A 56,697-nucleotide genomic window follows, 5' to 3' on the forward strand; every position below is an offset into this window, starting at 1 on the left:
CTGCTGCGCGCGAGTCTGGAGCAGTTGCTGTCGGACGGGCGCATGCGCCCCCACGAGCCGGCGTTCGACCCGAACCCCGGCGACTACGTGAGCTGGGACTACTGCCGCGGCTTCGCCGACGGTGTCACGGCGAACGAGAGCGCGTACTAGTTCTGCGAGCGAACGGCCCTGGTGAGAGCCATCACCGGGGCCGTTTTTCGTGCGGAACGAGAAAACGCCCCGGCGGCGGGCCGGGGCGTTCTGCCGAGCTAGGGGTTCGACGGCGAGATGTTCTGGCTGCCGCTGCCGCTGACGCCGCCGCTTTCCGCGGATTCGTTGGATTCGTTGCGGGGGCTGTTGCCGCTGCTGCCGCTGCCCGGATCGTTGCCCGTGGCGTCGGTGGGCGTGGTGGGCGGCGGCGAGGTGGCGCTCGTCGTGTCCGGCGGCGGTGGGGGCGGCAGCACCACGGTCGTCGTATCCGGCTGGCTGGTGCTGCCGGAGCCCGTACCGGGCAGGGACGTCGGCTGGCCCGAGGCCTGCTGCGACGCCGGGTTGTTGCCCGGGTTGCTGGCCGGCGGGGGCGTCGACGGGTTGTTCGACGGGGTCTGGCCCGTGGTCGGTGACGTCGGGCTGCCGAGCTGCGCGGCGAGCTGGCGGTGCTGCTCGATCAGCTGGTCGCGGTTCTCGTCGTCGGTGACCTGGTTCAGGGCGGCCTGCGCGTCGTCGAGCGCCTTGCGGGCGTCGGCGAGGCGGTTGTCGGCCAGCGCGAGGTTCGCCTTCTCGAGGTCGAGCTTCGCCGCAGCGGCGGCTTCGACCGAGCGGGCGTGGTCGGCGTAGAGGACCTTCGTGAGGCCCCAGAGGGTGTCGCCGGGCTGCGCGTCGCGCGCGGCAAGGCCGGTGCCGGTGAAGGCGATGGCGGCGGCCGCGCACGCGGCGGCGACCGGCACCAGGATGCGGCGCCGGCGGCTGCGGCCCGAGCGCTTGCGGGCGAGCGAGGCGGTTTTGACCGTGGTCACGGCGGTGTCGACGTCGACGAGCTCGGCGAGCGGCTCGCTGTCGATGTCGCGGCGCCACGCGAGCAGCAGGGCGTTGAGCTCCTGGTCGCCGAGGCCGTCGGCGATCGCCGGGTCGGTGCCGCCGAGTGCGTCGAGCAGCGCGTCGTCGGCCTGGATGGCCGTGAGGTCACCGTCGGCCTCCGCCTCGAAGGCGGTCATGCCGCTCGCGAACGCGTTCGGCGACAGGTCACGATCGTCGTCGTGATCGCTCACTCAGATCACCTCCTCGGCGGCGAGCACCTTACGCAAGCGCGCAAGCGCCCGGTGCTGGGCCACCCGGACCGCGCCCGGAGTCGACCCCACAGCCTCGGCGGTCTCCTCCGCCGAGAGCCCGACCACGACCCGCAGCACGACGATCTCGCGCTGCTTGTCCGGGAGCACCTGCAACAGCTGAGCCATCCGCTCGTTCAGCTCACCCTGCAGCGCGCGCTGTTCGGGACCGACACCGCCCTCGACCTCGTCGGGGACCTCGGCGACCGGTTCCGCACGGTTGCGGGCCGCCGCGCGGTGCGCGTCGGCGACCTTGTGCTGGGCGATTCCGTAGACGAAAGCCAGGAACGGGCGGCCTTGTTCACGGTACGAAGGCAATGCCGTGAGCACCGCGAGACACACCTCCTGCGCAACATCGTCTGCCGAAGCGAACGAACGCTCCTGCCTGCCAACTCGAGCGCGGCAATACCGCACTACCAGGGGGCGGATGGCCGCCAGCAGCCGATCGACTGCCTGGGGGTCTCCCTCCACAGCAGCGGCGACCGGCTCATCCAATCCGTCCCCCACATTGGCCATCGCAGACAACAGTCCCAGTGTTACGTGTAGGCGTGCAAAGAATCCGGCGCGTGGTCATCGTGCCCCCGCCCGCCGGTGACAGTTACCGTACCGTCGGCTACTTCGCCGACAACCGCCAGAGGTGGCCTCCGGCATGCCGCGGTTGCTCCACCTTCAAGGACGCGTGAACTCGCCAAAAGTTCAACGACCGGCTGACCAGCGGGGTACGGATCGCTCCGCGGGCGGCCGGCGCCTTCTGCTGCGTGCCCGAGCGGCGGGGACGAAGGTGACGAACGTGACCGGTGACACAGGTACGGGCCAGGGCGGAACCCTGGCCCGTCGTCACCGTGGCGTCAGATCGGACAACCTGTCACGCGGAGCGTGAAACGTGCTTTCGGAGGTTCGGAAAAGGTTCAGGACACCAGTCCGCGGCGGAAGCCGTGGGCGACGGCCTGGGCGCGGTCGCGGACGCCGAGCTTGCGGAACAGCCGGCGCGCGTGCGTCTTCACGGTGTCCTCGGACAGGTACAGCTCGCGGCCGATCTGACCGTTGCTCTTGCCCTGGCTCATGCCGCGCAGCACCTGCAGCTCGCGCTCGGTGAGCTGCACACCCGGGTCGGACGGCTGGCGCGGAGCCGGCACCGAGGTGCTGGCGAGGGTGTGGGCGAGCGCGGCGACGAGCTCGGGCCGCGACGCGTCCCAGCGCAGGTAGCCGCGGGCGCCGCCGGCGATGGCGGCGGCGATGCTGCCGGCGTCGTCGGGCGCGCCGAAGACGATGACGTTCGCCTGGGGGTTCGCGGAGACGAGCCGGCGAGTGGCTTCGACGCCCGTCGGGACCGCTCGCTGCGTCCCGACCAGCACGACGTCGACCGGCTGACGGGTGTACCGGGCCAGCAGCTCGTCACCGTGTGCTACACAGTCGATGCGACTGACCCCTGGGACCGCGGACATCACACGGGTGAGCCCTTCGCGGACACTGCGTCGGTCGTCGCAGATCAAGACCGTCGTCACGGGGTTTCCTTCCTGCAGCCGGGTGACATTCCACTTCCCCTATCGGACGCTTTAGCCCGAACCTTGACACGATCCGGTGGCTTTTTTTGAAGTTTCTTAGCCCGGATGCCGGAACGGCGGTTTCCAGGAGGCTCAACCCGGCCCCGTGGGTACCCACGGCGATTCAAGTGCGATCCGCATCACGCAAGGATCTGCGCGTCGTAACACTGCGTGCAACACTTCGCGGCTTCTGAATCGATACTTCTCGGCGTGTCCAGCCCCCAGATCGGCCGCGACACGCGTCGCCACCCAAATAAGTGAATTTAGTTCGTATTTCTCGGCGTCGATGGCGGCATTTGTGACGACATCGATAGCCCAGGCCCGTTCCGCCGGATCACCGGCGGTCGCGAGCGCCACTCCGAGCACGATGTCGGATTTCACGATGTGCCGGCGCGAGCCGCGGGCGCGAGCCGCTTCCACAGCTCGCCGCGCGGGCGCCACGGCCTCGCGCGGCCGGCCGGCGGCCAGTTCGATCTCTGCGCCGACCCAGCCGCCGCGGACGGTCGCGCGCCACCGGTCGTCGGCCTGGGCCGCCCGGGCGGCGAACCGGCGCGCGGCGGCGAGGCGGCCGAGGGCGAGGTTGTCGGCGGCGAGGCCGAGGAGGGCGTCGGCCCGGGCGCCGGTGGCGTCGAGGCCGTCGGGATCGGCGGTGCCGTCGGGATCGTCGCCCGGGAGGAGCTTGGGCGTTTCCACGCCGACCTGGGCATCGACGCCGGGCGGACCGGTGCGGGTCGGGCCTTCCGCAGGGTTCGCGAGCATGGACAGGGCCGCGCCGTCGAGTGCGCGGGCCGCGACGTGACCGCCGAGCTGGCGGCGGTGGGACGCGAGCGTGCTGGCCGCCAGCGAGGCCGGCACGGGGTCGCCGCCGCGGCGCAGGCCGGCCAGTGCCGTGGTCGCGGCGGCATAACGGCCCTGGCCGCCAAGCACGATCGCAGCCAACAGCCGCTGCCGCGGCGGTGCCCAGCGTGGCGCCGTGACCGGCTCCGGCGGTGGGATGAGGTCACCGAACGCGAGCTCGGCGAGCGTGGACTCCTGCATGGGACCTTTTTAGCGTCCCGCTCCGACAAGAACGTGCTCGACGCGGTCGGCGGCGGCGGGCAGGTCGGCGAGCAGCTCCACCTTGCCGGGCAGCACGGCGGGATCCCAGCCGGGCCCGCACGCGAACAGGCGGCTGCGCTGACGACCGCGGGACACGCGCGCGAACAGCCGCGGGTCCGCACCCGCGCGGCGGTGGGCCCACAGCACGACGGCGGCGGGCGCGCTGCGCCGCACCGCAACCGCCAGCACCTCCGCCGGCAGCGGGACACCGAACAGCTGCGCCCCGATCCGGCGGCCCGCCAGCGCGGCGGTCAGTGCGTAGACGGGCATGGTGTCGCGTTCATCCGGTACGCAGGCGACCAGTACGGGCCGCAGGTTACGGGGCACGTCGAGCACGGGCGTCGAGCGCACGAGCGCCGCGTACACGCACTCGGCGAGCAGGTACTCGACCTCGGCACCGGCGCTGACGCCGCGCCAGCGCGCGCCGAGCGCCGTGAGCACGGGTTCGATCACGCCGGACCAGGCCGGGAGCACGCCCAGTTCGGCGAGCGCTTCGGCGAGCATGCGCTGGACGGCACCGACGTCCATGGCCAGCGCGGCCGTGCTCAGCCGGCGCGCCAGGCGGGTCGGGACCTCCCCGTCGTCCGGCGCGGGCTCCGGCGGCGCGGCGGGTTCTTCAACGCGTGGCTCGCCGTCCGTGCGCGGCAGCTGTTCGAGCGCGTAACGGGCGGCTTCGGCGGTCGAGGCGCCGCGCAGCAGGGCGCGTTGCATGAGTTCGAGGCGGTCGATGTCGGAGCTGCCGTAGCGGCGGTGGCGGCCGTCGGTGTGCCGGCTGGGGCCGAGGCCGTAGCGGCGGTCCCAGGTTCGCAGGGTCGACGGGGCGACCCCGAGCCGGCGAGCGACCGAGGCCACCGGCAGGGTGGGTTCTCCTTCACGCGTTCCGGATCCCACCCGGCCCAATATCCAGGGCCTCGACGGTGACGGCAACCGGAGCCAAAACCCCTGCTCACCAATCCGGGGGATGCCTAACGGCTGAATCGTCCCGAAGCTCTTGAACAACCTTTGGCGCGCTTCTAACGTTACCGCCGTTGCACCGAATGGAGTATCGGCACCACAGCAGAGCAGCTAATGGCATCGACCGGATGACGGAGGCGGTCAGGATGGCAGACACGCGCAGGCTCCCCGGCCCCAATGCGGACATGTGGGACTGGCAGCTGGAGGGGTCGTGCCGGGGGATGGACAGTGCGGCGTTCTTTCACCCGGACGGCGAGCGGGGGCCGGCGAGGGCACGTCGCGAGGCCAGGGCCAAGGCGGTCTGCCTGGCCTGCCCGGTGCTGGACATGTGCCGCCGGCACGCGCTGGCCGTGCACGAGCCCTACGGGATCTGGGGCGGCCTGTCGGAATCCGAGCGCGAGAACCTGATCAAGCAGGACAAGCGAGCACTGAGCATGACCTGAGCGGTTGTCACGACTTTGCCGGGGCGGTGTCCGATGTGGACACCGCCCCGGTGTCGTTTTCGGGGTTTTCGGGCTTTCCGGGCCACGAAGCGAGCGCGGCGTCGATGACCGCCGTGAGCTCGGGCAGGCCGGCGCCGTCACGGGCCTGCACGGACAGGCCGAACAGGACGGTCGAGAAGAAGCCGCCGAGCGCGTCGACGTCCGTGCCCTCGGGCAGTTCGCCGGCTTCGAGGCCGCGGCGCAGGCGCGTGCGGATCAGCTCCCGGACGAGATCGCGAGCCTCGCCGAGGTGCTCGCGCACGGACCGGTTGGCGGGCGCGCAGTTCGTGGCGGCGAGGACGACCATGCAGCCCGAGGGGTGCGCGGATTCGACGTACACGCGGGCGTTGTCGCGCAGCATCGCTTCGATGGCCGCGCGGGCCGTCGGCTCCTCGGCGAGCGCACGGGCCGTATGGCTGCCGTACGTGGCGCTGTACTGCTCGACGGCCTCGCGGAACAGGGCTTCTTTGCTGCCGAAGGCCGCGTACAGGCTGGGTGGGTTGATGCCCATCGCGCCGGTCAGGTCGGCGAGCGACGCGCCTTCGTAACCGCGCTCCCAGAACACGAACATGGCCGCGGTGAGCGCGCGTTCGCGATCGAACGCCCGGGGCCGGCCGCGCGGTGACATCGGCCACCTTCCTTAGCGAGCGATACAGAAAAACTTGACGAGGCGATCGTACGCCAGCTTTTATGTAGTCATCGATACAGAAAGGAGCCCTGATGGGCAACCTCGACGGCAAGGTCGCGCTCGTGACGGGCGGCAGCCGTGGCATCGGCGCGGCGATCGCAAAGCGGCTGGCCGCGGACGGCGCCGACGTCGCGATCACCTACGAACGTGCGGCGGAGAGGGCCGCGACCGTGGTCAAGGAGGTCGAGGCCCTCGGCCGGCGCGGCCTCGCCCTGCAGGCCGACGCGGCGGACGCCGGCGCGGTTTCGTCGGCAGTCGACCGCGTGGCCTTCGAGCTCGGCGGGCTCGACGTCCTCGTCAACAACGCCGGCGTGATGACGGCGACGCCCTTCGAATCGCTCTCGGTGGACGAGGTGGACCACATGCTGGCGGTCAACCTGCGGGCCGTCGTGGTCGCCACCCAGGCCGCCCTGCGCCACCTCCCCCGCGGCGGCCGCGTGATCTCGATCGGCAGCGACCTGGCCGAACGCGTGCCGTTCCCGGGCGTGACCCTGTACTCCGCGACCAAGGCCGCCCTGGTCGGCCTGACGCGGGGCCTGGCGCGGGACCTCGGCCCGCGCGGCATCACCGCCACCGTCGTCCACCCCGGTTCCACGGACACGGACATGAACCCCGCCGACGGGCCGGGCGCGGCCGGCCAGCTGCCGCACATCGCCCTGGGCCACTACGCGGAAGCCGCCGACGTAGCCGCGACGGTGGCCCACGTGGCGGGCCCGGACGGCCGGTACCTGACAGGTAGTGCGATCACGGTGGACGGCGGATTCACGGCCTGACCCAGTGCTCTCGGGCAGTTCCCCGCGAGACAGAAACTCCCCGCCTCATGGAGGGGCCGCCCCCTCCCGTTCTACTCGCCGGCATCGACAAAATCGGCTGGCGAGAGGGGTTGTCCACAGCGTTCCGAAGTTGTGGGCAACTTGGCAGGCGGGCGATCGGCCTGCGACTGGCGCTCGGTCTGACAGCCACAAGCGGATCGGCCGAGCAGCACACTCGGCAACGAAAGCCGACCGACCACGCAACAAACCCATCGGACCAACGAGAAACGGGGCGGCACTACCGAACGAAAGCCGACCCGGCCACGCAACAACCACGGCACGAACGAGAAGCGGGGCGGCACTCCCGAAGGAGTACCGCCCCGCTTCCGTACTGGAAGAAACTCAGTGCGCGTGCCCGTGACCGTGGCCGGTCTCGGGCTCCTCCTCGACCGGCTTCTCGACCACGGAGCTCTCCGTGGTGAGCACGAGCCGGGCGATGGAGGCGGCGTTGGCGACCGCCGAGCGGGTCACCTTGACCGGGTCGACGATGCCCGCGGCGATGAGGTCCGTGAGCTCGCCGGTGGCGGCGTTGAAGCCCTGACCCCAGCCCTGCTCCTGGACCTTGTTCACGATGACCGCGCCCTCGTGGCCCGCGTTGCTGGCGATCCAGAACAGCGGGGCGGTGAGCGCGTCGCGGACGATCCGGACGCCGGTGGCCTCGTCGCCGGTCAGGCCGAGGTCACCCTCGAGCTCCTTGACCGCGTGGACCAGCGCTGAGCCGCCGCCGGGGAGGATGCCCTCCTCGACGGCCGCCTTCGTCGACGCCACGGCGTCTTCGATGCGGTGCTTGCGCTCGTTCAGCTCGGTCTCGGTGGCCGCGCCGACCTTGATCACGGCCACGCCGCCGCCGAGCTTCGCGAGGCGCTCCTGCAGCTTCTCGCGGTCCCAGTCGGAGTCGGTGGTCTCGATCTCCTTGCGGATCTGCGCGATGCGGCCGTCGATGGCGTCCTTGGAGCCGGCGCCGTCGACGATCGTGGTGTCGTCCTTGGTGACGACGATGCGGCGCGCGCGACCCAGCGAGCTCAGGTCGATCTCGGACAGCTTGCGGCCGATCTCGGCGGAGATGACCTCGCCGCCGGTGACGAACGCGAGGTCGTCCAGGAACGCCTTGCGGCGGTCGCCGAAGAACGGCGCCTTGACCGCGACGGCGGTGATCGTCTTGCGCAGCGAGTTCACCACGAGGGTGGACAGCGCTTCGCCGTCGACATCCTCGGCGATGATCAGCAGCGGCTTCTTGGCCTCGACGACCTTCTCCAGCAGCGGGAGCAGGTCGGCCAGAGCCGAGATCTTCTCGCGGTGCAGCAGGACGTACGCGTCCTCGAGGATCGCCTTCTGGTCCTCGGGGTTGGTGGCGAAGTGCGCCGACAGGAAGCCCTTGTCGAACTGCACGCCCTCGGTCACCACGAGCTCGGTCGCCAGGGTCGACGACTCCTCGATGGTGATCACGCCGTCCTCGCCCACGCGCTCGACTGCCTCGCCGAGCAGCTGGCCGATCGTGGCGTCGCGAGAGGTGACGGTGCCGACCTGCGCGATGTTGTCGCGGCCCTTGACCGGGGTCGCCTTGGACTTGAGGACCTCGACGACCTTCTCGGCCGCAGCCTCGATGCCCTTGCCGACCGAGGTCGGGTTGGCACCGGCGGCGACGTTGCGGAGGCCGTGCTTCACCAGCGACTGCGCCAGCACCGTGGCGGTGGTGGTGCCGTCACCGGCGACGTCGTTGGTCTTGGTGGCGACGTTCTTGGCCAGCTGCGCGCCGAGGTTCTCGAACGGGTCGTCGAGCTCGACCTCGCGCGCGACGGTCACGCCGTCGAGGGTGATGGTCGGGCCGCCGAACTTCTTGTCCAGAACGACGTGGCGACCGCGCGGGCCGAGGGTGACCTTGACCGCGTCGGCGAGCTTGTTCACCCCGCGCTCCAGCGCGCGACGAGCGTCCTCGTCGAAGTTGATCTGCTTGGGCATGACTTGGTTCCGATTACCTTTCGGAGGGTGTGGCGGAGACGCAAAGACGCCCCGTCCCCGGCTTGAGCGGGGCCCGGGGCGTCATGCGCTGCGAGCGGTCGTCAGTTGATGACGGCCAGCACGTCGCGGGCGGAGAGGATCAGGTAGTCCTCACCGTTGTACTTGACCTCGGTGCCGCCGTACTTGGAGTAGATGACGACATCGCCCACGGCCACGTCGAGCGGCACGCGGTTGCCCTTGTCGTCGATCCGGCCCGGGCCCACGGCCAGGACCTTGCCCTCCTGGGGCTTTTCCTTCGCGGTGTCGGGGATGACGAGGCCGGAAGCGGTCGTCTCCTCGGCCTCGCTCGTCTGGACAACGATCTTGTCCTCGAGCGGCTTGATGTTCACGCTCACCGGGTTGACCTCCACGGTCGTCGAAAGCGTCGGCAGGATGACTACGGCTCCTACCACCCCCGCCGTCGCGGGTGCCGGGCGTGTTCGGGCCGTTCGATTAGCACTCTAGCCATGGGAGTGCCAGCTTTGCAAGGAGGGTCTCCCCTACTCGGGAAAACTTCGCTCCACCAGGCCTGACCGGGGGTTTTGTTCCGTGGTGGTTCCGCGAACTCTCCACAGCACCTCAACCTGGTCACCTCCAGTATGCCCGCCCGGTCTCCGATGAGGCGGCAGTTCGAGGCGCGCTGGCTGTGAGTCCGGTCGCCGTCGCAGACCAGCCCGCGCGCACGCGGCCGCGACCCGGTGGCGCCGTGCCCATTGAGGGCCTTTGCCGGGCAGGCACCGACCGCGCCACGGCCTCCGGCGTGGTCATCCCGCACAATGTCGCCAGCAACGCCGACAGCCCGGAAGAGGTCCAGTCGATTGCGGACGCCTTTGCCGCCGCCGGTGGCCGCGTCAGTTCTCGGCGCGCGGGCGGTGGGGTTCGGGGTGCCCGTCGGAGCCGAAGGGGAGGTCGCGGTCGACGTGGTCGGCGTGGTGCAGCGCCTGGGCAAGGAGGCGGCGGACGTGGTCGTCGGCGGCGGAGTAGAAGACGAACGTGCCCTCGCGGCGGCCCTTGACGAGGCCGGCGAGGCGCAGTTTGGCCAGGTGCTGCGAGACGGACGTCGGGGTGACGCCGGCGAGTTCGGCCAGGCACGCGACGGACGACTCGCCCTGCAGGAGGGCCCACAGGACCTTGATGCGCGTCGGGTCGGCGAGCAGGCGGAAGGACTCGGCGGCGAGGTGCACCTGCTCGTCGTTGGGCATGTCGAAGTCCGGCAGCGCGCTGTGCATGACGCGCACCCTACTCGGCTGCGTGCATACCTACATACCTTCATGCATACGCAGGTACGCTGGTAGGCTCCCCGCCATGACCACCGGTCACGGGCACCACCACGGCTTCGCCCGCGTGCGCCACGCCCTCGCCCCGCACAGCCACGACAGCACCGACCGCGTCGACGACGCGCTGGAGACCAGCCGGCGCGGGATCCGGGCGCTGGTCTGGTCGTTCGCCGCGCTCTTCGCGACCGCGCTCGTGCAGGTGGCACTCCTGCTGGTCACCGGATCCGTGGCCCTGCTGGGCGACACGATCCACAACTTCGCCGATGCACTGACCGCGTTGCCGCTCGGGCTCGCGTTCCTGCTGGGCCGCAAGGCGGCGACGCGCCGGTACACCTACGGGCTCGGCCGCGCCGAGGACCTCGCGGGCGTGGTGGTCGTGCTGATCATCGCCGGGTCCGCCGCACTGTCGGCGTACGAGGCGATCCGGCGGCTGGTCGACCCACAGCCGGTGACGCACCTGTGGGTCGTGGCGGTCGCCGGCGTGGCCGGGTTCGCCGGCAACGAGCTCGTCGCGCGCTACCGCATCACGGTCGGCCGGCAGATCGGGTCCGCCGCCCTCGTCGCCGACGGGCTGCACGCCCGCACCGACGGGTTCACCTCGCTGGCCGTCGTGCTGGGCGCGGCGGGTGTGGCGCTCGGTCTCCCGGCCGCCGACCCGATCATCGGCCTCGTCATCACCGCGGCGATCCTCCTGGTCCTGCGCGACGCCGCGAAGGAGGTGTTCCGCCGGCTCATGGACGGTGTCGATCCGTCCACTGTGGAACGCGCCGAGCGGGCCGCCCGCGCCGTCCCGGGCGTGCGCGATGTCGCGGACCTGCGGATGCGCTGGATCGGCCACCGCCTCCACGCGGACCTCGCCATCCGGGTCGACGACACCCTCACCGTCGAGGCGGCCCACCGGCTCGCGCACGAGGTCGAAGACCGTCTGCGCGAAACCACGCCGCGGCTCGCGGCCGCCGTGATCCACACCGAACCGGCGGAGAGAGCCGGAATCGCCTGAGCGCACCGCGATCCCGGTTACGCTCGGCGCGTGATCACCAAGATGGCCGACGACAGCGCGGGCGACGCGGGCTACGGCGAGATCGGCAAGGTCTACCGGGGGTTCCGCAACCCCGATCCGCGGATCGCGCGGGCGATCGCCGACGTGCTCGGCGACGCGGAGACCGTGGTGAACGTCGGGGCCGGGGCGGGGTCGTACGAGCCCGCGGACCGGGCCGTGACGGCGGTCGAACCGTCGGCGTCGATGCGAGCACTGCGGCCCGCCGGGCGGCCGGCGGTGGACGCGACAGCCGAGGACCTGCCGTTCGACGACGACAGCTTCGACGCGGCGATGGCGACCTTCACCGTGCACCAGTGGCCCGACCTCGCCAGGGGGCTGAGCGAGCTGCGACGGGTCACGACGGGACCGGTCGCGATCCTGACCTGCGACCCCGACCTCGTGCGCGGCTTCTGGCTCTACGAGTACGCGCCGGAGGTGCTCGACACCGAAGCACGGCGCTACCCGTCGATCACGGAGCTCGCCGAAGGCCTGGGCGGCGAGGCCGAGACCATTCCCGTGCCCATCCCGAAGGACTGCGCCGACGGGTTCAACGAGGCGTACTTCGGGCGCCCCGAGCTGCTGCTGGACCCGGCCGCGCGGCAGGCCTGCTCCGCGTGGAGCTTTGTCGACAAAAGTGCTCACGGCCGGTTCGAATCCGCGCTCGAGCGGGATCTTGCCGACGGCACCTGGGACGCCGGCCACGGCCACCTCCGGCAGCAGCAGGCTTACGACGGCTCTCTCGTGCTCGTCGTCAGCCACCCGGCGGACTGAGTGCACCGCTGAGCGGAACCGCCGTAACGACGGATTACCACTTGCCCCCGGTTCTGGTTAGGTTTCGCCCGAACAGCACCTATCACCTGGGGGTCCCCACCATGTCCCACACGCTTGCACGACGGCTCGCCGTCGCGGGTGGCGCGGGGTTGCTGGCGGTCGCGTTGGCGACGCCGCTGCCCGCGCAGGCACAACCGCCGAACCAGCAACGCCAGCAGGACTTCGCGCACGCGGCGCACGAATTCGGCGTGCCGCTCGACGTGCTCCTCGGCGTCTCGTACCTGGAGTCCCGCTGGGACTACAACGCCGGCACGCCCAGCACGGCCGCCGGGTACGGGCCGATGCACCTCACAGATCTGCGCGCGGCCGGCGTCGTGACCAGCGAGTACGACCAGGGCGGCGAAGACCCGCGCGGGGACACCGCCCGGCCCGCGTTGCACCCGAAGGCCGACGGGCCCGCCGCCGCGCCGCCGAGCCTGCAGACCGTCGACGAGGCGGCCGCGCTGCTGCACACCGACGCCGCCACGCTGCGTCGCGACCCGGCGCAGAACATCCGCGGCGGCGCGGCGCTGCTGGCCGAGTACCAGCGCCGCCTCGGCGTTCGCAGCACCGACGCGCAGGACTGGTACGGCGCCGTTGCCGCGTACAGCCATTCGGAGGACGTGACGGCGGCGCGGACGTTCGCCGACGAGGTCTTCGACACCATCGCGACGGGCGAGAAGCGCACGACCGACGACGGCCAGACGGTCACCCTCGCCGCGACGCCGGGCCTGACACCCGACCGCTCGCAGGCCGCCCGGCTCGGGCTGCGCGCCGACGCGCCGCCCGCCACGGAGTGCCCGGAGTCGGTTGCTTGCGAGTCCGTGCCCGCGCCCTACCAGGAGCTACCGGGCGGCGACTACGGCAACTACGACATCGCGAACCGGCCGCAGAGCCAGAAGATCGACACCATCGTCATCCACGACACCGAGGGCTACTGGGCCGACGCGCTCACGCTGGCGCAGGACCCGACGTACCTCGCGTGGCACTACACCGTGCGCTCGCAGGACGGGCTGATCGCGCAGCACGTGGCGACGAAGGACGTCGGGTGGCACGCGGGCAACTGGTACGTCAACGCGAAGTCGATCGGCATCGAGCACGAGGGCTTCGCCGCGCAGGGCACCTGGTACACGGAGGCGATGTACCGGTCGTCGGCGAAGCTCGTCGGCTACCTGGCGAAGCGTTACGGCGTCCCGCTCGACCGCGCGCACATCATCGGCCACGACAACGTGCCGGGCACCACGCCCGCGACGATCGCCGGCATGCACTGGGACCCTGGGCCGTACTGGGACTGGTCGCACTACTTCGACCTGCTGGGTGCGCCGATCAAGCCGACGGGCCGGCCCGGTTCGCCGATGGTGACGATCGCGCCGTCGTTCACCACCAACAAACCCGTGATCACCGGCTGCGACAAGATCGGGTCCGGTGACCCCTGCCCGGTGCGGGGTTCGGAAGCGGTGTGGCTGCACACGGCGCCGGACGCGTCGTCGCCGTTGCTGGCCGATGCAGGGCTGCACGGGTCATCACCGTCCACTGTGGACGTGTCCGATGTGGGCAGCCGCGTGGCCACCGGCCAGAAGTACGCGGTGGCTGGACGTCAGGGCGGCTGGACGGCGATCTGGTACCTCGGGCAGAAGGGCTGGCTGCCGAGTTCGGCGGTGATCCCGGCGAGCGGGCTCGTGGTGACACCTCGCCCGGGCAAGGCGACGATTCCCGTGTACGGACGGGCGTTCCCGGAGGCGTCGGCGTACCCGGCGGGGATCACCCCGCAGGCGCTGGCCCCGATGCCCTACACGTTCTCCGCGGGCCAGAAGTACACCGTCGGCGGCATCGTCGGCTCGGAGTACTACTCGGCGACGACGTTCGACGTGTCCCAGCACGTGGTCGTGCGGGGCAAGACGAAGTACGTCGAAATCCAGTTCGGGCACCGCATCGAGTACGTCAACCTCGACGACGTGCTGCTGCTGCCGGCGATCTGAGCTGACGGCAACGGCCCCTCCCGGAGGTTTCCGGGAGGGGCCGTTGCCGTCAGCTGTCGAGGGCCACCTTGCCGCCCGCGGTGGTCTCGGTGTTGCGACGCCCGGCCACGCGGCCGACCGAGCCGTCGCGGCTGTCGAGGACCTGCTCACCACGCGGCAGGCGCTGGACTGGCCGCGAACTAGAGCGACACGACCTCGACCGACAGTCCCGGGTTCGCGGAGAACTCCCACGGCGCCGTCGGCCGCCCGGCCGCGACGACGTGGGCGCCCAGCGCCGCGATCATCGCGCCGTTGTCCGTGCACAGCCGCGGGCGCGGCACGCGCAGCTCGATGCCGGCCGCCGCGCAGCGTTCGGCCGCGAGCTCCGAGAGCCGCGAGTTCGCTGCGACGCCACCGGAGATCACGATCGTGCCGATCCCTTGTTCCCGCGCCGCTTTCACGGCCTTGGCCGTCAGCACGTCGGCGACGGCCTCCTGGAACGACGCTGCGACGTCGTTCACCGGCACCTGACTCCCGGAGCGCTCGACGTTCTCCACCCAGCGGGCCACAGCCGTCTTCAAGCCCGAGAACGAGAAGTCGAACTTCGCGTCGCGCGGGCCGGTCATGCCGCGCGGGAACGCGATGGCCGATCCGTTGCCGAGCTTCGCCGCCTTGTCGATGGGCGGCCCGCCCGGGTAGGGCAGGTCGAGCACGCGCGCGACCTTGTCGTAGGCCTCGCCGGCGGCGTCGTCCACAGTGGACCCGATCTCGGCGATCTTCGACGCGATGTCGTCCACGCGCAGCAGCTGCGTGTGCCCGCCGGACACGAGCAGCGCCAGCACCGGCGAGGGCAGCGGCCCGTGCTGCAGCGTGTCCACGGCGATGTGCCCGGCCAGGTGGTTCACGCCGTACAGCGGCACGTCGAGCGCCGACGCGTAGGCTTTCGCCGCCGAAACGCCCACCAGCAGCGCGCCCGCCAGGCCGGGGCCCGCGGTCACCGCGATGGCGTCCACATCGGACAGTTTCAGCCCCGCCGTCGCGAACGCGCGCTCGGCCGTGGGCACCATCGCCTCGAGGTGCGCCCGGCTGGCGACCTCGGGCACCACGCCGCCGAAGCGGGCGTGCTGTTCGACGCTCGAGGCCACCTCGTCGGCGAGCAGCTCCACCTTGCCGTCGTCGTGCAGGCGGACCAGGCCGACGCCGGTCTCGTCGCAGGAGCTCTCGATTCCCATGATGACGCGCGACATCAGCCGGCCACCTCATCTCGTGCCGGGGTCCGCGCGGGGCGGACCATGGTGAAGGCGTCGGCGCCGGAGGGCTGGTAGTAGCGCTTCCGGATGCCGAGTTTCTCGAAACCGTGCCGTTCATACAGCCCGACGGCCGTGTCGTTGTCGGTGCGCACCTCGAGGAACACCGGTGCCGACAGTTCGTCGGCGCGTTCCAGCAGCGCGCGCAGCAGGGCCTTGCCGATGCCCTGGCCCTGCGCCTCGGGCACCACGCCGATCGTGTGCACGCTCGTCTCGTAGTCCCCGCGGCGGCCCACCACCGCGAGGCCGGCGTACCCGAGCAGCTCGGTGCCTTCATCGGAGCGGGCGGCGACGTACAGGTGGCCCTGGTCGAGTTCGGAGTGGAACGCCGCGGCGCTCCACGGATCGTCGCCCGGGAAGAGGACCTGCTCGATCTCCGCGCAGCGCCGGACGTCGCTGCGACGCAGGCGGTCGAGCTTCACGGTGCGGTCACCCGTTTCCGAGCCGTGGGCTCGACGGCGTCGGGGCGGCGCAGGTACAGCGGGGTCAGCCGCGCGGGTTCGGCGCGCGCCAGCAGGGCCTCCCGCGCGAGGGCGACCAGGCCGGCGGGCGAGGGGAACCGCGGCTCGATGGGCACGACGCCGATCGTGTCGGCGTACAGCAGGGCACCGTCTCCGGCGGCGACGCGCGCGCTGGTCTCGACTTCCGCGGGCTTCTGCACGTGGGGACCGCTCACGCGGACGCCCGCGGCGTCGTACTCGGCCCAGTACACCTCGCGGCGACGCGCGTCGGTGAGCACGAGGAACGGCTTGTCGGTGCGCACCACCTCGGCGGCGATCGCGTCGAGGCTGCCCACGGGGTGGACGGGGATGCCGAGCGCGTGGCCGTACGCGGCCGCCGTGGCCATGCCGGCGCGCAGGCCCGTGAACGGGCCGGGGCCGACGCCGCAGACGATCGCGTCGAGGTCGCGCAGGGTCACCCCGGCAGCTTCGGCCGCGGCCGTCGCGTGCGGGGTAATGAGCTCGCCGTGGGCTCGCGGGTCCACCGTCACGCGGTCGGCCCGGGTGGTCAGTTCCGCCTCGTCCACGGCGACGATGCCCGCGGTCACCGCCGGGGTCGAGGTGTCGATCGCCAGTACCAGCACGGTATCCCAGCTTACGTCCAGTCCCGGAGCACGAGGCTGGCGGGCCGATCGGGGCAACCCTCCAGCCGTGTGAATCGCGTCGCAGGTGGTGAGCGTCACCGCGCGGTACGGTGCGGATCTGACACCCGCCGATGCCGTGCTGGAGGTCCTCGCCGTGCCCGATCCGCTGTTCCCCGCGATCACCGCCGGTTCCCCGAAAGAGGCCTTGCGCTTCGGCGATCAGGTCCTCACCCACGCCGAGCTGGGCGCGGTCGCCGGCTCGCTCGCGGCCGGGCTGCCCGCCGGCCGGATCGCGGTGTGGGCGACGCCGACGCTGCACACGAGCGTCGCCGTGGTCGCCGCGCTGCTCGCCGGCGTGCCGGTGGTGCCCCTGAACCCGAAGATCGGTGAACGCGAGCTCGCTCACATCCTCGCCGACAGCACCCCCGAGCTGGTGCTGGCCGAGCCCGGCGCCGAGCTGCCGGCCGGGTTGTCCGGGCTCGAGCGCCGGGACATCCCGCTGACGGGAACCGGCCCGGTGCCCTCGGCGGAACCGGACGCCGAGGCGCCCGCGTTCATCGTCTACACCTCCGGGACCACCGGCCCGCCCAAGGGCGTGGTGCTCCCCCGTCGCGCCGTCGCCTCGACGCTCGACGCGCTGGAGGACGCGTGGCAGTGGTCGGCCGCCGATGTGCTGGTGCACGGCCTGCCGCTGTTCCACGTGCACGGCCTGATCCTGGGCATCCTCGGCCCGCTGCGCCGCGGCGGCTCGGTGCGCCACCTCGGCCGGTTCTCGACCGAGGGCGTGGCCCGGGAGCTGCGCACCGGCGCGACGATGATGTTCGGCGTCCCGACGATGTACCACCGCATCGCGGAGACGGTGGCGACCGACTCCGCGCTGGCCGACGCGTTGCGCGGCGCCCGGCTGCTCGTGTCGGGGTCGGCGGCGCTGCCGGTGCGCGACCACCAGCGCATCACGGCGGCGACCGGGCAGGAGGTCGTGGAGCGCTACGGGATGACCGAGACGCTGATGAACACCAGCGTCCGCGCCGACGGCGAACGCAAGCCGGGCACGGTCGGGGTGCCGCTCGCGGGTGTCGAGCTGCGGCTGATCGGCGACGCGGGAGAGGAAATCACCGAAACCGAGACGGTCGGCGAGATCCACGTTCGCGGGACCAACCTGTTCACCGAGTACCTCAACCGGCCCGACGCGACGGCGGCCGCGGTCGTCGACGGCTGGTTCCGCACCGGCGACATGGCGACACGCGACGCCGATGGGTACGTGAAGATCGTCGGCCGGAAAGCGACGGACCTGATCAAGAGCGGCGGGTACAAGATCGGCGCGGGCGAGATCGAGAACGCGCTGCTGGAGCACCCGGGCGTCGCGGAGGCGGCCGTGACGGGTGAGCCCGACGCCGACCTCGGTGAGCGGATCGTGGCGTGGGTGGTGCCCTCGGGTGGTGACCGGCCCTCGGCCGGCGAGCTCGCGGACCACGTGGCGAAACTGCTGGCGCCGCACAAGCGGCCGCGCGTCGTGCGGTACCTGGATGCCTTGCCGCGCAACGACATGGGCAAGATCATGAAACGGGCGCTGGGGTGAGGGCGTCGGCGCGCGAGGTGATCGCGCAGCTCGCCACCAGCTTCACGGAACTGTCTGTTGTGGACGGTGTGGACGACCCGATCGGCTGGCCGGGCTACGTCGAGGCCCACGCGGTGGCTTCGGAGCGCACGGGTGAGCACGAGTCCGTCGTCGTCGGCGAAGCGCTGGTCGGGGCGACGCCGGTGGTGCTGATCGTGTGGGAATTCGGGTTCCTCGGCGGATCGATCGGGCGGCGGACCGGCGACCGCGTCGAGGCGGCGTTCGCGCGGGCGCAGTCGCGGCGGCTCCCGGTGGTGTCGCTGATCGCGACGGGCGGCTCGCGCATGCAACACGGGATGCGGGCGTTGTCGCAGCTGCAGCGGATCGCGCGCGCGTCGGCGGCGGCGCGCGCGGACGGCGTCGCGCAGATCTCCGTGCTGCGCGACCCGACGACGGGTGGCGGCTGGGCGACGCTGGGCGCGAGCGCCGACGTGGTACTCGGATTGCCGCTGGCGCAAGTGGGCTTCGCGGGCTCTCGGGTGCGGCCGGCGACGTCGCCGTCGGAGGCCTATACGGCCGAGGCGCACTACGAGTGGGGCCAGGTCGACCAGCTCGTTTCGCCGGCCGACCTGGGCGCGGTCCTGGAGCGGTGGGTGCGGCTGGTGACAGCGCGCTCTTCGGACCCGGCGCCGCCACCCGCGGCTCAGCGGGCGGTCGCGCTGCCGGAGACGGGCTGGGAAGCCGTGCAGCTGGCTCGGTCCACGCGCCGGGCGCGCGCGGCCGAATACCTCGACACCTACTTCGACTGGCGCGAACCCATCCGCGGCGACCGCGCCGGCAGCGTCGACGATGGTGTCCTGTGCGGCTTCGGCTGGCGCGACGGGCGCGCGGTCGCGTACGCCGCGCAGTGCGGCACCGCGACGCGCCCGGCGGGCTTCCGCACAGCCGCGCGCCTGGTGCGGCTGGCCTCGCGGCTGGGGATCCCCGTGCTGACGCTCGTCGACACCCCCGGTGCGGCCAACGACGCGGACGCCGAAGAAGGCGGCGCGGGCCCCGCCATCGCGGACCTCTTCGAAGCCATCGCCGCGGCGTCGGCCCCGGTCACCACACTCGTCATCGGCGAGGGCGGCTCGGGCGGTGCGCTGGCCTTCGCAGCGCCGGACAACACGTGGATCGCCCCGGACGCCTACTTCTCCGTCACGTCCCCGGAAGCCGCAGCGGCGATCCTCAAGCGGCCGCTGGCGCAGGTGCCGGCCACCGCCGACGAGCTGCGCCTGCGGCCGCAGGACCTCGTCGCGCTAGGGCTGGCGCGCGGGATCGTCAAGCCTTAGCCAGGCAGTGACCTGGACCGAGGTGGCCAGGACGTTGGTTGCGAGGGTCTGGTTGACAGGGGAAGCCTCCGGTCGGGGTGTGGCTTGTCCACGACCCACTACAGCTCGGAGGCTCTCGTGTCACACCTGAGCAGCGGATCGTTGCGCTACGACAGCGGGAACGTGGCGGGCCTGGCTGGGCTGCGAGCTGGGTGGCCGCCACCGGCGGTGTCGCGGGTGCTGCCCCAGCGCGAGAGACCACGCCTGACGGCGCTGGACCCGGCCCACCGCTGGTCGCTCCGCGACGTCAGCGCCAAGCACGGCATCCGTCAGAAGCTCGTCGAACCCCACTGCCCCTGGCAAAACGCCGACGTCGAATGGCTCATCAGGACGCTGCACCCCGAATGGGCCTACCGCAAGGCCTTCACCAGCAAACGCCGAACGCGCCCGGAGCGCTTGCACCCCGCCCCGAGCGCTACGACACACCCAACACCCACCAGCCGACTGCCGCCAACCCAACGGCCAGCCACCTAAACCGTCGGCAACGGCATCCGCGACGCCCACGAGCCGTGCGGTTCCAGCGTCACCTCACGCACGTCGTCGTCGCGGCGTTCCATGCGCACCACGAGGTAGTCCTCCGACAGGCGTTCGGCCGAGCCCTCGCCCCACTCGACGACGAGGGCGGAGCGTTCGAGGTCGGTGTCGAGGTCGAGGTCGTCGAGCTGGGCGAGGTCGCCGCCCAGGCGGTAGGCGTCGACGTGGACCAGCGGCACCCCCGCGGCGCCGGCGGCGTGGACGCGGGCCAGCACGAACGTCGGGGAGCTGACGCGGCCGCCGACGCCGAGACCGTCGGCGATGCCGCGCGTGAGCGTCGTCTTGCCGGCGCCCAGCGGACCGGCCAGCAGCACCAGGTCGCCCGCGCGCAGGGACGCGCCGAGGGACCGGCCGAAGGCCATCGTGTCCTCAGGGGTCGCGAGAAGGAACGTCACCGTGTCCACCACCAGTTCCGCCGGTTCGGTGCGGCGCCGCCCGAGCAGCGCTGCAGGAGATCGATGAGATGGCCCGTCACGAGGTCGGCCTGTTCGAGCTGCACCATGTGCCCCGCCTCGCGCACGCGCACCAGTTCGGCCTCGGGGAGCTCGGCCGCGATGCGTTCGGCGTGCGCGAACGGCGTGAAGCGGTCGGAGTCGCCGCCGATCACGAGGACCTCGGCGTGCTTGAGGCCGGCCAGTGCGGCGTAGCGGTTGTGGCTGCCGAGCGTGTCGACGAAGTTCACCAGGCCCCGCACGGGCGTCACGGCGAGCATCTCGAGCATGAAGTCCACCAGCCGCGGCGACACGTCGCGGCTGCCGAACGCCAGGCGGCGCACGGCCTGGCGCTCCAGCTGTCCGCCGGCGGCCCGCACGAACTCCACGAGCCCCGGCTGCCAGCCCGCCAGGTTGCCGACACCCTTGGTCAGCGGGTTGTACTTCGACAGCAGCGAACGGGGCAGCCCGCGCGCCCCGACCTCACCCGCGGCCGTCGCCATGAACACCACGCCACACACGCGGTCCTCGAATAGCTCGGGCCGCTGCGAAGCGAGCTCCATGACCACCATGCCGCCCATGGAATGTCCCATGAGGACGATCGGGCCGTCGGGCACGGCGGCCCGCAGCACGCTGTCGAGGTCGTGCGCGAGCTGCTCGATGGTGCTGTTCTCCGCCGTCGCGGCGCCGGAGAGGCCGTGGCTGCGGTGGTCGTAGTAGACCTGCCGCACACGCGGCACCTTCAGCGCCGCGATCGCGCGGCGCTGGAAGTGCCACGACTTGCGGGACAACGCGAACCCGTGCACGCCGATGAGCGTCAGCTCCGGTTCGCCGCCGTCCTCGGGGTCGATCTCCTCGACGGAAAGCGGGGTGCCGTCCTCGGCCGCGACCGTGAACGCGCGGTCGGGCTTCAGCTCGCCCAGCGGCTCGTCCACGAACTGGTCCTCACTCTGCCTGCGGTGCTGCGCCGCGACGATGGCCGCGGCGGCCGTGCCGGTGGCGACCGCGCCGAGCCCGCCGGCGATCGCCCACAACCGGCTCGACGGCCTCACCGCCGCTCCCCCACGTAGCGGCGCCGCACGCGCGGCCGGTACATCGAGGTGACGATCTCGTAGTCGATCGTGCCCAGCGTGTCGGCCCACTCGCGCGCCGTCGGCTCACCCGAGGCACCGGCGCCGAAGAGCACGACCTCGTCGCCGACGGCCGGGGCGTCGTCGCCGCAGTCGACCACGATCTGGTCCATGCACACGCGACCCGCCACCTCGCGCCGGCGCCCGCCGAGCCACACCTCCATGCGCCCCGACAGCGAACGCGGCACTCCGTCGGCGTACCCGGCGGGCACGAGCGCGACCGTGGTGTCGCGGTGGGTGGTCCACGTGTGTCCATACGAGACGGATTCCCCGGCGGGCAGCCGCTTCGTGAGCGCCACGGCCGCGCGGAACGTCATGGCCGGGCGGAGGTCTTCCGCCTGCGGCACGGGATTCAGCCCGTACATCGCGATGCCGGGCCGCACGAGGTCGAAGTGCAGATCGGGCCGCGTGAGCAACGCCGCGGAGTTCGCCAGGTGCCGCAGCGGGTTCAGGCCCGCCGCGCGCGCGACGTCGTAGGCGTCGGCGAAGCGCTTGGCCTGGATGTCGATCGACGGGTGCCCCGGCTCGTCGGCGCAGGCGAGGTGCGACCACACGGCGACCACCTCGACGTCGGGGGTTGCCGCCGCGGCCGCGACCAGCTCGGGCCAGTCGGCGGGCTGGCAGCCGTTGCGCGACAGGCCCGTGTCGATCTTCAGGTGCACGCGGGCGCGTTTCCCGAGCTGCCGGGCCGCGGCCGCGATGCGCTCGAGTTCGTCGACGGAGCTCGCGCCCAGGTCGACGTCGGCCTCGATACCGGGGCCGAAGTCGACCTCCGGCACGTCGAGCCAGCTGAACAGCCGCACGGACAGCCCCGCGCGCCGCAGATCCAGCGCTTCACCCAGCGAGCACGTGCCCAGCCAGGTGGCGCCCGCTTCCACCGCGGCGCGCGCGACGGGCACCGCACCATGGCCGTACGCGTCGGCCTTGACCACGGCCATCACGGCCGAGCCGGACGCGCGCGCGGCCAGGAGGGCGACGTTGTGGCGCACGGCGCCGAGGTCGATCACGACCTCGGCTCGCGGGAAACTGGCAGTCATAACGGCTGCCAGTTTCCCATGCGAACCCGTCAGGGCAGGCGCAGCCCGGTGGTGCCGGAGAACACGTGCAGCTCGTCGGGCCGGATCCGCAGGTGCAGCGTGTCGCCCATGGCCGGGGTCGCGCGCGGGTCGACGCGCACGACCACGTTCTTCGAGGAGCCCTCGGCCGCGACGTCGACGGCGCCCGCGAGCTTGCCGTAGACGAACGCGTCGGAGCCCAGCTCCTCCACGAGGTCGACCTTGATGGGGAGGGTTCCGGCGGTGTCGGTGGTGACCTCCAGCGACTCGGGCCGGAAGCCCAGCGTCACGGTGTCCCCGTCGGCGGCCGAACGGATCGCCGACGTGAGCGGGACGCTCGCGCCGCCGACTTCGGCGCCGTCGGCGGTGAGCTTCGCCGAGACGAGGTTCATGGCGGGCGAGCCGATGAAGCCGGCCACGAACACGTTGGCCGGGTGGTCGTACAGGGCGCGCGGGGTGTCGCACTGCTGCAGCAGGCCGTCGGAGAGCACGGCCACGCGGTCGCCCATCGTCATGGCCTCGACCTGGTCGTGCGTGACGTACACGGTGGTGACGCCGAGGCGGCGCTGCAGCGCGGCGATCTGCGTACGCGTGGACACGCGCAGCTTCGCGTCCAGGTTGGACAGCGGCTCGTCCATGAGGAACACCTGCGGCTCGCGCACGATCGCGCGGCCCATGGCGACGCGCTGGCGCTGACCACCGGACAGCGCCTTCGGCTTGCGGTCGAGGTACTGCTCGATGTCCAGCAGCTTCGCGGCTTCGAGCACCTTCTGCTTGATCTCCGACGCCGGACGGCCCGCGATCTTCAGCGCGAAGCCCATGTTCTGCGCGACGGTCATGTGCGGGTACAGCGCGTAGTTCTGGAACACCATCGCGATGTCGCGCGAACGCGGCGGCAGCTGCGTCACGTCGCGGTCGCCGATCCAGATCGAGCCCTCGTCGACGTCCTCGAGGCCCGCGAGCATGCGCAGCGCGGTCGACTTGCCGGAGCCCGACGGGCCGACCAGCACGAGGAATTCGCCGTCGGCGATCTCCAGGTCGAGCGCGTCGACGGCGGGCCGCTCGGTGCCGGGGTAGCGCCGGGTCGCCTTGTCGTAGGTGATGGTGGCCATGGGTCAGTCCTCTCCGAATTTCGCGGGAACGTGATGCGCTGCTTCGCGTACCTCGAGGTGGCGGCGCTGGATCTCCTTGCCCGCGGCGCGCTGCGCCCCGGCCGGCTCGTCCAGCACGAGCCGGTTGCCAGGTCCTTCGCTCACCCACGCGGGCGCTTCGGCGGTGCCGGCCAGCGCCCACGCGGCCTGGCGCGCGGCGCCGAGCGCGACGTACTCGCCGGCCTCGGGGATCACCACGGGCACCCCGAGCACGATCGGCGCGACGGCCCGCACGGCCGCGGACTGCGCGCCGCCGCCGATCAGCAGCACGCGACGCACGTCCAGCCCCTGTGCGCGCACGGCGTCGAGGCCGGCGGCCAGGCCGCAGACCATGCCCTCGACGGTGGCCCGCGCGAGGTTTTCGGGTGTCATGTTCGCCCTGGTCAGGCCGTGGAGCGAGCCCGTGGCACCCGGCAGGTTCGGGGTGCGCTCGCCGTCGAGGTACGGCAGCAAAGTCAGCCCGCCCGCGCCCGGCTCGGCGGCGAGCGCGAGGCGGTCGAACTCGGACAGTTCGACGCCGAGCAGCGCGGCACCGGCGGTGAGTACCCGTGCCGCGTTCAGCGCGGCGGTGAGCGGCAGGAACTTGCCCGTAGCGTCGGCGAACCCGGCGACGAGGCCGGTCGCGTCGGCGGAGCCGGTCTCGGCCACTCCGAAGACGGTGCCGCTGGTGCCGATGGAGATCACGGCGTCGCCGGGCGCCAGCTCCAGGGCCAGCGCGGCGGCCATGTTGTCGCCCGTGCCCGCGGAAACCACCACACCCTTGTCGGTGTGGCCGGCGACGTCCGCGGGGCCGAGCACGGTCGGCACCTCGGGCGTGCGGCCACCGAACGCGTGGGCCAGCACGTCGAGGCGGTAGGCGTTCTCCGTCGGCGAGAAGTAGCCGGTGCCGGACGCGTCGCCGCGGTCGGTCACGGCCGTCTCCGGCTTGCCGAGCAGGCGCCAGGTGAGCCAGTCGTGCGGCAGCAGGACGCGCGCGACGCGGTCGGCGTTGGCGGGCTCATGCTCGGCGAGCCAGCGCAGCTTGGTGACGGTGAAGCTCGCGACCGGCACCGAGCCGACGGATTTGGCCCAGACACCGGCGCCGCCCAGTTCCTCGGTGAGGTCCTGGGCGGCTTGCGCGGAACGCGTGTCGTTCCAGAGCAGGGCGGGACGAACCACCTCGCCGGCCTCGTCGACGGTGACCATGCCGTGCTGCTGCCCGCCGATGCCGACGGCCCGCACGCCGTCGAGCACACCGTCGGTCGCCTCGCCGAACGCCTGCCACCAGGCCGCGGGGTCCACCTCCGTGCCCTCGGGGTGCGGCGCGCGGCCGGTGCGCACGACTTCGCCCGTGCGCGCGTCGCACACCACGACCTTCGTCGACTGGGTCGACGAGTCGATCCCGGCCACCAGCTCAGCTGTCATACGGCTGCCCCTCCTCGACGTGTTCCACGGTCTCCACGGCCGTGCCGGCGTTGAGCGCGGCCTCGATCTCCTCGGTGGGGGTGGCCTCGCTGGTGATCAGCAGGTCGTAGTCGCCGACGTCGCCGTGCGCGTAGGTCGCGGTGCGGCCGAACTTCGAGTGGTCGAGCACGAGCACGTTGCGGTTCGCCGCGCGCAGCACAGCCTTCTTGAGCTCGGCGTAGTCCCGCACGGGGTGGAACAGCCGGCCGACCGCGACGGCGCTCACGGACACGAACGCGACGTCGGCGCGGGTCCGGTCGAGCAGCGCCAGCACGTCCGGGCCGGAGCAGGAGTCGTACTCGGCGTCGTAGCGACCACCGGCGACCACGACATCGACACCGGTGCCCAGGAGCCGGGCGGCGCGCAGGGAGTTGGTGATGACGGTGAGTCCCGGGATCTCCGCGAGCCGCTCGACCAGTGGGAACAGCGTGGTGGAGTCGTCGACGAACACCGTCTGGCCGGGTTCGACGTGCTTGACGGCCGCCTCGGCGAGCGCGACCTTCTCCGCGGAGTGGAGCGTGAACCGGCTGGCCGTCTCCATCGTCAGCGCCGGGTAGGCCTCGACCTTGCCGCGCAGCTTGCGCAGGAGCCGGCGCTCGGCCAGGTCGTCGAGATCGCGGTGCATCGTCATGAGGCTCACGCCGAAGCGGGCGGTGAGGTCGTCGATGCGCACCTCGCCGCGCTCGATGACGTGGTCGAGGATGTCCTGCCGCCGCTGCTCGACCGCCGCGTCCGACGGCCGGGTCTTAGGCACGGCATACCCCCGCCGCGACCCGGTTGGGGGTCACCTGATCAGGGGCGCCAGTGCTCACACTGCGTTCTTACCAGATTTTCTCGCGAGAGTTAACACGTAACTCGATAACTCTGTCTGCAGCTTCCCTACCCGGCTACGGTTCCCGGATGCCCGACGCGATCTTCACCGACCCCCGCCTGGCCGCCGTCTACGACGCGTTCGACGGTCCTCGTGACGACCTGGCCGCCTACCTCGGGATCGCCGATGAACTGCGCGCCGAGCGGGTGGTCGACCTCGGCTGCGGCACCGGCAGCCTCGCGCTGCTGCTCGCCGCGAGCGGCCGCACCGTGGTGGGCGCCGACCCGGCCGAGGCGTCGCTCGAGGTCGCGAAGGCCAGGGCCGGCGCCGACCGGGTGCGGTGGCTGCACGGCGATGCGACGACCCTCCCGGACCTCGCGGCCGACCTCGCGGTGATGACCGGGAACGTCGCGCAGGTGTTCCTCACGGACGGCGACTGGGCCCGCACCCTCGACGGCCTCCGGGCCGCGCTGCGCCCGGGCGGCCACCTCGTGTTCGAGACCCGCCGTCCCGAGCGCCGCGCGTGGGTCGACTGGGCGGCCGCCGCTCCGGTCGTCCTCGACGTGCCGGGCACCGGGCTGGTCGAGCAGCGGCTGGAGGTCACCGGGGTGCACCTGCCGCTCGTCACCTTCCACTTCACCTACCGGTTCCTGTCCGACGGTTCGGTGGTCACTTCGGAGTCGACCCTGCGGTTCCGCGAGCGCGCCGAAGTCGAGAAGGACCTGCTCACCCACGGCTTCCGCGTGCGGGACGTACGCGAAGCGCCCGACCGGCCGGGGAAGGAGTACGTGTTCGTCGCCGAGCGGGCGCGCTAGGCGGTGTATGACCAACGTCGTGTGCAAAGGCCGGGATGCTGCCTGTCGTGTCGCGGTTCACTTACTGTCGGATAGCGGTGCGCGTTGACCGAGGACCTGCTGCCAGTGCGTACCGGTAAGGCGGGGCGTCTGTATTCGGATGCGCGGGCGATGGTGGAAGGGAGCGTCTGCCGCTATCAGTGCGGGATCGCGTGGCCGGATGTGCCGGAGTTGTTCGGTCCGTGGCCGACGATCTGGACCTGGCACCGTGGTCGGGCCCGCACCCGGCCGACTGCGTCCGAGGCGACAAGGCCTACTCCTCACGAGCGATCGGCAGGCACCTGCGCGCCCGCGGCACACCGCCGTGATCCCCGCACCTGCCGATCAGGTTGGGCACCGCACACGCCGAGGCTCGCGCGCCGTCGCCCACCCGGGTTCGATCGCGCTCCGCGGTCGTCCTCCACGCCGTGATCACCTGGACCAGGACTTTGTCAGACACGCGCTAGGCTAGCCGAGCGCGGCGGCGCGGACGGCCCTGATCGCCTCCGGAATGGCGTCGACCAGGCCGGACGCGGATGTCGGCACGCCTTCGGCCGCCAGTGATCCCGCGAGCGAGTGCAGCTGCGCGCCCGCGGCGGCCGCGAGCCACGGGTCGAGCCCGGCGGCCAGCAGCGACCCGATCAGGCCGGTGAGGACGTCGCCGGAACCGGCCGTCGCGAGCCACGAGCCGCGGGGAGTGTTGACGGCGACGCGCCCGTCGGGTGCGGCGATGACGGTGCAGTGGCCCTTGAGCAGCACGACGGCGTCGTACTTCGAGGCGGCGGTGCGGGCCGCCTTCACGCGGTCGGCGCCGGGGCGGCTGCCCATCAGGCGTTCGTACTCGCCGGCGTGGGGCGTGAGGACCAGCGGGGTCTCGGGGTCGCGCGCGTCGAGGACGTCGGGGTGCTGGGCGATGATCGTGGTGGCGTCGGCGTCGGCGCAGACGGGCACGCCCTGGCCGAGGATGTGGCGCAGCACGTCGCGACCGTCGGAGCCGGTGCCGATGCCCGGGCCGACGACCCAGGCCTGCACGCGACCGGCGTCGGTGACCGAACCCGTCGCGACGATCTCGGGCCAGCGCGCCCGCACGACGTCAGCCGCGGGGCCGGCGTAGCGGACCATGCCGGCGGTGGCGTGGACCGCGGAACCCGACGCGAGCACGGCTGCGCCCGGGTACGTCGCGGAACCGGCGGCGATGCCGACCACGCCCTGCGTGTACTTGTCGTCGTCGGGGCCGGGGACGGGCCAGAGCTCACCGAGGTCGGCCGGTTCGAGGCGGAGCAGGTCGGGGTCGCCGAGCTCGGGCCGCAGGCCGATGTCGACGAGCACGATCTCACCGCACTGCTGCGGGGCCAGCGCGTGGACGGGCTTGGGCGCGCCGAAGGTGACGGTGAGCGTGGCTGTCACGTGCGGGCCGTCGGCCGCGCCCGTGTCCGGGTCGACGCCGCTGGGCAGGTCGACGGCGACGATCGGCGCCCGCACGTGGTCGACGAGGGCGGCCGCGCCGGGCCGCAGCGCTCCCGTGCCGGAGATGCCGACGATGCCGTCGACCACCACGTCGGCCTTGGCGATCCACTGTGGACCGTCCTCGACGGACGCGGTGCGGCCACCGGATCGTTTGAGCGCAGCCAATCCCTTGGCGTGTGCCTTCTCCGGCTTCAGCAACACGGCGGTGACGGCCACGCCGCGCCGGCGCAGGAAGGCGCCCGCCCACAGCGCGTCGCCGCCGTTGTCGCCCGAGCCGACGAGCAGGACCACCCGCCGGCCGGCGACGCCGCCGGTGCGTTCGGCCAGCAGCTCCGCGACGTGCGTGGCCAGGCCGAACGACGCCCGGCGCATCAGCTCGCCTTCGGGCGTGACGGCGAACAGCTTGCCCTCCGCCTCGCGAATCCGTTCCGTGGTCCAGATTCCCTGCACGGCGGGCCTCGCTTACTCGACGGTGACGGACTTCGCCAGGTTACGCGGCTTGTCGACGTCGTACCCGCGGGAGCGGGCGATCTCGGCGGCCAGCACCTGCAGCGGCACGGTGGACACCAGCGGTTGCAGCAGCGTCGGCACGGCCGGGATCTCGATCAGCTCGTCGGCGAACGGGCGCACGGTCTCGTCACCCTCCTCGGCGATCACGATCGTGCGGGCGCCGCGGGCCTGGATCTCGCTGATGTTGGACACCAGCTTCGAGTGCAGCACCGCGCGGCCCTTCGGCGAGGGCATCACGACGACGACCGGCAGGCCCTCTTCGATCAGCGCGATCGGCCCGTGCTTCAGCTCGCCGGCGGCGAAGCCCTCGGCGTGCATGTACGCGAGTTCCTTGAGCTTCAATGCGCCTTCGAGCGCCACCGGGAACCCGACGTGGCGACCGAGGAACAGCACGGCGCGCGAATCGGCGATGCGGCGCGCGACGTCGCGCGTCTGGTCCACAGTGGACAGCACCTTCTGCACGGCGGCCGGCATGGCCTCGAGCTCCGCGAACTCGCGGGCGACCTCGTCGGGGTACTTGGTGCCCCGAGCCTGCGCGAGCGCGAGGCCCACGAGGTAGTTGGCGGCGATCTGCGCGAGGAACGCCTTCGTCGACGCGACGCCGATCTCCGGGCCGGCGTGCGTGTACAGCACGGCGTCGGACTCGCGGGGGATCTGGGCGCCGTTGGTGTTGCAGACGGCCAGGACGCGGGCCTTCTGCTCGCGCGCGTGGCGGACGGCTTCCAGGGTGTCGGCGGTCTCGCCGGACTGCGAGACGGCGACGACGAGCGTGTCGCGGTCGAGCACCGGGTCGCGGTAGCGGAACTCCGACGCCAGCTCGACCTCCACCGGCAGGCGGCACCAGTGCTCGATCGCGTACTTGGCGACCAGGCCCGAGTGGTACGCCGACCCGCAGGCGACGACGAAGACCTTGTCGACGTCGCGCAGGTCCTGGTCGGAGATGCGCTGCTCGTCGAGGATGATCCGGCCGGCCTCGAAGTGGCCGCGCAGCGTGTTGGCCAGCGCCTCGGGCTGCTCGTCGATCTCCTTGAGCATGAAGTACTCGTGGCCGCCCTTCTCGGCGGCCGACAGGTCCCAGTCGACGGTGAACGGCTTGGCCTGCGCGGCGTCGCCGTGGAAGTCGGTGACCTCGTAGCCGTCGCGGGTGATGACCACCAGCTGGTCCTGCCCCAGCTCGACGGCCTCGCGCGTGTGCTCGATGAACGCCGCCACGTCGGACGCGACGAACGTCTCACCCTCGCCCACGCCCACCACCAGCGGCGACGACCGGCGCGCGGCCACGATCGTGTCGGGCTGGTCGGCGTGCGTCACCACGAGCGTGAACGCGCCCTCCAGCCGCCGGCACACGGCCGCGACGCTGGCGGGCAGGTCGCCCTGGGTCTCACCGCTGGTGTACGCGCGGGCCACGAGGTGCGCCGCGGTCTCCGTGTCGGTGTCGCTCGCCATCTCCACGCCGTCGGCTTCCAGCTCGGCGCGCAGCGCGGCGAAATTCTCGATGATCCCGTTGTGCACCACCGCGACCCGGCCGGTGGCGTCCCGGTGCGGGTGCGAGTTGCGGTCCACGGGCGCGCCGTGCGTCGCCCAGCGGGTGTGGCCCATGCCCGCCGTGCCGGCGAACGCGTCCCTGCCCACTGCGTCGAGCTGCGCCTCCAGGTTGGCGAGGCGCCCGGCCTTGCGCTCGACGTTCAGGGCACCGGCGCCGTCCAGCACCGCCACCCCGGCCGAGTCGTAGCCGCGGTACTCCATCCGCCGGAGCCCACCCAGGACCACGTCCAGAGCCGGCCGGTGTCCGACATATCCCACGATTCCACACACGCGAACAAGCCTAACGAGGGATGTCCAGTCCCCTACTCCGGTACCTTCCCGGGGCATTTCAGCCCGCTTGACCAGGGGCGACGCCGCGGTGACGGCCCGCAACGGGGTGGATTCTGCCGAGTGATGACGAGGGGCCGCGGCTGGGGTGCCCGGGATCGGGGCACGGCTGGGGTGGACAGCGGGTTTGCCGCGCTCGACGGGCGTGGGCGGGCTCGGCCGGCAGTGGCTCCGCGGACCGTCGGCATGGGGTGGGCGGTGATGGGCTTTGGCCACAGCCCCCGCGAACACAGCCCCCGCGAACACAGCCCCCGCGAACACAGCCCCCGCGAACACAGCCCCCGCGAACACAGCCCCCGCGCTCCTCCAGGGGGGCGTCCCAGTTCCATTTTATCGGCAGCCACCGACAAGATCGGGCCGTCGGCGAAGTTGTCCACACGACTCGCGAGTTGTGGATAGCTGCGACGTTGCCCGCCACACGCTCACCACCTGCTCGCTACAAACACGCTCGCTACACGCTCACCACCCGCCCGCCACACGCCCGCAGGTCGCCCGCCACCCGCCTCCACACAACCGCCACACGTCCACCACAAGCGGAGCCGGGCGCCCGGAGCGGCGGACGGGCCGGGGCCGGGCACAGGCAGTAAGGTCACGCGCATGGCCAGCAAGCCCAAGCAACTGCTCGCGGAGCTGTCACACCCGGGGCCCCACGAGGTCCTGCGCGGCAACCTCGCCCTGGTCGGGCTGCCGGGGGTCGTGTTCACGCCCCGGCGCGGGCTGGGGCTGCCGGCGGTCGCGTTCGGGCACGGGTGGTTGCAGCCGGCCGCGCGGTACCGGCACCTGCTGCACCACCTGGCGAGCTGGGGCATCGTCGCGGCGGCGCCGGCGACCCAAGGCGGGCCGTTCCCGTCGCACCGGCTGCTGGCCGGCGATCTGCTGACGACCCTCGACGTCGTCACGACGGTCCGCCTCGGCCCCGACGGCATCAGCGTCGACCCCGAAAAGCTCGGCCTCGCCGGCCACTCCACCGGTGGCGGCTCCGCCGTGCTCGCGGCCGCCCAGGCCGCCGCGAGCGACGACACCGCGCGTCCGCGCGTCCGCGCCGTCGCGACGATCACCGCGGCCCAGACATTCCCCTCGGCCTCCGCGGCCGCGCAGCTCATCACCGCCCCCGGTCTGCACCTCGCCGCGGAGGAAGACCTGGTCGCCCCGGCCGTCGCCCACGCCGAGGCCATCGCGTCGGCTTGGGCGGGGCCCGTGCAGCTGCGCACGCTGGGCAAGTCGTCGCACCTCGCCGTCACCGAGGGGCGGCACTGGAGCCAGCTCCTCCTGCAGGGCAAGCCGCAGCGCCGCACGCAGCAGCTCACACGCGCGCTGTTCACGGCGTTCTTCCTGACCCACCTGACGGGCACGGACAAGTACCTGCCGCTGCTCGACGCGGACGTCAAGCGGGCGCCGATCGAGCTGACGGACGAGCCGGCGGCCTAGTCGACCATCCACCTGTTGTTCGAGAAGTCGTGGTCGTCGAAGGATTCCGGGCGCTCGTCGCGGCCGGGCAGCGGCGGGAGCGGTTCGTCGGCGGGTAGGTCGGCCGGCAGCGCCAGGTCGATGGTGCGGTCGCGGTCGGTGATGGTGCGTTCGGTGAGCCAGCCGCCGGTTTCGCGGTGTCGTCGGTGCAGGTCCTGCGCGCGCGTGAGGTAGCGGCCGTGGGTGGCGGCGTCGCGCTGGAGCGCGCTGCCGGCGGCCGACGTGGCGGTGGCGACTTGCCGGTCACGCAACGCGCGGCGGTCCTGGTGTTCGCGGGTGGCGGCGTCCTGGGCGGCGCGGGCCGCGGCGAGGCGATCCGCGGCGTCGCTCACCGCCCGCCGCCGGGCGGGTCGTCCAGGGAACCCGAGATGCGGCCGCCGGAGCCACGCGTGTCGAAGACGTCCGAGCCGAGGCGGGCGGCGCTGCGCTGCTGGTCCGGCGCAGCGCCGAGGCCGCCCATCGCGCCGAGCACGCCCAGGCCGCCGAAGCCGTTCATGTCCTCGGGAATCGCTTCGGAGCCGCTGCCGAGCGGGTCGAACGTGATGTCGCCGCCCGGCGCGGTGCCGAGTTCGTTGTCGGCCGGGTGGTGCTCGGGCGCGTCGAGGACGTGCTCGCCGATGTCCGAAAAGGACGATGCGGTTGTCGAGTCGTCCAGGCCCCCCGAGCTGGCACCCGATCCGGGGTCGAGCTCGCCCGCCCCGGGGAGGTCGATCGCCGGCAGTTCGATCATGGGCAGGCCCATCGCGGGTGTGTCCACCGCGGGCTCCACTGTGGACGTCCGCACCGGACCGAAGCTCGTCATAAACCGGTTGAGCGTTTGGAAGTGGGTGTCGATGGCCGAAGTCGCCGTGGCGCAGAGGTCGCGGAACGCCGTGTACCGGCCGCCGAACTCCGTCGCGAAAGGACCGTCGAGCCACTGCCGGGCCGCGCGCACGGCGTAGTCGTGGTCACCGGGCTCGCAGTCGCGCAGCCGGTCGTGGAGGTCGTTGCCGGGCGCGGCACCGTCGAGCCAGCGCGCCAGGTCCAGGAGCTCGTCCTGCGCCAGCGCCTCGCCCTGCGCGATGTGCACCACCCGCTGCGCGACGGCGAGCGGTGCCCCCGCAACCTCGTCGACACGCAGCTTCAGCGCTTCGTCCACTTCGGACTTCAGCACGGTGAAGACGTGCGTCATCGTCTCGGAGATGAGCCGGGCAGCGCCGTCGAGCTGGTCGGCGAGGGCGTCGGGCCGGATGCGGTCGAACGACGCCTTCGCGGCCGAGGCCGCGGCACTCTCCCAGTAGCGGAACAGCCTGGCCACGGCGCCGTCCGCGTCGGCGCGGGCCGCCGTGACGGTCTCGTGCGCACGAGCCAGCGCGTCGGCGTCGGCGAGGAACTTGCGGAAATCGAGGCCGGCGCTCTCCCGGAACTTCTCCCGGACGTCGTGCTCCACGTCGATCCGCGCCGCACCCGGCCGCGCGTTCCAGACCTCGGCCCACTGCGCGAAGAAGTCCAGCGCCGGCGCCGCGAGCGCGAGCACCTCGTCGGACGTCCCCACCTCCGCGGGGCCCCGCCACGCGTCGACGTCCGGCTCGGTCATCGGTCCCCCGTCTTCCTGATCCGGTCGACGTGGTCGGCCTCCAGGTCCGCGTAGTGCCCCGCCGCCACGTCGAGGGACCCGCCGAACGCCGTGAGCTCCCCCGCATACGCCCGCATGGCGTCGCTCAGCACACCGAACCCACTGCGGTACGCGGCGAACGCCCCGCCGTGCACCCGCCCGAAATCCGCCGCAGTGACCTGCGTCGCCACCCCGGCGACCTCCCCCGCCGCAGCTTCGAGCGCACCCCGCGCCGACCGCATCACCTCGGTGTCCGACCGGTGGCCGCCCTCAGGCATCACCCGCTCCTCACTCCGCTCACCCCCGTCCGACGCACCCGGGCGGCGTCCGGTGCCCTCCTGGGAAATCTACCGAGTGAACGAGCCCGGCAGAACAACACCGGCGACGCGATCAGGTCGCGAGCCAGTTGGTGTCGGCGAAGTCGCCGTCGTCGTCGGCCGCGTGCGCCGCCCTCCGGTGCCGCCCCGCCGGCTCGGCGGGCGCAGGCGCGGGATCAGGGGCCGACCGCCGGCCGGTCGTGAGCCCCGACTCCTCGGCGGTGCGGAAACCGGCCCGCCGCTCGTTCGCGGTCTCGTCCTCTTCGAACCCGAAATCGCCCTCGTCGTCGTACCGGTCGCCGACGGTCTTCTCCGTTGCCCAGCCACCGGCAGCCTTCGCCCGCCGGTTGCGTTCCTGCAGGCGGACGAACACTTCGCCCTGGATCTTCCCCTGCTTCTCGAGTTTCTCCTTGCTCTCCGCTACCGCGTCAGCGCGGCTGAGATCGAGCAGAGCCGCGCGAGCGGTGCTCTCGGCATCCAGTGTCGCCAGCTTGGCGCGCATCGCGGCCAGCGCGTCCTGTGAACCCATCGATCTCCCCTTCCGGACGCCCTGCTAGCTGCCCATCACCCGGTCGTCGTCGAGCGAACCGCTGATCCGGTTGCCGGACTTCGACGACTCGAACAAGCCGCGGTCGACGCGGAACGCGCTCGACGACCGCGCCTGGTCGTGACCGCCACCGCCCGCGCCACCCACGGCACCGCCCATCATCCCCATCGAAGCGGGCTGCTGGGCCAGATGGTCGGCCGGAGTCGGCGCAGTGCCCAGCTGCGACGCCGACGGTTCCGCCGCCCCACCGCCCAGCGGCGGGGCCGCGTCGGGAGTCGTGCCGAGTGCGTCGGCGTGGTGTGCACCGGCGGTGCTGTGGCTGTCGAGCGGATCGGTCAGCGACTGAGCCGTCGTCGAGTCGTCGGCGGGAGCCTCAGAGCCAGGATGGCCGGTCGCGTCGGCCGTGAACCCATCCGGCTGCGGTAGGCCGGCGAGGTGCTGGGGACCCGCGTCCGCGGCATGCGCGGGAACGGGCTGCTGAGCGGCTTCGTGGCCGTTCGCGGACACCGGCGAGTCCTGGCCGCCGAGGCCGCCGCCCGTACCTCCCGTGCGCCCGGGCGAGCCGAGGTCACCGGTGTGCGACCCGTCCGCCGCGTAGCCCGGCACGTCGGGCAACCCACCCTGGCCGTTCTGGGCCGCGGTGCCACCTTGGCCGAGCCCCGCGAGCGCGTCCGGCTTGCCGTCGTCACCGAGGGTGTACTTGACGGGGTCACCGCTGCCGTCGTCGACGGTTACGACCGTCGGGCCATCGGGACCCGACGGACGCTCTGCGGTGATCTTGAGACCGCCGTCCTCGATGTGGATCTTGCCATCGGGGCCGGGTTCGTACGTCTTGGGCGACGGATCGGTGGCCTGGCCCCCGCTGTGGCCCTGGGGCCCGAAGCCGGACGCCTGGCCGCCGCCCGCCGGAGCGGGTTGGCCCGGGTGACCGGGCTGAGCGGCCTCGTCACTCTGCCCGGGCTGGCCGGGCGCGGCCGCGGCGGCGTCCTTCGGATCGTCGAAGTCGAGCTGGTACTGCTTGGGGTGCCCGGTGCCGTCGTCGACCGTGATGCCCATGCAGCCGTCGGACCCCGGCTCGGTCATCGCGATCTTGTGATCGCCCTGCTGGACGGTCATCGTCTCCGGTTCGGCCGTCTTGATCGGCCGGCCGGTGTGCGGGTCGATCGGGTACGGCTTGCCCGTTTCGGGATCCGTCTCAAGCGGCTGATGCGTGACCGGGTTCAGGGCACCCGGCGTCTGGGGGGTCTTGGGCAACTCGACGTGCGGTATCGACGGCGCACCGCCGCCGCCCCCGCCGCCCCCGCCGCCGGACGGCACCCCGCTGCTACCGCCACCACCACCGCTGCTGCTGCTGCTCGACGGTTTCGTGTTGCCGGGGTCCGGCGGTGCGGCCTGGTCGACGTTCGAGAACGGGTCCTGCGGCAGCTGGGCGAAGAAGTCGGTGAGCGCGCGCCACGCGCCGTCGACCGCGTCGTGCGTGTTGCTGCACATCGTCTTGAAATCGCGGACGTAGCCGTCGAAGAACTTCCCGAAGTTGTCCTTCAGGTACACGCTGCATTGGTCGACGATGTGGTTGACCGTGTCGTCGTCGAGATCGCAGTCGTCCTCTTTGATCATGTCCTGTGACTGCTGGTCCAGGAACTTCGCGCAGTGCTTGAAGTCGTCCTGGCTCGCGTTGCTGCGCAGCTCGGCGATGCGGATGATGCGGTCGAGGTCCTGGGCGGTGACCGGGCCGAGCGAGTCCACCCGGTACTTGATCACCCAGTTCGCCTTGTCCCGGCACGCTTTCCCGACCGCACCGCACGCGGATTTCATCGCCTCGGCCGCGTTCGTCCCGGCATCGGACACGACCTTCGCGCCGGCTGTGTAGTTCTTGCGGAAGTTGTCAGCTTGGTCGGCGGCGTCGCCCTGCCAGTCGGCGAGGTTGGTCGAGAGCTGGCCTTCGACGTCGGTCGACGCGTTGACGACGGCCCCGCTCAGTGCCCTGAACTCGTCGGCGCCGGTCATGAACTTGGTGAACGGGATCTTCCGCTGCTCGTCGTAGCGCTTGTAGAGATCGTCCTTGTCCGCAGGCTGGTAGGTGCCGACGACCGCGACCGCCCGGTTGAACAGCGGCACCCAGATGTCGAACGTCTTCATCCCCGGAAGCCCGAGGTTGAGGATCTCGTCGGAGGTGTTCGCGCCGGCGTTCGTCTTCGACGCCCTGCCCGCCTGCTCGTCGAGCTTCCCCTTGGCGTCGTCGGCCGCCTTCTTGTCGGCCGCGCGGGCGTTCGCCTGGCTCTGGTCGTAGATGTCCTTGGCGTGTGAGTACGAGTCGTAGACGTCGTCCTCGCCGTACTCGAGGTCCTCGGGCGGGTCATTGCTCAGCGCCAGGTCGCGCTTGACCTTGTCGCGCCACTGCTCGAACTCCGCGCGATCCTTGAAGCCGTACTGGGTCGGATCCTCGTCGTCGACGTACCGCAGGTACTTCCACGCCAAGTCCGATCCCGCCTGGGTCTTGGCCAGCTGCGGGTCGTAGAGGATTTGCTCGATTTCCTGCTTGGTCGGGACGTCGTCTCCGGCGCTCGCGCTCACTTGCCGGCCTCCTTCAAGGTGGCGCCCGAGGCTGCCTGGCCGGCCTGGTAGTGGCCGCCGGCAGCCTTGAGCTTCTGCGCGAAGGCATCGGAAGCCTTGAGGTACGCGTCGACCATGCCGGCCAGCCGGAGGACACCCGTGTGATACGGGCCGAAGTTCATCCCGTGCGATTCGCCGAAGTCACCGGCCACGAGCTGAACGTCCTTGACCGCCGCGAGGGGCTGCTGCACCGTGTTCCGCGGCATTTCGCTCAGCGCTTTCGCCGCTCTGGTCAACGCCTCAGTATCGACCTTGTGGCCGCCCGCCATCGCTCGCCCTCCCTGGAGCACCCGTGTACAGCACTCTAGGACGCACGAAATCCGCCCTCGGTGCCATCACACCCGCACACGGAATGTACCCGGGCTGTGACGACGGGCGCAGTGAATCGGGTAATCGAGGACGTTCAGGAGACCGCCGACACGACGCCGGCCAGGCGGTCGGCTGCGGCTTGGGCCGTGGAGTGGGCCGGGGCTTCGACCATGACGCGCACGAGCTGTTCGGTGCCGGACGGGCGCAGGAGGACGCGGCCTTCCTCGCCCAGTTCGGCTTCGACCTCGCCGACGGCGTTGCGGACTTCCGTGGAGGAGGCGACGGCCGCTTTGTCCGCGACGGGCACGTTGACCAGGACCTGGGGCAGGCGGTTCATGACCGACGCGAGCTCGGACAGGTGCTTGCCGGTGGCGGCCATGCGGGCCATGAGGCGCAGGGCGGTCAGCAGGCCGTCGCCGGTGGTGGCGTGGGCGGGCAGGACCACGTGGCCCGACTGCTCGCCCCCCAGGGCGAGGCCGGAGGCGCGCAGCTCTTCGAGCACGTAGCGGTCGCCGACGGACGTGGTGACGACCGTGATGCCGTGGGCCTTCATCGCGAGGTGCAGGCCCAGGTTGCTCATCACGGTGGCGACCAGCGTGTCCTTCACGAGTTCGCCCTCTTCGGCGAGCGCCAGCGCCAGCACGGCCATGATCTGATCGCCGTCCACGAGCTCGCCGGAGGAGTCGACCGCGACGCAGCGGTCGGCGTCGCCGTCGTGGGCGATGCCCAGGTCGGCGCCGTGCTCGACGACGGCGGCGCGCAGCAGGTCGGGGTGGTTCGAGCCGCAGTGCTCGTTGATGTTGATGCCGTCCGGCTCCGCGTGGAGGGCGACGACGTCGGCACCGGCGCGACGATAGGCCTCGGGCGCGGCGACGGACGACGCGCCGTTCGCGCAGTCGACCACGACTTTCAGGCCGTTGAGCCGGTGCGGCGTGGCCGAGACGAGGTGCTCGACGTAGCGGTCCAGCGCGTCGGTGACGTCGGAGACGCGGCCGACGCCCGAGCCGGTGGGGCGGACGACGCCGGCGCCGGCCAGGCCGGCCTCGATCTCGTCCTCGATGCTGTCGGGCAGCTTGTGCCCGCCCGCGGCGAAGAGCTTGATGCCGTTGTCGGGCATCGGGTTGTGCGAGGCGGAGATCATCACGCCCAGATCGGCCTCCAGCGCGCCCACGAGGTACGCAACGCCGGGTGTCGGCAGCACACCCAGGCGCAGCACGTCGGCGCCGGCGGACGCGAGGCCCGCGACCACGGCGGCCTCCAGCATCTCGCCACTGGCCCGCGGGTCGCGGCCGACCACCGCCACCGGGCGGTGCGAGCGGTCGTGCGCGGCCAGCACCCGCGCGGCGCTCGCCGCGACGGACAGCGCCAGCTCCGGGGTCAGCTCGGCATTGGCCAGACCACGAACCCCGTCGGTGCCGAACAGGCGAGCCATCTCCACGACCTCCAAGGTCTCGATCGACCACGACAACCTAGCGGCGGCCGCGATCGGTCCGTGCCCCTGCCCCCTACCCCTGTGAAGTCGCAGGTGGGACGCGAAACGCATCACTCTGGGGCAGATGGGACGCGAGTGGTCCCGAAAGGGAATGACCGGCAGAACCCGCCGGAAAACGCGAAAGCGCCCATCCGATGGACGGATGGACGCTCCTGAGGTTGCCCCAACTGGGGCTTGGAGGTACGCACCCCACGAACTCCCGGCGTGAACCCGGCTCCGTGCCTACAGGCACGACCAAGATCCACTCGAGGACGAAAGCATCGTCAGCTACTCAGCCAAACCGACGCACGACGCGCCCGGAGCCGGACCGCCCTGGGCGCCATCGACGAAGCAAGTCCCGCCACGCGTCATCGGCACCAGCAGGGCTTACCTGACAACCAAGTAACCGAACAAGCCAACGCAACCCACCTGCAGGTCCAGCAGGCTTGCCCCTGGCGAGGGTTGGGAGGTCGACCCCCAATGTGGTCGTGAAGAGAGCCCTGCGAGGCGCCGCCAGGCGCGAGCAGGGCTCTCTTCACGAACGAAAACGAATCAGCGCTTGCTGTACTGCGGAGCCTTGCGGGCCTTCTTGAGGCCGTACTTCTTCCGCTCCGTGGCGCGCGCGTCACGGGTCAGGAAGCCGGCCTTCTTGAGGGCCGGGCGGTCGTCGCCATCCACCTCGACCAGCGCACGGGCGATGGCGAGACGCAGCGCGCCGGCCTGACCCGAAATCCCGCCGCCCTTCAGGTTGGCGAAGATGTCGAAGGAGTCCGGCTTGTCGACCGTGACCAGCGGCTCGCGGATGAGCTGCTGGTGCACCTTGTTCGGGAAGTACTCCTCGAGGGTGCGGCCGTTGAGCTTGAACTCACCGGTACCGGGGACGACGCGGACGCGGACCACGGCTTCCTTGCGACGGCCGACGGTCTGGGCGTTGCCACCCGCGGCGCGCGACGGACGCGGGGCGGCGGGCGACTCGCTGGTCGCGACGGCCTCGCCCTCAGGGGTCTCCGTCGAGGCGACGACCTCGGTCTCGGTGCTGGTCACAGACTGTTCCTCACTCACTGCGCGACCTGCGCGATCTTGGTGATCTCGCGCGCCTGCGGCTGCTGCGCGGCGTGCGGGTGCTGCGGGCCGGCGTACACCTTCAGCTTCTTGGCCATGGCGCGGCCGAGCTTGTTCTTCGGCAGCATGCCCTTGACGACCTTCTCGACCAGGTGCTCGGGCTTGGTGTCGAGCAGCTCGCCGAAGGAGCGCTTGCGCAGACCACCGGGGTAGCCGCTGTGGCGGTACGCGAACTTCTGGTCGCGCTTGTTGCCGGTGAGCGCGACCTTCTCGGCGTTGACGATGATGACGAAGTCACCGGTGTCCACGTGCGGGGCGTAGGTCGGCTTGTGCTTGCCGCGCAGCAGCGTGGCGACCTCGGTCGCGAGCCGGCCGAGCACGACATCCTCGGCGTCGATCACGTGCCAGGCACGAGTGACGTCGCCGGGCTTGGGGCTGTACGTGGGCAAGGGTCTACCTCGTCGTCAACATTGCGTGTGGGTTCTGTGCGGGCCTAGCGCTGACGCGCCGCAACGCACAACGACATATGAAGATACCCCCCTGCTCACGCGACCCGTGCAGCGGGGGTGGTCCGAGCCGTGATCACGGGTCCGGGCCCGCGGTCATCCTACCGGGCGACGAGTTCGAACCGCCCCCGCGCGACACGCCGAGATGAGAAGATCCGCGCCGACGGCACGAGACCCGGGGGACCACGATGACGAAACGGACAGCGAGGGCCGCTCTGGTCCTGGGCGCCGTGCTGCTCGCGACCGCCTGCGGCCACGCCCGCGCCGGCACGGCCCTGCCCGACGGCGACCAGGTGTCCGCGTACGTCGGCGCCAAGTTCGAGAAGGCCATGCCGAAGCTGGAGGACTCGATCCTCGCCGCGCGCGACGTCACCAACTCCTTCGACGCGTACTTCCGCTTCGACGAGAAGTCGCTCAAGAACACGATCACCTCGGCCCGCGCCGGCAGTCCCGAGAGTCGTGTGGTGCACAACCGCTCGCAGCGCAACCCCGACGAGATCATCGACACCTTCACCCCCGCGGACGGGACGCTGGAGTACCTCTACCTCGGCCCCGAGTACAAGTCGCTCGAGCCGACGTCGTGGGTGTCGATGCCGAAGCCCGACGCCGGCCTGGTGCAGCCCTGCGTCTGGGGCGGCGTGCTCAGCGTCTGCAAGATGGCCCAGGCGGTCGACGGCTCCTACCAGGCTGACAAGAAGGCGGTGCTCGGCGCCAAGAGCACGCCTGACGGGTCGGTCGAGCTGACCGTGAACGTCCCCTTCTCGCAGTTCCTCGACAAGCGCGTGGAACTGCTGCCGCCCGACCTGGTCGCGGAAGTCGGGCCCCAGCTGAAGAAGGCCGTGATCCCGACGACGATCAAGATCAAGCCGGACGGATCACTCGACTACTTCACGATGGCCGCCGAGTTCTCCGGCGACGGCCACAACCTCGAGCTGCGCTACGACTTCCGCTTCACCGGCAAGGCGACGGCCGCGGACATGCCGAAGCTGCCGGACCCGAGCCAGGTCACGAACCTGCCTGATGACAACGCGAAGCAGGACTTCTACCGACGGCTCGCCCAACTGCAGGGCAGCTGATGAACACCCGAGGGGACCTCCGATGACGCAGCCGCCCGAGCAGCCGCAGCAGTGGCCGCCCCCGTCCGGGCACGGGACCCGGCCGGGGAACACCGGCGCGTGGGAGGCCGGTGGCCGGCAGTACCGACCGCAGCAGAACGGTCAGCCGCCGGTCACGCCGACGCCGGATGCAGGTGGACAGCCCTATCCCGGCGCGCCGCACACCGGCCCGCAGCCGTATCCCGCGCAGCCCTACACCGGCCCGCAGGCGCAGCCGTATGCCTCACAGCACGTGCCGGGAGGGGCGCCGCAGCACCGGAATCCGCCGTACGGCGGTGGTTTCCAGCCGTCGGCCTACGGCGGCCTCGGCGCGTTCTCCGCCGAGGCGGTGAAGAAGGCGCCGAAGTCGCGGCGGCCGTGGGTGATCGGCGGCGCGGTGGTGGTGGTCGTGGTCATCGGAGCCGGTGCGGCGTGGCTGTTCGGCGCGTTCCGAGGGGACACTTTGGACCGGAAATCATTGCAAGACGGCGTGGCTCGTGTGCTCGCGGAGAACTACGGGGAGCCGGACGCGAAGAACGTGGTCTGCCCTTCCGGTGAACCGGCGGTGAACGGCACCACTTTCGACTGCACTGTGCAACTCGGCGGCCACACTCGAAAGGTGACCGTGCGGGTGCTCAACGACAAACCGGAATACGCGGTCGGCGCGCCCCGCTGACGAAATCCGGACCGGAGCCGGCAAGGTCTAAAAAGAACAATCGCCGGTCCGCGGTGAACGCGGACCGGCGATTGCGGAAAGCGGGATCAGAAGAGGTTCTGAACGCTCTTGTCGCCCGCGCGCAGTTCGTCAGCGACCTCCGGCAGAGCCTTGGACATCTTCTCCAGGAAGTCCTCGAGCTGCATGTAGCTCTGGTACCACTTGTCCTGGAGCTGCTTCCACTGGTCCTGTGCGTCACCCGTCCACTCGTTCATCAGCGGGGACAGGTAGCTCTGAAGCTGGTCGTGCTCCTGCTGCAGGGACTGCTTGGCGGCACCGCAGTCGGCGCCGGCCTGGTCGATGGTCCCATAATCGACGACAATGCGGCCGTCAGACATCGTTCACTCCTTTTCGAGTGGTTTGGCGAATGGTGAAAGTCTTGGGTCAGAATTGTCAGCCGAGAACGCTGCTGATGCCGGAGCTGCCGAGGCTCTTCACGCGGGAGTTCGTCTCGTCCTGGTTCTGGCTGTACGCGCTGCCAGCCTTGTCCAAGCGGTCGGCGATGTCGGCGAGCGCATCGTTGACCTTCTTGAAGTCCTGGTCGAACTCGGTCATGATTTCGTTGAACGTCCGCGCCGCGTCGCCCTGCCAGAGGCTGCGGGTCGACTCCATTTTGGCCAGCAGCTGCTGCTTGTGGCCGTTGAGCTGCTGAACGTTGTCGTGAACCTGCTTTGAAGCCTTGGTGAGCTCCGCCGGATCTCCCGTAAAGCCGCCAGCCATGGGAGCTACCCCCTTCATTGGTCGTTGTGAGCACTGGGCTCATGTGCGCCGTACAATCCTACGACGAAGACAGTGCCAGGTTCGGTTCACACCCGGTGCGAGATTTCCCAAGGTGTTTGCGTTAGCTAACGTCAGGCCGGGGAACCGCCCTCGCCGACGGCCGCGCAGCGGGTCCGGAAAGCACAGCTGACCTGGCGCTGAACCCACCTCGAAGGACTTTCAGGTGGGCCGGTTCAAGATTCGCAACTGCGAAAAGTCCTCTTCGTCATCACTCGTCTGAGGTCGCGCCGGCGGAACCACTGGTCCGGACCGCGCTGGATCTTCGACGGGCACCGGCAGGCCGCAGGCCGTGCGGAACCGCTGGGCCGCGCCGCGCAGCGCGCTGGGGGTCACCTCCCCGCCGCCCGCCGACCGGTGGCGGCCGTAGGCCTTCAGCAGTTCCCGGTTCTCCTCGCGGTGGTGCTCGGTCCGGGCGAGCGCGGTGCCCGCGACCCGGCGCGCGTACGTGACCGCGTCCTGCCCCACCCTGGTGAACGCCGCCGCGGCTGACTCGGGTTCCGACCGCACGGGCACTCCTTCAGCTGGTGATCTTCAGCGTCCGCACGACCTGCTCGCAGGCCGTGTCGACGCGCTGCCGCAACGCGGGGGCCTCGTACTGGCACCCGACGTGCACCCGGATCCGGCCTCGCACCACCACGAACCAGTTCACGGTGAGCTGGTCGCTCTTGCGCTGGTGGTACCCGATCACGGTGCGGCCACCGTACGTCAGGTCCGGGTCGAACGCGCTGTAGTTCGCGTTTCCCTCGGCCTGCGAACGCAAAGTGTCCACGAGTTGTGCCCGATCGGCCGTCGCGTCGTAGTCCATCACGTACTCCTGCGCGACCAGGAGGTCGTTGCCTTCTACGACGTCCTGCGGGTGCAGGATCACCTGCCGGTCGGCGACCTGGTCGGAGGTCTGGACCCAGTCGGCGGGCGCGACGAGGCTGAAGTCGTACTGGACGAACGTCTTGCCCTGCTGGGCCTGCGGTTCGTCACTCCGCTGGTTCACAACGAAGAACACCACCACAGCCGCGACGATCGCGACCACCACCGCGATCGCGACGATCCCCCACGCGAGCCGCTTCCGGGACTTGCCGGAAGCTCCGTCCGACGACCACGCCCCGGCGGGCGGCACTCCGGGACCGCTGGGACCACCGGCGCGGACCGGTGCAGGTCCGGCCAGGGCCGGACCACCCGGCGGTGGTCCGGAAAACCCGCGCCCCGGCGTGGGCCGCCCGGCGGGCAACGGTCCCGACGGCGGGTTCGGCGACGTCGGCCGAGGTGCGGCCTGGCGTGAGAGCAACTCCGCCCGGGCATCGCCCTCGGCGCGCTGCAGCTCCCGCGGGCGCACGACATCGGTGCGCCGCTCCGGCAGCGGGGCGGCCGGCGGGCCGGCGAACCGCGCCGCCGAAGCACCCGGCAAGGCCCCGGTGCGGTCGGGGTCCACGAGCACCGCCCGCAGTGCACCGCGCGCCACCACTGTCTCCGGCTGGTCGAGGCTCGTGGGCACGACGCCGGTGCGCTCGTGCACCAGCCGCGAGATCATCGGAATCCGGCTGGACCCGCCGACAAGGAAGATCGCCGTGAGCTGCTTGGGGCGCAGCCCGGCGTCGGCGATCGCGGCGCTCGTGAGTTCCACCGTGCGCCCGAGCGGCGCCGCGATCAGCTTCTCGAGGTCGTCGCGCGTCACGTGCGCGTCGGTGAACGGCGGCGGCATCGGCACGTCCGTGTAAGTGTGGCGCGACAACGTCTCCTTCGCGCCGCGCACGTCCTGCCGCAGCACGCGGCGGCGGCGCCGGTCGGTGAGTTCGTGGCCCGTGACGAGCTGCCGCCACGCCTGCGGGTCCGCGTCCGAGACCAGCGAGCCGATGTGGTCCAGCAGTGCCTGATCGACGTCCGCACCACCGAAACCCGGGTCACCGCGCGTGGCCAGCACCTGGAACCCGCCGCGCTGCGGGGGCCGGCCGGGCGCGGAAGCGCCTTCCGGCAACCTCTGCACGACGCTGACGTCGACCGTGCCGCCGCCGAGGTCGAGCACCGCGAGCGCGTCGCCGGGCCGACCGCTGAACTCGACAGTCCGGCCGTCCGGCTGGGGGACGGGAGTGAACGTCGCCGCGTGGTAGACGGCCGCGGCCACCGGTTCGGGCACGAGCGCGACCTTGCGCGCCAGCCCCCCCGCCGCCTGCCGGAGCAGCCGGGTGCGGATCGCGCCCCAGTCGGCGGGGTGCGTGAGCACGAGCAGGTCGGCCTCCGCGTCGGCCGCGAGGCGCCGGGCCTCACCGACCGCGCGGGCGAGCACGGCGTGGATGACGTCGGTGACCCGCAGCACGGAATCGCCGAGCAGCAGTTCACCCTCGTCGATCCGCCGCTTCGGGTTCGGCTCGTAGCGCGACGGGTCGACGGCCGCCTGCCGCTCAGCCTCCTGCCCGACGAACAGGGTGCCGTCGGCGGCCGCGTAGACCGCCGACGACATCAACGGCTGGCCGTCGACGACCACGACCTGCGGCTCGCGGCCGTTGACGGAGGCGACGACGCAGGTGCTGGAGGTGCCGAAGTCCACCGCGACCCGCAGCGTCACCCGGCACCTCCACCCGCCGCGTCAGCTCCTCCTGCTCGGTTCAGTCGGGCTCGATCCACGACACCTGCACGAGCTGCCGGCCGTTCTTGCGGCTCAGCATGATGCCCCGGCCCGGCGGCATGTTGCTCGGCTTGATGTTGCCGATCAGCGCGCCTTCGTCCTTCGACCCGTTGCCGACCATGCCCGGGGCCGCGATCTCCTTGAGCTTGCCGATGATCGGGTCATACGTGGCCCGCGACGCACCACCGGTGCGGCGCGCGATGACCAGGTGCAGACCGACGTCCTTCGCCTGCGCGAGGAAGTCCGACAGCGGCCGGAGCGGGTTGTTCGATTGCGTGGCCACGAGGTCGTAGTCGTCGACGAGGACGAACAGCTCCGGCCCGGTCCACCACGACCGGTTCTTGAGCTGCTCCTGCGTGACGTCCGGGCCCGGCAGGCGCCGGGTCATCGACCCGACCACGTCCCGGATCATGTCGTCCAGCTGGTTGGCCGACACCGCGTAGCCGAGCAGCGAGTCGCCCTCGAGGAAGCCGAGCATCGTGCGCCGGTAGTCGACCAGCAGGATCACGGCCTCCTGCGGCGTGAAGCGCTCGGCGATCCCGCGGCCGATCTGGCGCAGCAGGTTCGTCTTGCCCGACTCGCCGTCCATGAACGCGAAGAAGTGCGGCTCGGCGTCGAAGTCGAGGTACACCGGCGCGAGGTTGTCCTCGGCGAGGCCGAAGGGCACCAGCTTCGTGTTGCGGTGGGGGTCGATCTTCAGGACCTCGTCGTAGGTGACCATCTCCGGCAGCAGGCGGACCTGCGGCGCCGGGCGGCCCCGCCAGGCCGCGCGGACCTTCTGCACCGCGTCGGCCACGCCCGCGGCGAGCGTTTCGGGATCGCTCGACCCGTCGATGCGCGGCAGGCCCGTGAGCAGGTGCAGCTTGTCCCTGGTCATACCGCGGCCGGGCCGGCCCGCGGGGACGTTCACCGCGACCTTGCGGTCCATCTCCGACTCGGTCGGGTCACCGAGGCGCAGCTCGAACCGGGTGCCCAGCATGTCCTTGATCGCCGGGCGGATGTCCGCCCACCGGTTGGCCGTGATGACGATGTGGATGCCGTAGGCCAGCCCCTGTGTGGCGAGCCGGGTGATCGCCCCTTCGAGCTCCTCGAAGTCGTCGCGCAGCGCTCGCCAGTTGTCGACGAGCAGGAACGCGTCGCCGAACGGGTCCTGGTCGGGCGAGATCTCGCCGCGGCGCTTGCGGTTGCGGAAGTCGACCATCGAGTCCACGCCCAGGTCGCCGAACCGGGCTTCGCGCTCGACCAGGAGCGTGGTCAGCTCGGCCACGATCCGGCGGGCCTTGTCCGGCTCGCGCCGGGCCACCGCGACGCCACCGACGTGCGGCAGGTCGGCGAGCCCGGCGAGCGTGCCACCACCGAGGTCGAGCGCGTAGAACTGCACTTCCTCGGGCGTGTGCGTGAGCGACATCGACATGATCAGCGTGCGCAGCAGGGTCGACTTGCCCGACTGCGGACCACCGGCGATGACACCGTGCCCGGCGGCGCCGGAGAAGTCGGCCCACAGCAGGTCACGCCGCTGCTCGAACGGCCGGTCGACGATGCCCAGCGGCACCTGCAGCCGGCCGTTGCCGAAGAACCCGACCGGGGACAGGCCGCGATCGTCGGTGGGGTTGAGGTTCGGCAGCATCGTGTCGAGCGCGTTCGGCTCGTCGAGCGGCGGCAGCCACACCTCGTGCGCCGGTGGGCCCTGGCCGATGAACCGGTCGACCATCACCTCGAGCTCGCTCGGTTCGGTGGCCTCGTCCTGCTGCGGCTTCGGCGCCTCTTCGACGGGCTTGGGCTCCGGCTCCGGCTCGGGCGGCAGCTCGATGAAGTCGGGCACGAACAGCTGCGGCCGCTTGTCGGCGCGCACCACCGCGGCGGCGGGGCCGGCGGCCTTGATGCCGGCGGGCCGGTACGGGCCCGACACGTACGACGCCTTGAACCGCACCATCGTCGAGGTGTCGAACTTGAGGTAGCCCGAACCCGGGATCGACGGCAGCTCGAACGCGTCCGGCACACCGATCGCGGCGCGGGACTCCGCGGCCGAGAAGGTCTTCAGGCCGATCCGGTAGGACAGGTACGTGTCCAGACCACGCAGCTTGCCCTCCTCCAGCCGCTGCGACGCCAGGAGCATGTGCATCTGCAGCGAGCGGCCGACGCGCCCGATCTGGAGGAAGATGTCGATGAAGTCCGGCTTCGCCGTGAGCATCTCGGAGAACTCGTCGATGCAGATGAACAGCGCGGGCAACGGGTCGAGGTCGGCGCCGGCTTCGCGCGCCTTCTCGTAGTCCCAGACGTTCTTGTAGTTGCCCTTCGCCAGCACCTCCTGGCGCCGCGACACCTCGCCCGCGATCGCGTCCTTCATGCGGTCGACGAGTGTGAGGTCACCCGCGAGGTTGGTGATCGTGGCGGCGACGTGCGGGGCCTTGTCGAGGCCGAGGAACGTCGCACCACCCTTGAAGTCGACGAGGATCATGTTGAGCGACGTGCTGGAGTGCGTGGCGAGCAGCCCCAGCACCAGCGTGCGGAGGAACTCCGACTTACCGGAACCGGTCGCCCCGATGCACAGGCCGTGCGGGCCCATGCCCTCCATCGCCGCTTCCTTGATGTCGAGCTCCACGGCCTGGCCGTACTCACCGACGCCGAACGGCACGCGGTAGCGGTCGCGCACCGGGCGCGGGCGCCAGGCCTGCTGCACGTCGAACGTCATCGGGTCGCCCGGGATGCCGAGCAGTTCCAGCAGCGTGGGGTTGGACAGCAGCGGCTCGTCGTCGTTGGTCTCGGCGCCGCCACCGCCTCCGACGCGGTACGGAGCGATCAGCCGGGCGAGCGCCTCGGTCTCGACCACGGACAGGGTGTCGGGCCTGCCGAACCACTCGACGCCGCCGGCGCTGCGCGCGCCGAGGCGGTCGGGCTCGGCCACGAGCCGCAGGCCGCGGCGGGCGGCGAGGTTCCCGAGCGAGTCGGACAGGTCGATCAGCGTGACGCCGACCAGACCCTCCTCGAGGATGATCTGCTCTTCGCGCGTGACCTCGGCGTCGTCGATGACGATCACGATGTGCGGCTGGTCGGGCGCGGGCGTGGCGTTGCGCGAGAACCGCTGGCGGTCACGCAGTTCCTCGTCGAGCCACGCCTCGATCTGCGCCAGCGAACCCGCCATCATGCGCATCTGGCCGATGCCGTCCGACAACGTGGGGTGCTGGACGTGCGGGAGCCACTTGGCCCACTCCCACTCCTCCTTGGCCCGGCCCGCCGTGGCGACCGCGATCATCACGTCGTCGGGGCTGTGGAAGGCGATCAGCTGCGCGAGCATCGCGCGGGTGAGGCCGCGGGTCAGGCTGCGCTCACCCTGCACGCTCACCGCGGCGAACCCGCGCAGGGTGATCTGCGTGGGCAGGTCCGGCACGATCGAGTGCGCGCGCACGAACCGGCGCAACGCGAGCGTCGCGATCGGCTCCAATTCGTCGACCGGGCCGGTCTGCGGCGGCACGAGCCGCGTCGCGAGGCGGTGCGAGCTGCGGCCGACGCGCAGGTGCAGGAAGTCCTGGTCGTTCTGGCGGCGCTCCCACATCCGGCGGCTCGCGGCCAGGGACCACAGCGATTGCGGGTCGGGGTGCACCCACTCGAGCGCGGCGCGCTGGTCGACCATCGCCTCACGGGCGCGGTCGCGCATCTGGCCCAGGTACCGCAGGTAGTCCTTGCGGTCCTCGTCCATCTCGGCCTTCTTGGCCCCGCCGCCCTTGCCGCCACCGCCGGCGAGCATGCCGACGGTGCCCATCAGCATCATGCCGCTCATCATGATCGTGGTCGGGTTCTTCCCACCCGCCGTGAACATGAAGACCATCATCCCGAGCGAGGCGAAGATCATCACGCCCGGAATCGCCTTGGCGACGATGTTGCCCGGGATCGTGCGGGGTACTTCGGGTGGGGGCTCGAGGTGCACCTCGCCGCCCGGCGGGCGCGGCGCCGCAAGCCGCGGCGACTTCTTGAACTGAAGCGTGCTCATCGAAGGACCCCTCTACTCCAACTCGACGATGGCCGGCCGGCTCCCGCGCCCGGGCGCGCGGGACAACTTATCGAACGCCGCCGGGAATTTCCGGCCAACGCCCGATCGTGCACCGCAGCTGCCCCCTCGACAGACACCGACGGCTCCGGCGGTGTCACCCGCGGATCCGTTACCTCTGATCAAGGGAGTGTACGGCCCGGCACCGACGGGAAGTGATCGAATCATTCGATCCCACCTGGTCGCCGGGCCCGTCCGGCATCACCCGGGTGTACTTTCGCCAAGGATTTTCGGACAGTCGGTGATGCGCCACCCTGGGTTCGGTATAAGTTCCCCCCGGGAGTTGACTCGTCAGAGCGGGGGCGTCAAGTGGCAACGGGCACGACGGTATTCAGCAGGGTGACGGTGGTCGCGCCGAACACCCGGATCGACGTCGCGCTGCCGGCCGACGTCGCGGTGGCCGACCTGCTGCCGATGCTGCTGGAGATGGCGCGGGAGACCTCGCCCGACGGCGGCGCGCGCCACGGCGGCTGGGCGCTGGCCAAACTCGGCGACGCCCCGCTGGACCCGAGCCGCACGCTGGCGTCGCTCGGTGTCGTCGACGGCGAGCTGCTGCAGTTGCGCAAGCGCAACGAGAACCCGCCGCCGCCGCTGTACGACGACGTGGTCGACGCCATCGCGGAGTCCACCCCCGACACCTTCCGCCCCTGGACCAAGGAGACGGCGCGCCGCTTCGGGCACGTCGCCGGTGGGCTCGCGCTGTTCGCGTCCGCGCTGGCGCTGCTGCTGGGTGGATCGCTCAACGGCGGCAACTCCCTCGCCGCGGCCATCGCCGGCGGGCTCGGCGCGATCGCCTGCGTGGCGGTCGGCGCGACCCTGGTCAAGGGCTACCAGGCCGAGGGCACCGGTGTGCTGATCGCCGCCGCCGGCGGCCTGCCGCTGGCGTTCGTGAGCGGCTTCTACATCGTCCCCGGCCTCACCGTGCGGGCCAACCTGCTGCTGGGCGCGGTGCTCGTGCTCATCGTCGCGGCGGTCTGCATCCTCGTCATCGGCGCCGGCATCCGTGTGTTCATCGCCGCGGCCACGGCGGGCGCGTTCGGCGCGATCGCGTTCCTGATCGCGACGCTGGTCACCGTGACCCCGGCCGGCGTCGGCGCCGGGGCGGTCGCCGTGTCGCTCGCCTGCATCTCGATCCTGCCGCGGGCCACGATCTGGCTCGCGAAGCTCCCGCTGCCGCACGTGCCCAGCACCGCGGAGGAGCTCAAGGAGGACTCCGGGTTCCCGGACTACGAGGCGATCGAGAAGCGCACCGCGGTCGCCCACGACTACATGACCGGCTTGCTGATCGGCTGCGGTGCCACCACGGCCGTCTCGGCCGTGATCGCCGCGACCGCGCCCGGCGTGTTCGGCATCATCCTCGGGGTGGTCGCCACGCTCGTGCTGCTGCTGCGCGCCCGCGCGTACGCCAACGGCGCGCAGGCCATCGCGCTGCTCACCACCGGCATGGTGTCCGCGGCCGGGATCCTGATCGGCTGGCTGTTCTCCACCACCGCCGAGAACCGCGTGCTGTACGTCTTCGGCGCGCTGATCCTCGTCGCCGCCGGTTCGCTCGTGGTCGGCGTGATCTTCCCGAACCAGCGCTTCTCCCCGCCGCTGCGGCGCACCGTCGAGATCTTCGAGGCGATCTGCATCGCCGTGGTGCTGCCACTGGCCCTCGGCGTGATGGACCTCTACACGACGCTGCGCCACCTGAACCTCAAGTGAGCCGCCAGATGCGCGCGCGACGACCGTTGTCCCGGCGGCTCGGGCTCGGGGGCCGCACCGGTGTCGCCCTGCTGGCGGCCGGGATCGGGGTGCTGTCCCCGTTCGCCGCCGTCTCGCCCGCGTCGGCGCAGCAGGCCACCGACGCGGCCGGCACGTGGGCGAAACCGCCGCAGGTCGACCGGGGTGCGCTGCCGAACGACACGCGCAGGCCGGACAAGACCTACAAGCAGAAGACGGGGTGCGTTCAGCGCAGCCTGGACAACAACGTCCCGATCAACATCATCCCGTGGGGCCAGGCGTACCTGCAGCTGGACAAAGCCCAGCAGATCGTGAAGGCGGCGAAGGGCACCATCGGCGGTGACCAGAAGATCGCCGTCGTCGACACCGGCGTCACGCCGCATCCGTGGTTCCAGGGTCGCGTCGAAAGCGGCGGTGAGTACGTCGCCAACCCGACCAACCACCAGCCCGGCGGTCTGCAGGACTGCGACGGCCACGGCACCGAGGTCGCCGGCATCATCGCGGGCAACCCGCAGGACCCGAAGGTCGGCTTCATCGGGGTCGCGCCCGACGCGACGATCGTCTCCTACCGGCAGCTGAGCGAAAACTACTCCGAAGACACGAGCTCGAACAGTTCGAGCAACACCGGCCAGCCCGGCGGGCAGCAGGGCGGTCAGCAAGGGGGCCAGCCAGGCGGCCAGAACGGCGGGCAGCTGCCCCCGAGCACCGGTGGCGGCGGCCAGGTCGAAGGCACCGGCCCGCAGCAGGACAACAACGGCGACACGCGCCAGCTCCAGAAGGAAGGCACCGCCGGCACTCTGGACACGCTTGCCCAGATCATCCGCGGCATCGCCGACCGGGGCGACATCAAGGTCGTCAACATGTCGGTGGACCACTGCCGGGCGGCCGACGGCACCGGTAGCATCCAGAAGGGCGAGCAAGAGGTCCAGGCCGCGGTGAAATATGCGGCGGACCGCGACGTCGTCGTCGTCGCGGCGGCGGGCAACGTCTCCGACACCTGCCCGCAGAACGACCAGCCCGACCCGAACAAGCCGAAGTCGATCGTCACGCCGCCGTGGTTCTCCGACGACGTGCTGTCGGTCGGTGCGATCGACCAGAGTGGCGGTGTGGCGTCGTTCAGCGTGCACGGCCCGTGGGTCGGCGTCGCCGCGCCAGGCACCGACATCGTGTCGCTCGACCCGGCCGAAGGCTCTACGGGCCTGGCGAACCTCACGATCAACAACGGCCAGCAGTCGAAGATCCAGGGCACGAGCTTCGCCGCGCCGTACGTGGCCGGCTTGGCCGCGCTCGTCCGCTCGATGTACCCGAACCTCAACGCGCGCCAAGTGATCCAGCGCATCGAGGCCACCGCGCAGCACCCGGCCGCGCCGGGCGGGCGCGACGACTTCGTGGGCTACGGCGTGATCGACCCGGTGGCCGCGCTCACCGCGAACTTGCCGGGCGACGTCGGCATGCTGGCGCCGCCGAAGCCGGTGGTCCAGGCCGCCCAGCTGCCGCCGGCCGACAGCACCAGCTCCACGCCGATGATCGTCGCGCTGGCGGGCACCGGCGGTGGTGTGCTGGCGCTGCTGATCACGCTCTTCGTGATGCACACGATCAGGCGCAACCGGCCCAACAGCTCGCCGGGCTGAGCATTCCCGTCCTGAAGCCCGAAGGGGCCGCACACCGGTTTTCGACGGTGGCGGCCCCTTCGGTCACTTCTGGGGTTTCTTGGCCTTGTCGGGCTTCTGAGGGCGCGGGTCCTCCCCGATCACCGGTGGCGTGACGTGCTCCGGTTCACCGAGGAGCTCCGACGGTTTGGCCGACGTGCGGTTCTTGGGCTGGCGCGTGCCACCGCCACCGCCGCCCGCGCCGCCGCCGAAGCCGCCCATCATGGGCATCATCGGCATGGCCATGCCCGGCTGTCCCTGCGCCGGCTGCGCGGGCGCGGGCGCGGGTTCCGGCTGGACCGGGAGCACGCCCGCGTCCACCTGCTGCAAGTGCGGATCGACGCCGGATTCCTTGCCCTGGTGGACATCCTCGGCCGCGGACGGTGAGACGGAGTCGTCGGCCGAGGACGGCGCGGTGGTGTCGGAGGTGGCGGTGTCGAACGGGGCGGTGTCTGAGGTAGCGGCGTCGGGCGCGGTGTTTTCGACCTGATCGGGTGCATTTCCGTGCTGCGCGCCGGAATCAGGAGCCGTCGAGCCGGCCTGCGCGGCCTCGCCGGCCTCGGCTGGGCGCGCGGAATCGCTGCCGTGGAGCCGGAACTGCTCCGCCGGGTAGTGGCGGCGGACCACGATGCTCGACTGCTCGCCCGCCGGCGCGTCTACGCCGTCGCACAGCCGGCCGAACTCCTGCAGCACGTCTTCCGCCGCGTCGTAGAAGGACCTCATGGACTGCTCGGTCTCGCGCAGCTGTGCGCGCGAGCGGCTCACGCCCCCGACGGGCAGCATTGCCGATTCGGACAGCAGATCGGCCGCGTCGGTGAGCACGTGGGTGGCATCGCCGACGATCTTGCGCAGCGTGCCGGCGAGTTCGTCCAGCGCGCCCGCCAGCTCGTCGAGGGCGTCCTCGACGCCTTCGCTCGCGGACCGGATTTCGCCCAGGTAGGTGACGAAGGCATCGGCGTCCGCACCGGACCACGACGCGTCGAGCCGGCCCAGTTCCTCGGCCAGCTCGGCGGAAACCCCGCCCGCTGTCTTCGCGGCCGTGCGCAAGCGCTGCGCTTCCTCGTCGAGGTCCGCCCAGCGGCCGACGAGCGGGCGGTAGTACGCCGCGACGGGGTCGGTCACGCCGAGCTCGCCCGCGAGTTCGGACACGAACGTCAGCGACGGTTCCGTCACGACCGCCTCCCGGCGCGCTTGAGGAGCTCGGCCGCGTCGGCGTCACGCTGTGCGTGGGCCGCGGTCAGCTGTTCGAGCGCCTGCGCGGCCGACCGCAGCGCGGTCGCGCCCGCCTGGAGCTGCTGCCGCAGCGCCGTCGACGCACGCACGTACGACCGGTCCAGACCGAGCCGGCCGCCCAGCTCTCCGTACGTCTCCGCCGTGGTCGCGCCCGTACCGATGCCGGACGCCGCCGAGTCCAGCTCGCCGGCGGCGTGCGCCACCTTCGCCGCGTAGCCGTCGACGACCGCTCCGTCGATGTTCAGCGCGTTGTTCCCCGCCGCCACGACACCCTCCTCACCCGACTGTGTTCGAGTGTGACGGACACGGCCGCGCGGTGGTTCCCGGTTCAGCCGCCCGCCTGCTGCCCGGCCTGCTGGGCCGGGAACGAACCCGCGTTCGGGTCGATCGGCACGGAGTCGAACTGCTTCTGCACGTCCTGCGTGTTCAGCGACGAACCCGTGGGCAGCAGCCCGATGATCGACTCCGGCGCCGGCAGAGGCCTGTCCAGACCGAGCACCTTGGCCGTGGCCTGGTCCGGGACGCCGTAGCGGAGGCCGCGGTCCGAGATCAGCTGGATCGGCCCCTTCCCGAACGTCGCACTCGACTCGGTGGCCGACGACACGACCGCGCCGAAGCCCGGCGGCATGAAGAACCCGGTGATGGGCAAGCCGTTCGGGCCCGCGGTGCTCACGCTCTGGACCTTCGACGTGTTGTCCGGGTTGAACGTCTCGGCCGGCAGGCGGTTGCTGACGTACACCGACGTGTGCGCCGTGTTCTTCCCCTGATCGAACGACCAGCCGAGGCACGCCACCGGCGAGCCCTGGGTCGCGTCGAGGACGGTCGGGGTCTCCTGCGGGTAGTTGCTGACGTCGACGAAGCCGTCGTCGCCCTTCTGCAGCTGCCTGACGCCGTTGATGCTGCTGAGGGCGAGGTCGACGACCTTGCTCGAGCTGGCACCGTTCTTCGCCACGCGCACGATGTCGGCGACGGCGCTGGACACCTTCTCGATGCCCGTCTTCGTGATCAGCCAGAACTCCGGCTGCCCGCCCGAAGGAGTGGTCGAGAAGACGTCGCCGACCACGAGGCCTTGGAAGTTCTGCTGCGGCGTCTCCCCGGCGCCGTCGACCTGCGGCGGCACGAGCGGGTTGGCGTCGGGGATCGCGTTGAGGAACGCCTGCGAGACCTTGCGCGCCTTGGACGGCAGCTGCAGCGCGGCCTTCACGGGGTCGTTGTTGTCCAGGCTCACCTCGGCGCGCACGGTGTTGGCGTCCGGCCGCGCCTGCGTGGGCGAGAGGCGGTAGATCAGGTACGTCTTCCCGTTGCCGGCGTCGCCCAGCAGCGCCTGGCCGTGGTTGAGTTCCGTGCCGACGTTCGCGACACCAGCGATCACCGTGGTGTCGGTGCGGTTCACGCTGTCCGGAACCGGCAGCGACGGATCGAGCTCCACCTGGTCGCACACTGCCCAATTGGGGGAAATGCGTTGGGATTGATCGGGCAGAAGTTGTGGCCCATCGGGAATTCCGGTCAGCTTTCCGCGCGGAATATTCTTGAGCTGTTCATCCGAGACGACGGTCGGTGTCTTCAGCTCGGTCGACGCCGAGGCGGCAGCCGGCTGCGCGCCACCCTGGCCGCCTTGCGACGACTGCTGTTGCTGCGCAAGCAGGATCAACCGGGCGGACGCCAGGTTGAAGGTCGGGATCAGCTTCTGCGGATCGCCCGTGACCACGTACACGGTGCCGGACTGCTCGCCGATCACGATGTTCCCCGACGCAGGCACCGACGGAGCCGGGCTGAGCAGGGCCCACAGCACGAAGACGACCGCACCCAGCACGCCGAGGATCACCCCGACGACGGTCGCCCGCGCGTGGGTGCGCATCGGGTCGTGCAACATCACCGCGTCGCGGCGGACGAGCGCCGACTGCATCCGGCGCATGACGAACTTGTAGGCCTGAACCTGTGACTTAGTCGTGGGTGTTGATGGCATTTCCGACCTACAGTCCTCCCCGTCGCGGTACGGTTCCGCAGGATAGCCGTACGGGGACCGTCTGGTGTGGGGTTTCTACCAACTCAAGCTAGGGTCGGACACCTCGGTACCGGCTTTCCGGGAACGTAGCACTCACGAGGGGAAGAGAACGCGCGGATGTCCGTCACCACGCCTCCACGTCCGCCTGGCCCGCCCGGGCCGCCACCGCCACCCGGAGGACGGCCTCCGGGCCCGCCGCAGCGGCCCGGCAGAGCGGGTGGACCGGGCGGGGTGCCGGGTGGTCCTGGCGGACCCGGCGGTGTGCCGCGCGGTCCCGGTGGACCCGGCGGACCCGGCGGACCTGGTGGGCCCGGTGGGCCCGGCGGTGGCGGCCGGCCCGGTGGCCCGGGCGGCCCCGGTGGCCGTGGTCCGGGGGGACCCGGCGGTCCGGGCGGGCCCGGCGGTCCGGGCGGGCCCGGCGGCCCGGGCGG

The 56,697-nt window shown here is 71.5% G+C and carries 52 protein-coding genes (1 of these 52 running past the window's edge); 15 read left to right on the top strand and 37 right to left on the bottom strand.

Translation table 11 applies throughout. The annotated features are described in order from the left end of the window. Positions 1-150, top strand: partial view of a DUF5319 domain-containing protein gene (locus tag I6J71_RS40215; protein ID WP_204091640.1) — the 3' end only. 246 nt of this gene lie to the left of the window's left edge; only the last 150 of its 396 coding nucleotides appear in the window; its start codon lies beyond the left edge, outside the window; its stop codon occupies positions 148-150. A gap of 98 nt (positions 151-248) precedes the next feature. Here I6J71_RS40215 and I6J71_RS40220 read toward each other — a convergent pair whose 3' ends face one another. From I6J71_RS40220 to I6J71_RS40240, 5 genes are all read right to left on the bottom strand, one after another. Beyond that, positions 249-1,247 (bottom strand): anti-sigma-D factor RsdA, encoded by a 999-nt coding sequence (locus tag I6J71_RS40220; protein ID WP_370542043.1) that lies wholly within the window; start codon positions 1,245-1,247, stop codon positions 249-251. Then, positions 1,248-1,820, bottom strand: a complete 573-nt coding sequence (locus I6J71_RS40225) for a sigma-70 family RNA polymerase sigma factor (RefSeq protein WP_204091641.1) — start codon at positions 1,818-1,820, stop codon at positions 1,248-1,250. It lies immediately after the preceding gene. Between the two features lie 392 nt (positions 1,821-2,212). Further along, positions 2,213-2,809: a response regulator transcription factor gene (locus tag I6J71_RS40230; RefSeq protein WP_020662719.1), complete on the bottom strand. Its 597-nt coding sequence runs from the start codon at positions 2,807-2,809 to the stop codon at positions 2,213-2,215. A gap of 132 nt (positions 2,810-2,941) precedes the next feature. Further along, positions 2,942-3,886 carry a hypothetical protein gene (locus tag I6J71_RS40235; protein WP_204091642.1) on the bottom strand — a complete coding sequence of 315 codons (945 nt, stop codon included), beginning with the start codon at positions 3,884-3,886 and terminating at the stop codon, positions 2,942-2,944. Positions 3,887-3,895: 9 nt separating this feature from the next. Continuing rightward, positions 3,896-4,798 (bottom strand): MerR family transcriptional regulator, encoded by a 903-nt coding sequence (locus I6J71_RS40240; RefSeq protein WP_204091643.1) that lies wholly within the window; start codon positions 4,796-4,798, stop codon positions 3,896-3,898. 230 nt (positions 4,799-5,028) lie between these two features. Between I6J71_RS40240 and I6J71_RS40245 the strand changes: the two genes are divergently transcribed. Further along, positions 5,029-5,343 (top strand): WhiB family transcriptional regulator, encoded by a 315-nt coding sequence (locus I6J71_RS40245; protein WP_304503257.1) that lies wholly within the window; start codon positions 5,029-5,031, stop codon positions 5,341-5,343. Positions 5,344-5,350: 7 nt separating this feature from the next. On the opposite strand, the gene I6J71_RS40250 is transcribed toward I6J71_RS40245, so the two are convergent. Beyond that, on the bottom strand, positions 5,351-6,010 hold the full coding sequence (locus tag I6J71_RS40250; RefSeq protein WP_204091644.1) for a TetR/AcrR family transcriptional regulator: 660 nt from the start codon (positions 6,008-6,010) through the stop codon (positions 5,351-5,353). Between the two features lie 92 nt (positions 6,011-6,102). On the opposite strand from I6J71_RS40250, the gene I6J71_RS40255 reads away from it, so the two are divergent. Then, positions 6,103-6,843 carry an SDR family NAD(P)-dependent oxidoreductase gene (locus I6J71_RS40255; RefSeq protein ID WP_204091645.1) on the top strand — a complete coding sequence of 247 codons (741 nt, stop codon included), beginning with the start codon at positions 6,103-6,105 and terminating at the stop codon, positions 6,841-6,843. Between the two features lie 381 nt (positions 6,844-7,224). Here the strand turns inward: I6J71_RS40255 and groL are convergent, their stop codons facing one another. The 3 genes from groL to I6J71_RS40270 all read right to left on the bottom strand — a co-directional run bounded on the left by groL (position 7,225) and on the right by I6J71_RS40270 (position 10,109). Beyond that, positions 7,225-8,841 (bottom strand): chaperonin GroEL, encoded by a 1,617-nt coding sequence (gene groL, locus I6J71_RS40260; RefSeq protein WP_204091646.1) that lies wholly within the window; start codon positions 8,839-8,841, stop codon positions 7,225-7,227. A 101-nt stretch (positions 8,842-8,942) separates the two neighbouring features. Then, positions 8,943-9,236, bottom strand: coding sequence for a co-chaperone GroES (groES, locus tag I6J71_RS40265; RefSeq protein ID WP_009072407.1), 294 nt, complete (start codon positions 9,234-9,236; stop codon positions 8,943-8,945). 495 nt (positions 9,237-9,731) lie between these two features. Beyond that, positions 9,732-10,109, bottom strand: a complete 378-nt coding sequence (locus I6J71_RS40270; protein ID WP_204091647.1) for a helix-turn-helix transcriptional regulator — start codon at positions 10,107-10,109, stop codon at positions 9,732-9,734. A gap of 76 nt (positions 10,110-10,185) precedes the next feature. On the opposite strand from I6J71_RS40270, the gene I6J71_RS40275 reads away from it, so the two are divergent. The 3 genes from I6J71_RS40275 (at position 10,186) to I6J71_RS40285 (ending at position 13,985) form a co-directional block, all read left to right on the top strand. Continuing rightward, positions 10,186-11,157: a cation diffusion facilitator family transporter gene (locus tag I6J71_RS40275; RefSeq protein WP_204091648.1), complete on the top strand. Its 972-nt coding sequence runs from the start codon at positions 10,186-10,188 to the stop codon at positions 11,155-11,157. A 30-nt stretch (positions 11,158-11,187) separates the two neighbouring features. After that, positions 11,188-11,967: a class I SAM-dependent methyltransferase gene (locus I6J71_RS40280; protein ID WP_204091649.1), complete on the top strand. Its 780-nt coding sequence runs from the start codon at positions 11,188-11,190 to the stop codon at positions 11,965-11,967. 101 nt (positions 11,968-12,068) lie between these two features. After that, on the top strand, positions 12,069-13,985 hold the full coding sequence (locus I6J71_RS40285; protein ID WP_204091650.1) for an N-acetylmuramoyl-L-alanine amidase: 1,917 nt from the start codon (positions 12,069-12,071) through the stop codon (positions 13,983-13,985). A gap of 179 nt (positions 13,986-14,164) precedes the next feature. On the opposite strand, the gene tsaD is transcribed toward I6J71_RS40285, so the two are convergent. Genes tsaD through tsaB form a run of 3 tightly spaced genes read right to left on the bottom strand, consistent with a single transcriptional unit; the run spans position 14,165 to position 16,355 of the window. Further along, entirely contained in the window at positions 14,165-15,211 is a 1,047-nt protein-coding gene (gene tsaD, locus I6J71_RS40290; RefSeq protein WP_204091651.1) for a tRNA (adenosine(37)-N6)-threonylcarbamoyltransferase complex transferase subunit TsaD, read from the bottom strand. Next, a complete protein-coding gene (gene rimI, locus I6J71_RS40295; protein WP_204091652.1) occupies positions 15,211-15,693 on the bottom strand; it encodes a ribosomal protein S18-alanine N-acetyltransferase in 483 nt (160 codons plus the stop codon). Before rimI ends, tsaD begins: the two co-directional genes overlap by 1 nt. Beyond that, entirely contained in the window at positions 15,690-16,355 is a 666-nt protein-coding gene (tsaB, locus tag I6J71_RS40300) for a tRNA (adenosine(37)-N6)-threonylcarbamoyltransferase complex dimerization subunit type 1 TsaB (RefSeq protein ID WP_204091653.1), read from the bottom strand. Before tsaB ends, rimI begins: the two co-directional genes overlap by 4 nt. 154 nt (positions 16,356-16,509) lie before the next feature. Between tsaB and I6J71_RS40305 the strand changes: the two genes are divergently transcribed. Continuing rightward, on the top strand, positions 16,510-17,934 hold the full coding sequence (locus tag I6J71_RS40305) for an acyl-CoA synthetase (protein ID WP_204097482.1): 1,425 nt from the start codon (positions 16,510-16,512) through the stop codon (positions 17,932-17,934). Beyond that, positions 17,931-19,244 (top strand): carboxyl transferase domain-containing protein, encoded by a 1,314-nt coding sequence (locus I6J71_RS40310; protein WP_204091654.1) that lies wholly within the window; start codon positions 17,931-17,933, stop codon positions 19,242-19,244. Before I6J71_RS40305 ends, I6J71_RS40310 begins: the two co-directional genes overlap by 4 nt. A 509-nt stretch (positions 19,245-19,753) precedes the next feature. Here I6J71_RS40310 and tsaE read toward each other — a convergent pair. From tsaE to I6J71_RS40340, 6 genes are read right to left on the bottom strand one after another with little or no spacing between them, the layout of a single operon-like run. After that, entirely contained in the window at positions 19,754-20,179 is a 426-nt protein-coding gene (gene tsaE / locus I6J71_RS40315; protein ID WP_204097483.1) for a tRNA (adenosine(37)-N6)-threonylcarbamoyltransferase complex ATPase subunit type 1 TsaE, read from the bottom strand. 29 nt (positions 20,180-20,208) lie between these two features. Further along, on the bottom strand, positions 20,209-21,300 hold the full coding sequence (locus I6J71_RS40320; RefSeq protein WP_204091655.1) for an alpha/beta fold hydrolase: 1,092 nt from the start codon (positions 21,298-21,300) through the stop codon (positions 20,209-20,211). Continuing rightward, a complete protein-coding gene (gene alr / locus I6J71_RS40325) occupies positions 21,297-22,415 on the bottom strand; it encodes an alanine racemase (protein ID WP_204091656.1) in 1,119 nt (372 codons plus the stop codon). The genes I6J71_RS40320 and alr overlap by 4 nt, the downstream gene beginning before the upstream one ends. Positions 22,416-22,444: 29 nt before the next feature. Beyond that, the gene (locus I6J71_RS40330) at positions 22,445-23,545 is read right to left on the bottom strand and encodes an ABC transporter ATP-binding protein (RefSeq protein WP_204091657.1); all 1,101 of its coding nucleotides are present in this window, start codon (positions 23,543-23,545) and stop codon (positions 22,445-22,447) included. A gap of 3 nt (positions 23,546-23,548) precedes the next feature. Further along, positions 23,549-24,988, bottom strand: coding sequence for a xylulokinase (gene xylB / locus I6J71_RS40335; protein ID WP_204091658.1), 1,440 nt, complete (start codon positions 24,986-24,988; stop codon positions 23,549-23,551). Beyond that, on the bottom strand, positions 24,978-25,781 hold the full coding sequence (locus I6J71_RS40340) for a DeoR/GlpR family DNA-binding transcription regulator (protein ID WP_204091659.1): 804 nt from the start codon (positions 25,779-25,781) through the stop codon (positions 24,978-24,980). The genes xylB and I6J71_RS40340 overlap by 11 nt, the downstream gene beginning before the upstream one ends. A gap of 146 nt (positions 25,782-25,927) precedes the next feature. On the opposite strand from I6J71_RS40340, the gene I6J71_RS40345 reads away from it, so the two are divergent. Together I6J71_RS40345 and I6J71_RS51455 are read left to right on the top strand one after the other, a co-directional pair. Beyond that, positions 25,928-26,653: a class I SAM-dependent methyltransferase gene (locus tag I6J71_RS40345; RefSeq protein WP_204091660.1), complete on the top strand. Its 726-nt coding sequence runs from the start codon at positions 25,928-25,930 to the stop codon at positions 26,651-26,653. Between the two features lie 105 nt (positions 26,654-26,758). After that, entirely contained in the window at positions 26,759-27,103 is a 345-nt protein-coding gene (locus I6J71_RS51455; protein ID WP_370542250.1) for a transposase, read from the top strand. Between the two features lie 36 nt (positions 27,104-27,139). On the opposite strand, the gene I6J71_RS40355 is transcribed toward I6J71_RS51455, so the two are convergent. Together I6J71_RS40355 and glmS are read right to left on the bottom strand one after the other, a co-directional pair. Further along, complete coding sequence (locus I6J71_RS40355) at positions 27,140-28,588, bottom strand: NAD(P)H-hydrate dehydratase (RefSeq protein ID WP_204091662.1); 1,449 nt, start codon at positions 28,586-28,588, stop codon at positions 27,140-27,142. A 12-nt stretch (positions 28,589-28,600) separates the two neighbouring features. Beyond that, entirely contained in the window at positions 28,601-30,463 is a 1,863-nt protein-coding gene (glmS, locus tag I6J71_RS40360; RefSeq protein ID WP_204091663.1) for a glutamine--fructose-6-phosphate transaminase (isomerizing), read from the bottom strand. Between the two features lie 654 nt (positions 30,464-31,117). Here glmS and I6J71_RS40365 point away from each other — a divergent pair. Next, positions 31,118-31,948, top strand: a complete 831-nt coding sequence (locus tag I6J71_RS40365; protein ID WP_204091664.1) for a dienelactone hydrolase family protein — start codon at positions 31,118-31,120, stop codon at positions 31,946-31,948. Here the strand turns inward: I6J71_RS40365 and I6J71_RS40370 are convergent. From I6J71_RS40370 to rplM, 9 genes are all read right to left on the bottom strand, one after another. Further along, positions 31,945-32,319, bottom strand: coding sequence for a hypothetical protein (locus I6J71_RS40370; RefSeq protein WP_204091665.1), 375 nt, complete (start codon positions 32,317-32,319; stop codon positions 31,945-31,947). The two genes, I6J71_RS40365 and I6J71_RS40370, sit on opposite strands and share 4 nt — an antisense overlap. Continuing rightward, positions 32,316-33,563: a hypothetical protein gene (locus tag I6J71_RS40375; RefSeq protein WP_204091666.1), complete on the bottom strand. Its 1,248-nt coding sequence runs from the start codon at positions 33,561-33,563 to the stop codon at positions 32,316-32,318. The genes I6J71_RS40370 and I6J71_RS40375 overlap by 4 nt, the downstream gene beginning before the upstream one ends. Next, positions 33,560-33,859, bottom strand: a complete 300-nt coding sequence (locus I6J71_RS40380; RefSeq protein ID WP_204091667.1) for a hypothetical protein — start codon at positions 33,857-33,859, stop codon at positions 33,560-33,562. Before I6J71_RS40380 ends, I6J71_RS40375 begins: the two co-directional genes overlap by 4 nt. Positions 33,860-33,971: 112 nt before the next feature. Next, positions 33,972-34,427 carry a hypothetical protein gene (locus I6J71_RS40385; RefSeq protein WP_204091668.1) on the bottom strand — a complete coding sequence of 152 codons (456 nt, stop codon included), beginning with the start codon at positions 34,425-34,427 and terminating at the stop codon, positions 33,972-33,974. A 24-nt stretch (positions 34,428-34,451) separates the two neighbouring features. Beyond that, positions 34,452-37,019, bottom strand: a complete 2,568-nt coding sequence (locus I6J71_RS40390) for a hypothetical protein (protein ID WP_204091669.1) — start codon at positions 37,017-37,019, stop codon at positions 34,452-34,454. Beyond that, a complete protein-coding gene (locus tag I6J71_RS40395; RefSeq protein ID WP_204091670.1) occupies positions 37,016-37,327 on the bottom strand; it encodes a hypothetical protein in 312 nt (103 codons plus the stop codon). The genes I6J71_RS40390 and I6J71_RS40395 overlap by 4 nt, the downstream gene beginning before the upstream one ends. A 134-nt stretch (positions 37,328-37,461) precedes the next feature. Next, positions 37,462-38,799 (bottom strand): phosphoglucosamine mutase, encoded by a 1,338-nt coding sequence (gene glmM, locus I6J71_RS40400; RefSeq protein WP_204091671.1) that lies wholly within the window; start codon positions 38,797-38,799, stop codon positions 37,462-37,464. A 591-nt stretch (positions 38,800-39,390) separates the two neighbouring features. After that, entirely contained in the window at positions 39,391-39,882 is a 492-nt protein-coding gene (rpsI, locus tag I6J71_RS40405; RefSeq protein ID WP_204091672.1) for a 30S ribosomal protein S9, read from the bottom strand. Positions 39,883-39,896: 14 nt separating this feature from the next. Beyond that, positions 39,897-40,349, bottom strand: a complete 453-nt coding sequence (gene rplM / locus I6J71_RS40410) for a 50S ribosomal protein L13 (protein WP_204091673.1) — start codon at positions 40,347-40,349, stop codon at positions 39,897-39,899. Positions 40,350-40,594: 245 nt separating this feature from the next. Between rplM and I6J71_RS40415 the strand changes: the two genes are divergently transcribed. Continuing rightward, on the top strand, positions 40,595-41,482 hold the full coding sequence (locus I6J71_RS40415; RefSeq protein WP_204091674.1) for a hypothetical protein: 888 nt from the start codon (positions 40,595-40,597) through the stop codon (positions 41,480-41,482). A gap of 22 nt (positions 41,483-41,504) precedes the next feature. Beyond that, positions 41,505-42,176, top strand: coding sequence for a DUF4333 domain-containing protein (locus tag I6J71_RS40420; protein ID WP_204091675.1), 672 nt, complete (start codon positions 41,505-41,507; stop codon positions 42,174-42,176). An 86-nt stretch (positions 42,177-42,262) separates the two neighbouring features. On the opposite strand, the gene I6J71_RS40425 is transcribed toward I6J71_RS40420, so the two are convergent. The 5 genes from I6J71_RS40425 to eccCa all read right to left on the bottom strand — a co-directional run bounded on the left by I6J71_RS40425 (position 42,263) and on the right by eccCa (position 49,600). Then, entirely contained in the window at positions 42,263-42,553 is a 291-nt protein-coding gene (locus I6J71_RS40425) for a WXG100 family type VII secretion target (RefSeq protein WP_204091676.1), read from the bottom strand. Positions 42,554-42,608: 55 nt separating this feature from the next. Next, positions 42,609-42,935 (bottom strand): WXG100 family type VII secretion target, encoded by a 327-nt coding sequence (locus I6J71_RS40430; protein WP_204091677.1) that lies wholly within the window; start codon positions 42,933-42,935, stop codon positions 42,609-42,611. A gap of 219 nt (positions 42,936-43,154) precedes the next feature. Further along, the gene (locus tag I6J71_RS40435; RefSeq protein ID WP_204091678.1) at positions 43,155-43,502 is read right to left on the bottom strand and encodes a hypothetical protein; all 348 of its coding nucleotides are present in this window, start codon (positions 43,500-43,502) and stop codon (positions 43,155-43,157) included. Positions 43,503-43,512: 10 nt separating this feature from the next. Then, positions 43,513-45,552: a type VII secretion-associated protein gene (locus I6J71_RS40440; RefSeq protein WP_239154188.1), complete on the bottom strand. Its 2,040-nt coding sequence runs from the start codon at positions 45,550-45,552 to the stop codon at positions 43,513-43,515. A gap of 40 nt (positions 45,553-45,592) precedes the next feature. After that, positions 45,593-49,600 (bottom strand): type VII secretion protein EccCa, encoded by a 4,008-nt coding sequence (gene eccCa, locus I6J71_RS40445; protein ID WP_204091679.1) that lies wholly within the window; start codon positions 49,598-49,600, stop codon positions 45,593-45,595. Between the two features lie 396 nt (positions 49,601-49,996). Here eccCa and eccD point away from each other — a divergent pair, with 396 nt between their 5' ends. Together eccD and I6J71_RS40455 are read left to right on the top strand one after the other, a co-directional pair. After that, the gene (gene eccD, locus I6J71_RS40450; protein WP_204091680.1) at positions 49,997-51,361 is read left to right on the top strand and encodes a type VII secretion integral membrane protein EccD; all 1,365 of its coding nucleotides are present in this window, start codon (positions 49,997-49,999) and stop codon (positions 51,359-51,361) included. Positions 51,362-51,369: 8 nt separating this feature from the next. Beyond that, the gene (locus I6J71_RS40455) at positions 51,370-53,010 is read left to right on the top strand and encodes a S8 family serine peptidase (protein WP_204091681.1); all 1,641 of its coding nucleotides are present in this window, start codon (positions 51,370-51,372) and stop codon (positions 53,008-53,010) included. 63 nt (positions 53,011-53,073) lie between these two features. Here the strand turns inward: I6J71_RS40455 and I6J71_RS40460 are convergent, their stop codons facing one another. The 3 genes from I6J71_RS40460 to eccB form a co-directional block, all read right to left on the bottom strand. Further along, positions 53,074-54,201, bottom strand: coding sequence for a WXG100 family type VII secretion target (locus I6J71_RS40460; RefSeq protein WP_204091682.1), 1,128 nt, complete (start codon positions 54,199-54,201; stop codon positions 53,074-53,076). After that, on the bottom strand, positions 54,198-54,527 hold the full coding sequence (locus tag I6J71_RS40465; protein WP_239154189.1) for a hypothetical protein: 330 nt from the start codon (positions 54,525-54,527) through the stop codon (positions 54,198-54,200). Before I6J71_RS40465 ends, I6J71_RS40460 begins: the two co-directional genes overlap by 4 nt. A 62-nt stretch (positions 54,528-54,589) precedes the next feature. After that, the gene (gene eccB, locus I6J71_RS40470) at positions 54,590-56,167 is read right to left on the bottom strand and encodes a type VII secretion protein EccB (protein WP_239155558.1); all 1,578 of its coding nucleotides are present in this window, start codon (positions 56,165-56,167) and stop codon (positions 54,590-54,592) included. Positions 56,168-56,697 lie beyond the last annotated feature (530 nt).

This window comes from Amycolatopsis sp. FDAARGOS 1241, assembly GCF_016889705.1.
Lineage (GTDB): Bacteria > Actinomycetota > Actinomycetes > Mycobacteriales > Pseudonocardiaceae > Amycolatopsis.

What these genes read in the sequence shown, in the direction of transcription:
- I6J71_RS40225 (WP_204091641.1), bottom strand. Translation starts at nt 1,820, where the DNA reads ATGGCCAATGTGGGGGACGGATTGGATGAGCCGGTCGCCGCTGCTGTG.
- I6J71_RS40235 (WP_204091642.1), bottom strand. Translation starts at nt 3,886, where the DNA reads ATGCAGGAGTCCACGCTCGCCGAGCTCGCGTTCGGTGACCTCATCCCA.
- I6J71_RS40245 (WP_304503257.1), top strand. Translation starts at nt 5,029, where the DNA reads ATGACGGAGGCGGTCAGGATGGCAGACACGCGCAGGCTCCCCGGCCCC.
- I6J71_RS40250 (WP_204091644.1), bottom strand. Translation starts at nt 6,010, where the DNA reads ATGTCACCGCGCGGCCGGCCCCGGGCGTTCGATCGCGAACGCGCGCTC.
- I6J71_RS40255 (WP_204091645.1), top strand. Translation starts at nt 6,103, where the DNA reads ATGGGCAACCTCGACGGCAAGGTCGCGCTCGTGACGGGCGGCAGCCGT.
- groL (WP_204091646.1), bottom strand. Translation starts at nt 8,841, where the DNA reads ATGCCCAAGCAGATCAACTTCGACGAGGACGCTCGTCGCGCGCTGGAG.
- I6J71_RS40270 (WP_204091647.1), bottom strand. Translation starts at nt 10,109, where the DNA reads ATGCACAGCGCGCTGCCGGACTTCGACATGCCCAACGACGAGCAGGTG.
- I6J71_RS40275 (WP_204091648.1), top strand. Translation starts at nt 10,186, where the DNA reads ATGACCACCGGTCACGGGCACCACCACGGCTTCGCCCGCGTGCGCCAC.
- I6J71_RS40285 (WP_204091650.1), top strand. Translation starts at nt 12,069, where the DNA reads ATGTCCCACACGCTTGCACGACGGCTCGCCGTCGCGGGTGGCGCGGGG.
- tsaD (WP_204091651.1), bottom strand. Translation starts at nt 15,211, where the DNA reads ATGTCGCGCGTCATCATGGGAATCGAGAGCTCCTGCGACGAGACCGGC.
- tsaE (WP_204097483.1), bottom strand. Translation starts at nt 20,179, where the DNA reads ATGGCCTTCGGCCGGTCCCTCGGCGCGTCCCTGCGCGCGGGCGACCTG.
- alr (WP_204091656.1), bottom strand. Translation starts at nt 22,415, where the DNA reads ATGACTGCCAGTTTCCCGCGAGCCGAGGTCGTGATCGACCTCGGCGCC.
- I6J71_RS40330 (WP_204091657.1), bottom strand. Translation starts at nt 23,545, where the DNA reads ATGGCCACCATCACCTACGACAAGGCGACCCGGCGCTACCCCGGCACC.
- xylB (WP_204091658.1), bottom strand. Translation starts at nt 24,988, where the DNA reads ATGACAGCTGAGCTGGTGGCCGGGATCGACTCGTCGACCCAGTCGACG.
- I6J71_RS40345 (WP_204091660.1), top strand. Translation starts at nt 25,928, where the DNA reads ATGCCCGACGCGATCTTCACCGACCCCCGCCTGGCCGCCGTCTACGAC.
- I6J71_RS40365 (WP_204091664.1), top strand. Translation starts at nt 31,118, where the DNA reads ATGGCCAGCAAGCCCAAGCAACTGCTCGCGGAGCTGTCACACCCGGGG.
- I6J71_RS40375 (WP_204091666.1), bottom strand. Translation starts at nt 33,563, where the DNA reads ATGACCGAGCCGGACGTCGACGCGTGGCGGGGCCCCGCGGAGGTGGGG.
- I6J71_RS40380 (WP_204091667.1), bottom strand. Translation starts at nt 33,859, where the DNA reads ATGCCTGAGGGCGGCCACCGGTCGGACACCGAGGTGATGCGGTCGGCG.
- I6J71_RS40385 (WP_204091668.1), bottom strand. Translation starts at nt 34,427, where the DNA reads ATGGGTTCACAGGACGCGCTGGCCGCGATGCGCGCCAAGCTGGCGACA.
- I6J71_RS40395 (WP_204091670.1), bottom strand. Translation starts at nt 37,327, where the DNA reads ATGGCGGGCGGCCACAAGGTCGATACTGAGGCGTTGACCAGAGCGGCG.
- glmM (WP_204091671.1), bottom strand. Translation starts at nt 38,799, where the DNA reads ATGGCTCGCCTGTTCGGCACCGACGGGGTTCGTGGTCTGGCCAATGCC.
- I6J71_RS40415 (WP_204091674.1), top strand. Translation starts at nt 40,595, where the DNA reads ATGACGAAACGGACAGCGAGGGCCGCTCTGGTCCTGGGCGCCGTGCTG.
- I6J71_RS40420 (WP_204091675.1), top strand. Translation starts at nt 41,505, where the DNA reads ATGACGCAGCCGCCCGAGCAGCCGCAGCAGTGGCCGCCCCCGTCCGGG.
- I6J71_RS40425 (WP_204091676.1), bottom strand. Translation starts at nt 42,553, where the DNA reads ATGTCTGACGGCCGCATTGTCGTCGATTATGGGACCATCGACCAGGCC.
- I6J71_RS40430 (WP_204091677.1), bottom strand. Translation starts at nt 42,935, where the DNA reads ATGGCTGGCGGCTTTACGGGAGATCCGGCGGAGCTCACCAAGGCTTCA.
- eccCa (WP_204091679.1), bottom strand. Translation starts at nt 49,600, where the DNA reads ATGAGCACGCTTCAGTTCAAGAAGTCGCCGCGGCTTGCGGCGCCGCGC.
- I6J71_RS40455 (WP_204091681.1), top strand. Translation starts at nt 51,370, where the DNA reads ATGCGCGCGCGACGACCGTTGTCCCGGCGGCTCGGGCTCGGGGGCCGC.
- eccB (WP_239155558.1), bottom strand. Translation starts at nt 56,167, where the DNA reads ATGCAGTCGGCGCTCGTCCGCCGCGACGCGGTGATGTTGCACGACCCG.